Genomic DNA, 57,265 nt, shown 5'->3' with positions numbered 1-57,265 from the left:
CTCCGCCATCCACCGACCGTGGCCGTATCGACGAGCCGGATGCGCGGCGGCTGCGTATCGCCGTCGCGCGCGTCGATCGCTTGCCCTGCCACCAGGCGCAGCTTGCTGCGATCGGGGGAATAGAGCACGACGCCCTCCGAAACCGCAACCGCGGTCCGATTGTCGGCGCGCACCACATTGAATGCCGTCCCGAGATCGATGATCTGCGTCCCGCCCGTTTCGACGACGAAAGGGCTGTCGGTGCGGTGCACGACATGGAACATCGCTTCGCCGCTTTCCAGCCGGGCAAAGCGCGGACGGTCCTTGTCGAGCCGCAAGGTCGAACCGCCGTTGATCTCGATCCGCGAGCCGTCGGCAAGGGTGATCGTGCGATGCTCGCCGGCGGCGGTCTGGATCACGTCGCGGCCGTCCGACAGGTCGAGTGAGGGGAGGGCGACGACCCCGACGATCGCCGCGGCGACCGCTCCGCCAAGCCACCATCGACGCGGCATGCCCCGATCGTTTTCAGCCCGATCATTCGCCGGCGACACCGACGGCGCAGCGGGGGGCAACGCATCGAGATCGAGGTCGAGGCTCGCCAACGCATCGTAGATTTCGGCATGTCCTGGGTCCTCGGCAAGCCGGTCGGCAAAGCCGTCCCAATCGGCAAAGTCGGGCGCGCGTTGGCGGACGATCCAGTCGATCGCCTGGGCTTCGCTCGCGGTCACATGGTCAGCCGGCATCGAATTGCCTCCTGACGGCAGCGAGCGCGGCGTAGACCTTGCGGAGATCGGCCTCCACCGTACTTATGCTGATGCCCATTTCGGCGGCGATATCGCGTTGCAATACCCCGTCGAAGCGGAATCGACGAAAAATATATGCCGGGCGATCGCCGGTCGCAGCGATGGCGCGCTCGGTCATTGCCAATTGCTCGCGCGAGATAAGCACCGCCTCGGCGCCGGGTTTCTGCACTGCGCTCGCTTCGCCCCACGCCTTGTCACGCAACTGGCTCTGACGCACCGAACGATAGCGGTCGAGCATCAGATTATTGGCCGCGCGCATGACATAAGAGAGCGGGTCGGCTACGGGGCCGCTGTGGCGTTCGGTCAGGCGCATCCACAAATCCTGAAACAGATCTTCGGCAGCATCGCCCGCGCCGCGAACCGTCAGAAACCGGATGATCCGGTCGCGGTTGGCGAGCAGGACGCCCTCGATGCCGTGGGCCGCGTCGGATCGTTCATTTGCCTCGGTCATTCGGAACTTGTTTCGGAACGCCATTCCTTTTCGATCCCGGCCCGCCCGACCGGCACCATGCGCGCCCCCGCTGATGCCGCCATATAGCGGCAGCGGGGAGGCTTGCAACCGCGGTCGAGCGCGGCCACGCACCGGTACCAGTGCGAACGCGCGCATCGGCATGGTTCCGGGGGTTGTCATGCTGTCGGCCTTTGCAAGGGGGAGGCGGGGGTAGGGAGTGCCTCCCCCTTGCGGCTGCGACCGGCCCCGATGGGGGGCTTAGAGGCCGACGCGCAGGCTTGCACGGAACGCCCAGCCGATATGGCTTTGCTGTTCTTCCGCGGACACTTCGGCGCCGGCCTGAAAGGCCGAATTGCCGACGATGCCGCGGATGCGGCCGACCCAGCCGCTCGTGCGATCATCGGGGACCAGGGTAAACGGCGTGCCGTCCTTGAACGACGCGACCGTCGCACCCAGCGACCCGCTGACGATCTGGCGGCGACCACCTTCGATTTCGAAGCGTGTCCAGCCGTCATATTCGTCGGCGCCCCCGAACTCGAGCCCAAGCGCGACGGTGCCGCTGACCGACAATTCGTCGCTGCTGCGGCCGGCGACGGTCAGATCGAGCGCGTCACCGCCGCCGGTTTCGGCATAGCCGTCTTCCTTGAGCTTGAAATAATCCACCGCGAGCGTGGGCCGGAAGCTGATCCCGCCAAGCTGCGCGTCGCGCGCGATCGAGCCCGATGCCGACCACAGCGTCGCGTCCCATTTGCCGCGCATCGTTTCGCGAATATCCTCGGTACCGGCTTCGGCGCTGAACACGCGCGTGCCCTTGAGCCGGATCGGAGCGCCCGAAACGCGCGCATGGGCCAGCCAGTCGTTCGAATTCAGGCGCCAGTAGAGCGCGCCTTCCCACTGGGTCGAGCTGACTTCGCTGTCGTTGCTGCTGTTGCCGTCCTTGCCGCTGAGGAAGGCCGCCGACGCACCGAAATTGCCGATGCCGCTCTTGATCTCGGCGCCGAGCGAAATGCCCCAGCCGCTGACATCATAACCCGCGGTATCGCCGATGCTCTTCGACGTGCCCCATACGGCCTGGTTGACCCAATAGCCCCATTTGCCCTCGTCCTGGAACGGCGCGTTGGGGTCTTGCAGATAGCGTGCGAGCGCGCGCGAGCCCGAGGTGACGGTTTCGAAGACGCCGCCTTCATGTTCGGGCAGCATCTGGTTGAGCTGATTGCGGAACTGGTCGCCATCGACGATGTCGAGGAAGACGCCTTCGACCACCTGGTCGGCCGAAAGCGCATCGACGACCGCGTTGAACGCCGACGCCTGCGACCGGTTGAGGCCAAGCTCGCTCGTGCTCTTTCGCGCGATGTTGACGCGCAGTTCGTTCGCGGTCGAGGTCAGCGTGCCCTTGTAGAGGAAGGGCACGAGCGTCGATGTGGCCGTCAGATTGTCCGCGCCGGTCAGCGTTCCTGCGGTCAGGACGACGTGGTCACCCTCGGCATCCTCGATGCTCGACAGCTTCAGCGCCAGCTTGGAATCGGCGGCAAAGCTGGCCGTGCCGGTCACCTGCAACGCCGTGCCGGTGCTGCCGCTGTCGAGCGTGACCGCGACGATGCCCTTGTTGGTCACCGCGAGCGACGAGATGGTGGCCGCGCCGGCAATGTCGAAGGTGCCGCCGTCGACCGACACCGCAAGACCCTGCGCATTGGCGAGTTGCCCCGCAAAGCGGGCGGTGCCGCCGATCGACAAGATGTCCGTGCCGCCGCCGAAGTCGGCATTGCCGGTAAACACCGACGTTCCCGTCAGCGCCATCGTGTCATTGCCGCTGCCGAAGCGCGCATTGCCGGCATAGGTGGCGTCGCCAGACAGCGCGAGGCGGTTGTCGCCGGCGCCGAAATAGCTGTTCCCCTTCACCGAACCGTCGGCGATGTCGAAGATATCGTTGCCGGTGCCGAAGCGGACGTCGCCCGTAATCGACGGCGCGGTGACACCCGATGCAACCGCCGTCTGCTTGACGGTCGCACCGCCGCCGTTGGCCGACAGGTCGATCGCGACATTGCGATCCGACGACGCGAGCGCGCCGCTGGCGCTGATCGCGCCGCTGTTCTCGACCATGTCGACATTGCCCGACAGATCGACGATCGCGCGCGCGGTCGCGGCATCGCCGCCGGCCTTGGCCGAGATCGACCCGCTGTTACGGATCAGCGCCACGTCGGCGCCCGCTTCCACCAGGATGCCGGTGATCGACGAGGTCGCGCTGCTGCCGCCCGTCGCCTCGATCTTGCCCGCGTTGCGGATTTCGGGCGTGATCGTTCCCGCACCGGCGCGGATCGCGGTTGCCGACGCATCCTTCGACGTTGCCTGAACGCTGCCGCTGATACCCACGCCGCCGGCGATGGTAACATTATGCCCCATGCCGCCGAGTTGGATCGCCGTCGCGTCCTTTCCCGCATAAAGGCCGTTGCCCTGCACCGAACCGTCGATGATCAGGCCGAAGCCGGTTCCCGTTCCGGCAACGGCACCGATCGCGATGTCGCGGTCCGCCGAGCCGATCCGCATCGCGGGGGCCGAACCGAAGGAGCGGACGACCGCCGATCCTTCCTTGTCGTCGTCGATGCCGTCCTTGTCCTCATCCTTGTCGGCAGCGTTCGTGTCCTTGGGCGGGACAGCCAGGACGATACCGCCGCTGACATCGCCTTCGATCGACAGTGCCGGGCCGCCGATCAGCAGATCGTCGGCGTCGAGCTTCGACGGGTCGGACGGTGCCGTCGTGTAGCGATAGCCGGTGGCGGTGAGCGTCCCCTGCACGACAAGCGCGCCGTTGATGTTGCCCGAAAGCCGCGCGGCGACTGCATCCACGCCCTGCGCCGTAATCGTGCCGGCGAGGCGGACATTGCCGGTGACGTCCTGCAGTCCGACGCCGAGCGCGCGGTCGCCAATGACCGATACCTTGCCGTCGGTCGTGAAATTGCCGGTCAGCGGCCCGCCGAGCCGGATGCCCGCCGAATCATTCCCCTCGACCGTCACTTCACCGCTGTTGACGATATTGCCGGTAGAGGCGCCGCCGGTTGCGATGCCGACGCGGTTCGATCCGACCGCAAAGGGCCCGTCGAGATCGCCGTCATTGTCGATGTCGGTGGGGGTGTAGCTTTCGTCGATGATGATCTTGCCGGTCGCCGAATTGGTGATCGTGCCGGTCACGCCCGCATTGGCAAAAATGCCGCGCGCGCCGTCCGAATTGGTGATCTGGATCGTGCCGTCGTTGGTGACCTTGTTGTTGCTGTCGATCGTGACCGCCGTGCCACTCGTCGGCTTGATCGAGCCTGCGGAGCCGATCTTGATATCGTCGGCTGCGCCCGATTTGACGGTCGAGGTGCTGACCGGCGTTGTCGTCGCGGTGGTGATGCTCGTTTCGGCGTATGCGGGCATGGCGATGATCGTCGCCAGGCAGGTCGATGCCAGCAGGGTCTTGCGCATGGAGTTCCTCTTTTGATGTCCCCCCGGGTCGATGGCCCGGAACCGAACACAAGACGGAGCGCGCCGCGCGCGACCTTGGAAAAAAGTCCTGCGCCGGCTTTTGGCCGCAAGAAACGGAACGGATCGGGTGTACGGTCCCGCTATTCGCCGCGTCTCACCGCACGACGAAGAGGAAGGATGCCAATGACCGCCGAGCCGGAAATACGGACGCCGCAGCTTGAATCCGATCTGGAAGGGCGGGGATGGCACCGGCTTCCGAAGCTGCTCACCCTGTCCGATTGCGCCGATCTTTCCGCGATGTTCGACGCCAACGAGCGCTTTCGCAGCACGGTGACGATGCAGCGTCATGGTTTTGGCCGCGGCGAATATCGCTACTTTGCTTATCCCTTGCCCGCTGTCCTCGAACGGTTGCGGCAGCGCCTGTATGAAAGCCTGGCGCCGCTTGCGAACCGATGGGCGGCGCGTTTGGGAGCGAGCGCTTCCTTTCCCGCCGATCTGCCCGCCTTCACAAGCCTTTGCCACGCGTCGGGACAGGTCCGGCCGACGCCGCTGCTGCTACGGTACCGCGCCGGCGACTATAATTGCCTCCATCAGGATCTTTACGGCGACCTCCATTTTCCGTTTCAGGTGGCGGTCCTGCTGTCCGAGCCGGAAGTCGATTTCGACGGCGGCGAATTCGTCCTGACCGAACAGCGCCCGAGAATGCAGTCGCGCGCACATGTCGTGCCGCTGCGGATGGGTGACGCGGTCGTGTTCGCGGTCAACGAAGCACCGCGAGCCGGAACACGCGGCACCTACCGCGTCAAAATGCGCCACGGCGTCAGCGAAATTCGCAGGGGCGAGCGCTTCACGCTCGGCATCATATTTCACGACGCGCGTTAGGCGCGTGCGGCGATGGCGGACAGGGTGGGATTCGAACCCACGGTGAGCTTCCACCCACGGCGGTTTTCAAGACCGCTGCCTTAAACCACTCGGCCACCTGTCCTTGCGGCGCCGACATAGCGCGGCGGCGGCGCGCGGCAAGCGAAACCTTTGGCGCGCGCGGTGCGAACGGTCCGGCGCGCGAATGACTCGTCCTGTCCTGCCCATGGCTGGCCAAGGGGGCTGTATCCGTGGCAGACACGCCCTATAGGGTGGGACATATGCACGCTAAACCATTCAGAATCGGACGCCTCCTCGCCCGGATCGGTGTCCTCCTCTCGGCCTGGACCATGGCGGCTTCGGCGCCGCTGCACGCGCAGGCGGCCGATCCCGGCTTCGATACCTATGTTCAGTCGCTCTGGCCCAAGGCACAGGCGCGCGGCGTTTCGCGCGCGACCTTCGACCGGGTGACGAGCGGGCTTCGCTTCAATGCGCGCGTCGTGGCGCTCGATCGCGACAATCTGGGCGCGCCGCCGCGTCCCGATACGCCGATCCCGGCCTTTGCGCCTTATAAGGCGAAGCATGTCGATGCCGCGCGCATCAACGGCGGGCGCCGCGTCCACGACCGCCTGTTGCCGCTGCTGTCGCGGATCGAGGAACGGACGGGCGTCCCGACGAGCATCATGATTGCAATCTTTGGGCACGAAACCGCTTATGGGGCGGTAACCGGCAATTTCGACCTGCCCGAAGCGCTGGCGACGCTTGCCTATGAGGGACGCCGCCGCAGCCTGTTCGAGCCTGAATTCATCGCGACGCTCGAAATGGTCGAAAAGGGCGTTCCGCGCGAGGTGCTGAAGGGCAGTTGGGCGGGCGCGTTCGGCTATCCCCAATTCCTCCCCTCGGTCTATCTCAAGGTTGCCGAGGACGGCGACGGCGACGGCGTTGCCCGCATCTGGTCGAGCGAGGCCGACGCGGTCGAGTCGATCGGTTCCTACCTGCGCCGGGCGGGCTGGCATGCGGGCGAACCGTGGGGCGTTGCCGTACGCGTTCCCGACGGCTTCGACCGTTCGGCAATGGGAACCCGGCTCGAGCCGACACGCTGCCCGCGCGTTTTCGCCCGCTACAGCCGCTGGCGGTCGATGGCTGAATGGCGCGCCGCCGGGTTCCAGCCAGTGAGCGGACGCTGGCCGGCGGACCATATTCAGGCGACCTTGCTCGAACCCGACGGCCCGGGAAAGACCGCCTATTTGCTGACCGGTAATTATCGTGCGATACTCGACTATAATTGTTCGAACTTTTACGCACTTTCTGTGGGGTTGCTGGCGGATGAAATCGATCGTTAGGGGCGGGGGCGCGGCCACGCTGGTCGCAGGAACGGCATTGGCGCTGGCGGCATGCGGCAGCTTTGACGGCAAGAGCAATACGGCGGTCGCCGCTGCGCCCGCGACAGCTCCTGCCGACAATGGCGTATCGGACGTGCCGGTGAAACTCGGCGATCCCTATACCATCGCGGGCACGACCTACACGCCCGCGGATGTCGCCGATTATGACGATGTCGGCTATGCAAGCTGGTATGGCGAAGAAGCGGCGGGCAAGCCGACCGCCAATGGCGAGATATACAACCCCGACGGTATCAGCGCGGCGCACAAGACGCTGCCGCTGCCCAGCTATGTCGAGGTAACGGCGCTCGATACCGGGCGCACGATATTGGTTCGTGTCAACGATCGCGGACCGATGAGCAACGACCGGCTGATCGACCTGTCGCGCGGCGCCGCTGCACAGCTCGGGCTGACCGATGCGGTGAGCGCGGTTCGCGTGCGCCGGACCAATCCGCCCGCCGCCGAGCGCGCGCAGCTTCGCGCTGGCAGGCCGGTACCCGAGCGGCTGGCAACGCCCGAATCGCTGCTGTCGATCCTGCGGACCAAGATCAAGCAGGTGCCCGTGCCCAAAGCGGCTGCCGCCACGGTTCCCGATCAACCGGCGCCGCCGACGGCATCGGCTCAGGCCAAACCCGGCGACGACCGGATGGCGGTAACCAGCAGCAAAAAGCCCGAACCTTCCAAGCCGGCCCCGGCGGCCAAGCCGGCTACACCCGAAAAGAAAGCGGAACCGGCACCCAAAGCGGTTGCGGGAAGCTTCGTCGTTCAGGTCGGCGCGTTTAGCAGCGAAGCGCGGGCCAATGTCGCAGCGAAATCGGTCGGCGGCCATGTCGACAGAGCCGGCAAATTGTGGCGCGTCCGCATGGGGCCCTTTGCCAGTGACGGCGAAGCAAAAGCCGCACAGGACAAGGCGAAAGCCAAAGGTTTCCGCGACGCGACCGTCCTGCGCGACCGCTAAGCCGTGCAGCGTCGAAACGGAATCGCGCGCGCCATCGGCGCCGGACTGGCGGCAATCGCGCTCGCAAGCACCTTTCCGGCGGCTTCGGCAGGGAATGACAAGCCGAAGCTGGGCGCGGTGAGCAGGCCGCTCTACGTAACCGAAGCGCCGATCGTGATGTTGAAGGATCTCGATTCGGGCGCGATCCTTTTTTCCCGCGGCGCGGGCAAACGCTTCGCGCCGGCCTCGATGGCCAAGGTGATGACCGCCTATGTCGTGCTCGACCTGATCAAGCGCGGCGAATTGTCGCGCGACAAGGTCTTCACGGTCAGCGAAGCGACCTGGCGCAAATGGAACGGCAGCAACGGCGGGTCGACGATGTTCCTGCGCGCCGGCGAGAAGATTTCGGTCGATGAATTGCTCAAGGGCCTGATCACCGTGTCGGGTAACGACGCCGCCGCGGCGCTGGCGGTCGGGATCGATGGCAGCGAAGCCGATTTTGTCAAGCGAATGAATGCGATGGCGGCCAAAATAGGCATGACGTCGAGCAAGTTCGGCACCCCGAACGGCTGGCCCGATGGCGGCGTGACGAAGGTAAGCGCTGCCGATCTTATCACGCTGGCGGACCGGCTGATCCGCGACCATCCCGATGGCTATGCACGCTATTTTTCGATCCCGCGCTTGCAGCATGGCGTGTCGCCAGAAGGCAAGCCGATCATCCAGCCGAACCGCAACCCCATTCTGGGGCGCTTTGCCGGAGCCGACGGCCTCAAGACCGGTCACACCGCCGAAGCGGGCTATTGCTTTCTCGGTTCGGCAAAGCGCGATGGCCGGCGCCTGATCATGGTGGTAGCGGGCATGAAGAGTGAAAAGGCGCGGCGCGACGAGGCCGAACGGCTGATGCGCTGGGGCTTTGACGCATGGGAAGGCCGCGAACTGGTGCCCGCGGGCACCAAGGTCGGGGCGGTCGAGGTGCAACGCGGCGCACGGCCGAGCGTGATGGCCGAAGCCGGTATTGCGGTCCGAATGACGGTTCCCAAGGGATATGCCGGCGGCTATCGCGCCGCGATGCAGAGCCGCAGCCCGCAAAACGCCCCGATCGAACGCGGCACTCCGATCGCGCGTCTGATCGTGACCCCCGACGGCCTGCCGCCGCAAACCACGACATTGCTGGCGGCGAAAGACGTGGCGCCGGTCGATGGCGTCTGGACACGGCTGCGCAGCGGTTTTTATCGGCTCGCCGGCCGATGAGGGGGCGTTTTATCACGCTCGAGGGCGGCGAAGGGGTCGGCAAGTCGACACAGATCCGCGCGCTGGCCGCGGCGCTTGCCGAACGCGGGATCGACGTCGTCGCGACGCGCGAACCGGGCGGTAGCACTGGTGCCGAGGCGATCCGCGCGCTGTTGATGGAGGGGGACGACGATCGGTGGGACGCGCGTAGCGAAGCGCTGCTCTTCGCCGCTGCGCGCGCCGATCATGTCGCGCGCACGATCCGGCCCGCGCTCGAACGTGGCGCCTGGGTGCTATGCGATCGCTTTGTCGATTCAACCCGCGCCTATCAGGGCGCGGGAGGGGGGATCACCGACGCCGACATCATGATGCTGCACGGCTTCGGTTCGCTTGGCCTGTTGCCCGACCGGACCTTCCTCCTGACCGTTTCCGCGGCAGAGGCGCGCCGGCGACTGGCGGCGCGCGATGCCGGCGGCGCCGATCGCATGGGCAGCAAGCCCGCCGATTATCAGGCCCGGCTCGCCGCGCGCTTTGCCGAGATCGCAGCGGCGGAGCCGTTACGCTGGCGTCTTGTCGACGCCGATGCGCCAGCAGCCGCGGTTACCGCGGCCCTGCTGTCGGAGCTTGCCGAATGGCTGCCATGATCGGCCATCACGACGCCGAGAAGGCCTTTCTTGAGCCCTGGACAAGCGGCCGTCTCCACCACGCCTGGCTCCTCGCCGGGCCGCAGGGAATGGGGAAGGGCGCCTTTGCCGCACGGGTTGCCCGCTTTCTGGTCACGCACGACCGGGCGGGCGAGGGAGGGGCGCCGCTGTCGCTCGACGATCCCGGCGATGAACAGGCGGGCAGGCTCGTTTCGGCGGGGAATCACCCCGAGATCATCCATCTGACGCGGCAGGTGAAGGACAAGAGCAAGGATCTCGCGCGCAACATCACGATCGATCAGGTCCGCGGCATGATCCGCCGCCTGCATCTGTCCTTGTCGCTCGGCGCGTGGCGCGTCGTCGTCATCGACGCGGTCGACGACCTCGAAACCGACGGGGCCAATGCGCTGCTCAAGACGCTTGAAGAGCCGCCGGCGCAAACCTTGTTCCTGCTCGTAAGTCATTCGCCGGGGCGCCTGTTGCCGACAATCCGGTCACGCTGCAGAATTCTACGTTTTCAACCCGTTGAGCGTGCCGTCATGACGGCGTGGCTGCACGATTTGCGTCCGATGCTCGACATGGCCGAGGTGCGCGCGATCGTCGCGGCGTCGGGCGGGGTTCCCGGCAAGGCGCTGGCGCTCATCGACAGCGATGTCGCGGTCATGGAAAAGAAACTGCTGGCGATAGCGACCGGCGGTGATCGCGACAATCGGCTACGCGAAGCGTTGGCGCGCGAAGTCGGGGGCACCAGCAACCGGGCGCGGCTCGAACTGGTGATCGACATCGTGCCGGGCCTGCTGGCACGGCTGGCGCGCGAACGCCCGCTGGGAGAGATCGCACCGGTGCTCGGTCAATGGGACCGCATCCAGCGGACGGTGCGCGATGCTGTGCGCGGGTCTTATGACGGGGCGATGGTGGGGTTCGAGATCGGCAACTGCCTCGCCGAACTCGCGCCGCGCGGCGGGCAGGCGGCACGCTGACGCTTTCCCTTGGCCGCGCCAGCGGCTAAGGCGCGCGCATGTCCGAACCATTTTATATCACCACCGCCATCAGCTATCCCAACGGCCGCCCGCATATCGGTCACGCCTACGAGGCCATCGCGACCGACGTGATGGCGCGCTTCCAGCGGATGCGCGGCCGCGACGTGCGCCTGATCACCGGTACCGACGAACATGGGCTGAAGATGTATCAGACCGCGCGCGACCAGGGTCGCGCAACGATCGATCTTGCCGATGAAATGTCTGGATATTTCCGTGAGATGTATGGCAAGCTGAATATCAGCTATGATAATTTTATGCGCACGTCGGACCCGGCGCACCATCGCGCATCGCAGGCGATCTGGCGGGCGATGGAAGCCAATGGTGACCTCTACCTCGACCGCTATGAAGGCTGGTATTCGGTTCGCGACGAAGCTTTCTATGATGAAAGCGAACTGACAGACGGGGAAGGGGGCGTTCGCCTGTCGCCGCAGGGGACGCCGGTCGAATGGACCGTCGAGGAAAGCTGGTTCTTCCGCCTGTCGGCCTATCAGGACCGTCTGCTCGCGCTCTATAACGACAATCCCGACTTCATCCGCCCCGAAAGCCGCCGCAACGAGGTGCTGCGCTTCGTCGAGGGCGGATTAAAGGATCTGTCGGTATCGCGCACGAGTTTCGATTGGGGCGTCCCGGTGCCGGGCAGCCCCGGGCATGTGATGTATGTCTGGGTCGACGCGCTCACGACCTATTTGTCGGGCATTGGCTATCCCGACATGGACGGCGATTTCGCACGATTCTGGCCGGCGAACATTCATATGATCGGCAAGGATATCGTTCGTTTTCATACTGTTTACTGGCCGGCCTTCCTTATGAGTGCCGGTCTGCCGCTGCCGCGCCAGGTGTTCGGTCACGGCTTTCTACTCAACCGCGGCGAGAAGATGTCGAAATCGCTCGGCAACGTTGTCGATCCGATGACGCTCGCCGAACAGTTCGGCGTCGATGCGCTGCGCTATTATCTGCTCCGCGAAGTGAGCTTCGGACAGGATGGCAGCTATTCGGCCGAAGCGATCGTGCGCACCGCGAATGCCGACCTCGCCAACAGCTTCGGCAATCTGGCGCAGCGCAGCTTGTCGATGATTTTCAAGAATTTGGATGGTGAACTTACTCCCGATATTGAAATTTATGCACAAGACGTTGCGGTGCTGGAGCAAGTCGCGCAAGTTGCCAACTGCGACCTTCCCGACAGCTTCGAAAACTTAGCTTTCTCAACGGGGATTGAAAGTTGGCTTAGAGCGGTCTTCGCCTGCAACCAATATGTCGACACGCAGGCGCCGTGGGCGCTGCGGAAGACCGATCCCGAACGGATGCGCGCCGTGTTGATGACCTTGTTCCAGGCCGTCCGCACGCTCGCGATTGCGATCCGCCCGGTGGTGCCGTCCGCGGCTGACGCGCTGCTCAACCAGATGGGAATCGCCGACGATGCGCGCGACTTCGCCGCGCTTGCCGACACCGAATGGTTTGCGAAGCTTGCTGCCAGCGGTTTTGCGGTCGGCCAGCCGGTTCCTATCTTTCCACGCCTTGAACTGCCCGAAGGGGAAGGGGAGGCCTGATGCTCGTCGATTCGCACTGCCACCTCAATTACAAGGGGCTTGCCGAGCAGCAGGGCGAGGTGCTGGAGCGCGCGCGGGCGCGCGGCGTCACCGCGATGCTCAACATCGCGACGCGCGAGAGCGAGTGGGACGACGTCCTGGCCGCTGCCGAAGCCAATATCGATGTCTGGGCTAGCGTCGGCATCCATCCGCACGACGCCGATCATCATCCCGATATCGATACCGCCAAGCTGGTCGAGAGGGCCGCGCATCCGCGCGTGATCGGGATCGGCGAGACCGGGCTGGACTATTATTACGACAAGAGCGACCGGGCGCGGCAACAGGATAGTTTTCGCCGCCATATCCACGCGTCGCAGCAGACCGGCCTGCCGATCATCGTCCACACTCGCGATGCCGAAGCCGATACGCTGGCGCTGCTCGGCGAAGAGATGGAAAGGGCGCCTTACACCGGCGTGATCCATTGCTTCACCGCGAGCGACGACTTCGCCAAAGCGGCGCTCGACCTTGGGCTGTTCATCTCGATCTCGGGGATCGTGACGTTCAAAAATGCCGCCGATCTTCAGGCCACGGCAAAATGGCTGCCGCAGGACAGGCTGCTGATCGAAACCGATTCCCCCTTCCTTGCCCCCGTCCCGCATCGCGGCAAGACTGGCGAGCCCGCCTTCGTGGCCGATACGCTGGCATTTCTGGCGGACCTGCGCGGCGACGACCGCGAGGCGCTGGCAGCGGCGACAAGCGCGAATTTCTACGCGCTTTTCAACAAGGCGGCGCCATGACGTCACACGCGCCATGAAGGTTCGCATTCTAGGGTGCGGTACCTCTTCCGGGGTACCGCGGATCGGTAACGACTGGGGGCAATGCGACCCCGACAATCCGCGGAACCTGCGCAGCCGGGCCTCGATCATGATTTCGCTCGGCGGATACCGGCTGATCGTCGATACCAGCCCCGACATGCGCCTGCAGCTGCTCGACGCCGGGATCGGCGAGGTCGATGGGGTGATATGGACCCACGAACATGCCGATCATACGCACGGCCTCGACGATTTGCGTCAGATCATGCATCTGCGCGGTTCGGCCGTGCCGGCCTACGCCCGCGCGCATGTTCTGGATATTCTGAAATGGCGCTTCACCTATGCCTTTGCCGGCAACGCAGGCTATCCGGCATCGGTCGATCCGATCGAACTGGCCGATCATCAGTGGATCGGACCGATCGAAGTATCGGCACTCGAAATGCCCCATGGTCCGATAAAAGCCAGCGGCCTGATCTTCAGCGACGGTGCGCACAAGATAGGCTATGCGACGGATTTTTCACGCTTTACCGATGAAATGGTCGATTTCTTCCAGGGGGTCGACTTGTTCGTGATCGACGCGCTCCGCCGCTATCCGCACCCCACGCATCCGCATCTCGCGATGACGCTCGAAGGACTCGCCAAGGTCGGCCAGCCGCGGGCCATTATCACGCATATGGACAATACGATGGATTATGACGATCTGGCCGGCGAGCTGCCTGACGGCGTCGAGCCTGGGTACGACGGGCTGGAGGTGGAATTGTGAACGGCGATACCACGGTGCAGATGATCTGGTTCGTCGGGGCCTTTGCGCTGGTCTTGAGCTCGCTCGCGGCCAGACGGCTCAATCTGGCCGACGGGCTGAAGATGGCGCTCGCGTGGGTGGCGATCTTTGCGCTCGTATTTCTCGTCGTCCGGACGTGGCAGCTTTTTGCCTGACGATTCAACGAGAGGGGGGCAAACGGGCCTCCCCGCTATATTGAATTTAACATAATATATATTATCGGATAATCATATGTCTAATGCGCCTTCGCTGTCCCCCATCGATCGACTGCTCGCAATCATGCGTCAGCTGCGCAATCCCGATGGTGGATGTGAGTGGGATTTGGCGCAGGACTTCACAACGATCTCACCTTACACGATCGAGGAAGCCTACGAGGTTGCCGACGCCATAGCCTCCGGATCGCCCGATGCGATTTGCGACGAGCTTGGCGATTTGCTGCTCCAGGTCGTTTTTCATGCCCAGATCGCCACCGACAAAGGCCTGTTCGGGTTCGACGACGTCGCCAATGCGATCAGCGACAAGATGGAACGGCGCCACCCGCATATTTTCGGCGATGCGACGACACATGACGTTCGCCAGCAATGGGAACAGATCAAGGCGGCCGAGCGTAGCGCCGACGGCGCCAAAAGCGTGCTCGACGGCGTGGCGTTGTCACTGCCGGCGCTGCTGCGCGCGCAAAAGCTGCAAGGCCGCGCTGCGCGGGCGGGATTCGACTGGCCCGATATCGACGGACCGCGCGCCAAGATCGCCGAAGAACTGGAAGAAGTCGAAACCGCCCCCGACGACGCAGCGCGTGCGGAGGAAGTCGGCGACCTGCTCTTCGCGGTGGTGAACTATGCGCGGCACCTCGGCGTCGATGCCGAAAGCGCACTCCGTGACGCCAACGCCAAGTTCGCGCGCCGCTTCATGGCCGTCGAAGCACGCGCCGGCGCCGACATGGCGGATATGCCGCTCGATGCGCTCGAAGCGCATTGGCAGGCGGTCAAGGCTTCGGAAGCCCCTTAGCCGGCCAGAGGCGGCGGAAGCGGGCCTGATCGGCGGGATCGAGCCGAACGGTGAGCACATGCCCCTCACCCTCTGCTTTGTTGTCGAGCACTTCGCCCCGGGCGTGGAGCCAGGCAAGCGCCTCCCCTTCGTCAAAGCCGAGAAAAATCTGCTGTATTTCGTGGCCTTCGGTTAACCGCGCCGCCATCAGCGTCCGCGCCGCCTCGACGCCCTCACCCGTGAAGGCCGAAATGACCGCGACGTCGCTGCGCCGTGCGGCGATCTCGACGATCTCGGCGCGCCGATCGGGAGCCGCGGTGTCGATCTTGTTCCAGATTTCGATCTGCGGAATCGGGTCGGCGGCGTCCTCCCCTTCCCCGTCCTGCGGCCCATTGACCCCGAGCGAGTCGAGGATCGCCTTGACGTCGTCATATTGCGCGTCGCTGTCGGGATGGACGATGTCGCGGACATGGACGATCAGATCGGCCGTCGTCACTTCCTCTAGCGTTGCGCGGAAGGCGGCGACGAGTTCGGTCGGAAGGTCGGAGACGAAGCCGACCGTGTCGGAGAGGATTGCCTTGTCGATCCCCGGCAGACGGATTTCGCGCATCGTCGGATCAAGCGTCGCGAACAGCATATCTTCCGCCATGACGTCACTTCCCGTCAGGCGATTGAAAAGCGTCGATTTTCCGGCGTTGGTATAGCCGACGAGCGCGACGACGGGCCAAGGTGCCCGCTGCCGCTTGGCGCGTTGGAGTTGGCGCGTGCGCCGCGCATCGTCGAGCTGGCGGCGGATGCGCGCCATACGATTGCGGATCATCCGGCGGTCGGCCTCGATCTGCGTCTCGCCTGGGCCGCCGAGGAAGCCGAAGCCGCCGCGCTGGCGCTCGAGGTGGGTCCAGCTTCGCACCAGCCGTCCCGCCTGATAGTCGAGATGTGCTAGTTCGACCTGCAACCGCCCCTCGGCGGTCGCGGCGCGCTCACCGAATATCTCGAGGATCAGGCCGGTGCGATCGATCACCTTCGTTCCGAAGGCGGTTTCCAGATTGCGCTGCTGGATCGCGGTCAACGCGGCGTCGACGATGACAAGTTGCACGTCGTGCGCCGCAATCGCGGGCTTGATAGCCTCGATCTGACCGACGCCGATCAGCGTCGCCGCGCGCGTCTGGCGGAGGCGCAGCGGATGCGCTGCCACCACCTTGAGCCCGATCGCGACCGCGAGCCCCTTTGCTTCCTCAACGCGCGCGTCGAGATCGCGCGACAGGCGCTGGCCGTGCCATTCGGGCACGACAAGCAGCGCGGGCGCACCGCGCGTTACCTCTTCGGCGCTATCGGACATCGGGTCGATCAGGCGTCGCCGTCGGCTTCGCCATTGTCGGTCAGATTGATCGGGCCGTTGGGCTGAACCGTCGAAATGGCGTGCTTGTAGACAAGCTGCACCTGGCGTTCGCGTTCGAGCAGCATGCAGAACAGATCGAAGGCGACGATATCGCCCTGCAGCATGACGCCGTTGACAAGGAACATCGTCACCGACTCTTCGGAACGGCGCACCGCATTCAGGAAAACGTCCTGAAGCGCCTTGCCCTTGGCGGTGGGAACTTCGCGCACATCGGCGCCGAGCGAGGCCAGGTCGAAATCATGCGACGGCATGATCGTCGAGATCGCGTGCTTGTACACGAGCTGCGACTGGCCGTCGCGGCGGAGCAAGAGCGAGAAATTGTCGAACCAGGTGATTATTCCCTGCAGCTTCACGCCCTTGACGAGAAACATCGTCACCGGGGTCTTGCTGCGACGCAGAGCGTTGAGAAAAAGATCCTGAAGATTCTGGTTTTTATCGGACACATTTGCCTCCTGTTTTTGGCGGCCGAGCCGCGGGTTCGATGCGCCGACGATGAGCCCCTTGTCGTCTTCGCAGCCGCAATATGCGGCAAAGAGCGGATCAGGTCTAGGGTAAAGCCACTACCCTTCGCCGTCCTGATTCTCGGTCAATCCCAACAGCTTCAGCTTTCTATGGAGAGCCGAACGCTCCATCCCGATAAAGGCTGCGGTGCGCGAGATATTTCCCGAGAAGCGATTGATCTGGATGCGCAGATATTCGCGTTCGAAATTCTCGCGCGCCTCCTTGAGCGGAATCGCGGTGATCGATTCGCTGTTGGGCAGAATATCGGTGCCGCCGCGGACCAGCTCCGAAGGCAGCATGTCGGCATCGATCCGGCCGAGCCGATCGCTCGGCGCGAGGATCATCACTCGCTCGATCACGTTGCGCAATTCGCGCACGTTGCCGGGCCATTCATGCGCCTGGAGCGCCGCCATTGCCTCCGAACTGATCTCGGGCGGCGGCACGCGCCGTTCGGCGGCATAACGGCCGACGAAATGGTCGCAGAGGCTCGCAATATCGTCGCGCCGCTCGCGCAGCGGCGGAATATGCACGGGCACGACATTGAGCCGGTAATAGAGATCTTCGCGAAAGCGCCCTTCGGCGATTTCGCTCATCAAGTCGCGCGCGGTGCCCGAAATGATGCGCACATCGACGCGGATCATCGTTCGCCCACCGACACGCGTGAAGCTCTGGTCGGTCAGGACGCGCAAGATCTTGCCCTGCGTCGTCAGCGGCATGTCGGCGACTTCGTCGAGGAAGAGCGTCCCGCCATGCGCCTGTTCGAGCAGACCGACGCGGATCGCCCCGTCGTCGCTTTCCGACCCGAACAATTCGATCTCGACCGTTTCGGGGTCCATCCGGGCCGACGAGATGACACGGAACGGCGCATTCTGTCGCCCGCTCCAGCCATGGAGGACGCGCGCCGCAACCTCCTTGCCGACGCCGGGAGCGCCGGTGACGAGCACCCGGCTGCCGGTTCCCGCCACGCGTTTCAGCGTCGCGCGGACATTGTTGATCGCGGTGCTGCTGCCCGTGAGTTCGTCGGCGGGACCGGCCTTTTCGCGAAGCTGTTCATATTCGAACTTCAGCCGCTCGCTTTCGGTCGCGCGCGCGACGAGGTGCAACAGACGCTCGGCCTCGAACGGCTTTTCGATGAAGTCGTAGGCGCCGCGGCGGATCGCCGCGACGGCGGTGTCGAGACCGCCATGGCCCGAAATGACGATGATCGGCAGCGTCGGGTCGAATTCCTTGATCGCCTCGACCAGCCCCAATCCGTCGAGCCGCGACCCCTGCAGCCACACGTCGACCAGCGCGAGCGACGGGCGCCGCTGGCGGATCGCTTCGAGTGCGGCATCGCTGTCGGAAGCGGTCCGCGCTTCATAGCCTTCGTCTTCCATGACGCCGGCGACCAGTTCGCAAATGTCGCGTTCGTCGTCGACGATCAAAATATCAAGCGCCATGTTCTTCTCTGTCCTGCCGGTTTCTGATGCGCCCCGGCACCGATTCAATCTGCCCTGTTGGAACTCCCCCGCCCTTGCCAGCCAATGGCCGCAGGCGATCGGCGTGCAGCGTCAACGTGACCTGCGTCCCCCGCCCTTCCGGATTGTCCGAAAATTCAAGCTCGCCATAATGTTGCTCGACGATCTTCTTGACGATCGCAAGGCCGAGCCCCGTCCCGCCCTGCCGCGTAGTCATATAGGGTTCGGCGATCGCGTCGCGCGCCTCGGGCAGCCCGATGCCATCATCGGTGACGCGGATGACCACCGCATCCTGCGGGCCGATGTCGAGTTCGGCGCGGATATGGCCCGAAACCGGGCCATCCGATTTTTTCGTATTTTCCTCGATGGCCTCAACCGCATTTTTGACGATGTTCGTCAGCGCTTGCGATAGCAGGCGGCGGTCGCAGACGAGCGGCTCGATCTCGTTCGGCGTCTTGACGCTGAATATGATGTCGGGCTTCGCGACCTCGAACAGGAACACCGCCTGGCGCAGGATGTCGCGGATATCCTCGACCCCGAAGGTGGGCTTCGGCATTCGCGCAAAGCTAGAAAATTCGTCGACCATGCGGCGCATATCGTGGACCTGCCGAACGATGGTGTCGGTCAGCTTGCGGAAGGTTGCGGCATCGCCCTCGACCTTTTCACCGAAGCGGCGCTGCAAGCGTTCGGCGGCGAGCTGGATCGGGGTCAGTGGATTCTTGATTTCATGCGCAATGCGGCGCGCGACGTCGGACCAGGCGGCGCGGCGCTGATCGAGCAGCTGCTGGGTGATATCCTCGAAGCTCAGCACGAAGCCGTCGCCTTGCGCGACCGCCTTGGCCGCGAGCGTCGCGGGTTCGGCATCGCGGCGGGCCAGCTGAACGATCCCTTCCTGCTCCCCGCCGCTCAAGAGCGCGGCCAGTTCGGGCGCGACATCGCCGAGCGGTTGCCCGGTCAAGGTCTCGGCGCTTTGCCCGATCAGGCTTTCGGCGGCGGCATTGGCGAGAAGAATGTGATGCTGCGCATCGACCGAGACGACCGCCGAGGAGACGCCGCTCAGCACTGCCTCGATAAAGCTGCGCCGCGTTTCGAGCTGCTCATTGACGTTGACGAGTGCGCTCGTCTGCCCCTCGAGCTGCTCGGTCATGCGATTGAAAGCGCGCGTCAGCACGGCGATCTCGTCGTCGCGGGCCGGCGGCGTGACGCGCACCGAAAGATCGCCGCCGGCCGCGGTGCGCGTCGCGCCGATCAGGGTGCCGAGCGGGCGCGTGATGCGGTCGGCGACAACGATCGCGGCCACCACCGCCAGCGCCAGCAACAGAAGCGAACCGAGATAGAGTGCGCCGTTGAACTGCAACTGGAGCTGCTGCGATCGCTGAAACAGGTCGTTATAGTCGGCAAGCACGGCCCCCGCCCGCGCGGATTGCTGAAAGCCCGGCACATTGGCGTCGCGAGACGCGTAGACGTAGGCACTCTCCGTTCCCGGCAAGCGGGCGGCTGCCTCGACGCGGTCGGCCTGACGGACAACGACGACATCCTCACCCGCCTTGAGGCGGTTCACCATGGTCGGCGTCAGGCGACTCTCGGCCGCGCGCTTGTCGGGATCGATGGCTGCGGCGGTCCGGACGACCCCGTCCTTTCCGACTTCGATAATCGCCGACTCATTGAGGCTGCGCACCACGACCTGTTGCAGATAATAATTATAGAAGCCGGGACTATCGACGGGAAACTGGGTCAGTTGCTTACCGAGGTCGGTCGCCATGGCATATGTGTTGGCCCCGACCTGTCGTTGGTTCTCCTGATAATAGCCTTCGGCAAGATTGGCCGCGTTTTCGAACATGCCGCGCGAGCGGTCCGAGAACCAGAAATCGACCCCGAACTGGAACAGCAGCGAAGCGAATATCACCACCAGCAATGTCGGCGTCGCCGCGATCAGCGAAAAGAGCGCGACGAGGCGTACGTGCAGCCGCCCGTTGCCGCCGCTCATCGTCCGTTCGGCGCGCGCACGGGCCACGCGGCTGCCGATCAGCACGATCAGCGCCATCGCGGGAACGAGATTGGCGACCATGATCGCCGCGACGAGTGCCGGGGTCAGCAAACGCTCGCTCTGCGCGTCGCCGGTGACGAAGATATAGGTGCCGATCGCAACACTCGCGATCAGGGCGAGCGTATAATATTCGGGCGCGCCGAACCGCCACCAGCCGCCCCGCGCGTCCGTATCACCGGGTTCGCCGTCAAGAGCCGAGGGGAAAGGCTGCGTCATTGTGGCTGCGATACGACAATCCTGTTGCATAGAAAACACACAATATGCGCCGGCGCGCCGATAAGTGTGCTTTTCCGGTCAACGGGAGCGCGTGCGATGCGGCGCCTAGGGATGCGCGGGATCGATGTCGAGTTGCCCCAATCGCTTACGCAGCGTGTTGCGGTTGATCCCGAGCCGTCGGGCTGCCTCGAGCTGGTTGCCGCGCACTTCGCGCAGCACGCGGCGGAACAACGCGGCTTCGACGATGGCTTCGAGGTCGCTGTGGATGGCGCCGTCGCCGTCGGTACCCGCCAGCCGTTCGCGCGCCCAATCGTCGACCGCGTGCGCGATCAGGTCCGCCGGCGCGGTGAAGGCGGGCGCCATGCCGCCGCTTTCGCGCAGCACCGTCTCGACATCGCGGGCGGTGACGACGGTGTCGCGCGCCAGAATGGCGAGGCGCTGGACGACATTGCCGAGTTCGCGAACATTGCCCGGCCAGTCGTGGCGTTCGAGCAACTGCATCGCCTCGGGCGCGAATTCGCGGTCGGGCAGCCCCGACTGGCGCCCGGTATCGACGAAATGGCGGACGAGCGCGGCGATGTCGCTGCGCCGGTCGCGCAGCGGCGGCAGGCTGACCGGAATGACGTTGAGGCGATAGAAAAGATCTTCGCGGAAGCGCCCCTCGGCGACGAGGCTGCGCATCTCGCGGTGGGTCGCGGCGACGACGCGGACATCGGCTTTCAGCGCCTGACTGCCGCCGACGGTCGAATATTCGTTGGTTTGCAGGACGCGCAGCAGCCGCGTCTGTGCCTCGAGCGGCATGTCGCCGATTTCGTCGAGGAACAGGGTGCCGCCCGACGCCTGTTCGAACCGCCCGGCGCTGCGGCTGTGCGCGCCGGTGAAGGCGCCCTTTTCGTGGCCGAACAATTCGGCCTCGATCAGTTCGCGCGGGATCGCGGCCATGTTGATCGCGACGAAGGGACCATTGCGGCGCAGGCCCGTCGCATGGATCGCGCGCGCGACGACCTCCTTGCCCGTCCCCGATTCGCCGAGGATCAGGACCGCAAGGTCGTTCGAGGCGAGCCGCGCGATGGTGCGATATACCGCCTGCATGGCGGGCGCCCGGCCGATCAGCCCGTGGCTGTCGGTTTCGGCCGCATCGACCTTGGCGAGCGGTTGCCGGCCCCGCGCCAGGGCGGCGCGGACGCTGGCGGTCAGCTCCTCGAGATCGAAAGGCTTGGGCAGATAGTCGTAGCTGCCGATCCCCTGCGCGCGGACCGCGGTGTCGAGCGTGTTCTGCGCCGAGAGGACGATCACCGGTGTTTCGGGCGCCACGCCCGCGCCGGGCAGCGAATCGATGCCGTCGCCGTCGGGCAGGACGACGTCGGTGATGATGAGGTCGGGGCGATGATCGGCGAGCCAGGCGTTGCGCTCGGCGATGCTGCCGACCGCGGCGAACAGCGCGCATTCGTCGCCCAGCGTCTCGCGGATGATGAGCGAGATCGCGGGATCGTCCTCGACCAGCAGGATCGTCTTGTCGGTGGTCATGGCCGCGGCTCCTTGCGCGCCGAGGACTGCGCGGCGGGCAGATTGACGCGAAAGCGCGTCCACTCGCCATCGCGGACATGCTGGACGGTGCCGCCCATGTCGCGCGCGAGCTTCGCGACGAGCGCGAGACCGAGTCCCCTGCCCTCGCGCTTCGTCGTCACGAACGGATCGAAGAGGTCGTCGCGAATGTCGGCGGGCACACCGGGACCATTGTCGCTGACGCTGACCTCGATCGGCAACGCGATGCGGCCGCGGCCGTCGCCATTGTCGATCGACAGGCCGTGGCGATAGGCCGTGGCGATGCGGATGACGCCATCGTCACGCCCGCCGAGCGCCTCGCCGGCGTTGGTGACGAGGTTCAGCAATATCTGGACCATGGCGTCATGGTTGCCCTGCACCATCGGCAGCGACGGGTCGAAATCCTCCGAAAAGCGCACCCCCGGCAATTGCCGCGCGCGCACCGCCTCCAGCGCCTGATGGATCGGCTGATAGAGGTTGATCGGCGCGCAGGCGATTGGCTGCCCGCGCGAAAAATGCTCCATCTGGTCGATCAGCGTCGTGATCCGGTCGACCTCGGCGCAGATCAGCGTCGTGAAGCGCTCGCCGCTCGCGTCGGTCTTGCGCGCAAGCAGCTGCGCGGCGCCCTTGATCCCGGCGAGCGGGTTCTTGATTTCGTGCGCCAGCATGGAAGCGGCGGCCCCCGCCGCACGGCCCGACCGTCCGATCGCGCCGCCCATCAGTTCGGCTTCGCTTTGCGACGGAACGAGCGCGAGGATGCGGTGGCCGTTGCTGCCATAGGGCACCATCTGCATATCGACGAAGATCGACTTGCCGCCGCCGATGCGGATTTCGGCGCGATGGGCGAACAATGCCGAGGTGTCGGGATCGTTCATGCGCTGACGATAGCCGCGGTCCATGCCGATGACGTCATAGACGACGCGCCCGACCATCGCCGACCGGCTGATATTGCAAAGCTGTTCGGCGGCCGCGTTGACAAACAGGACGACGGCCCCGCGGTCGATCAGCAGCGTCGCGACCGGATGCGACTGGATGATTTCGTCATGGTCGAACGTCGGGATGCTCGACGTCAACGCGCTCACGCAGCCGCCTTGCTCAGATAGGGCGCGTAAAATTCCTCGAGCGCATCGAGTACGCCCTTGCTGTCGGGGATCTGGTTGACGCGGTTGCGGAATTCCGCCGAACCGTGGAGCCCCTTTACATACCAGCCGAGATGCTTGCGCGCCATATTGACGCCGGTCATTTCGCCATAATGGTCGATCATCGCCCGATAATGCGATGTAATGACGTCATATTGTTCATCGATGCCAGGGTCGGGGCGCTCGCCCTCGCCGCGCAGCGCCGCCATCACCTGCCCCAGCAACCACGGCCGGCCATAGGCGCCGCGGCCGATCATCACGCCATCGGCGCCGCTCTGATCGAGCGCGGAGCGCGCATCGTCGACCGAACAGATGTCGCCATTGACGATCACCGGGATCGATACTGCATCCTTGACCCGGCGCACGAAGGCCCAGTCGGCGCTGCCGCGATACATCTGGTTGCGTGTGCGGCCGTGGACGGTAACCAGTTTCGCGCCGAGACCCTCTGCGATATGCGCGAGTTCGGGGGCGTTGAGGCTGTCATGGTCCCAGCCCATGCGCATCTTGACCGTCACCGGCACGCTGACCGCCTTGACGCAGGCTTCGATCAGCGCCGCAGCCAGCTTGAGATCGCGCATCAGCGCCGATCCGGCATCGCCGTTGGTGACCTTGCGCACGGGACAGCCCATGTTGATGTCGATGATCGCGGCGCCGCGCTCTTCATTGAGCTTCGCGGCCTCGCCCATTTCATAAGGCGTGCAGCCGACAAGCTGCATCGACACGGGTTCCTCGACCGGATCCCAGGCAGCTTTCTGGATCGATTGCCGCGTCTCACGGATCGCGGCCTGGCTCGCGATCATCTCCGTGACGTTGAGCCCCGAGCCGTAATAGCGGACGATCTTGCGGAACGGCAGATCAGTGACGCCTGTCATCGGCGCGAGGATCACGGGATCCGCGATGGTAATATTGCCGATCTGGATGGGCCGGAGCGGCGCCATAACGGGGAGCTTTCGTTGAATTGCCTAAATTTTGTGCAGCCACTACACGCTAAGGCGCTTTTCCGCAAGCCGCGGCTGCGCTAACCGGCGCGCGTCATGACCGACTCCGCGCCCCTGCCGTCCGGCTCCGTCGCTGTCGTGCTGCTCGCAGGCGGCGTCGGCGCGCGCGCGGGCTTTGGGCGTCCCAAACAGCTTGTCCCGATCGGCGGCAAATCCGTGCTGCACTGGAGCCTCGATGCGTTCGCCGCGCACCCGGCCATCGGTGCAGGTGTGCTCGTCGGCGATGATGACGTCGTGGCGGCGGCAGGCCCCCTGCCCGCCGGCTGGACGACCGCTGCGCCGGGCATCGAACGCCAGCAGTCGGTCGCGAATGCGCTGGGCGCACTGGCCGACTGGAGCGACGATGCGATCCTCCTCGTCCATGATACGGCGCGCCCCGGCGTTTCGGCGGCGGTAATCGACCGGCTGCTCGCCGCCGTTGCGGAGGGGGCTGTCGCGGCGACGCCGACGCTGCCCGTTCCCGATACGCTGATAACCGAGGTTGACGGGGTGGCGGGTGACGTCACCGACCGCAGCCGACTCGCGCGCGTCCAGACGCCGCAGGCCTTCCGGCTCGGTACGCTGCGCCGTGCTCACGCGGGTGCCGGCGACGAGGCGGCGACCGACGATGCGCAACTCGTCCGCCGGCTCGGTCATGCTGTGGCAACGGTTCCGGGCGACGCGCGGCTGCACAAATTGACCTATGCCGACGATCTCGTCATTCTGTCCGCCCTGCTCGAAGGAGGCAAAACCGCGATGCGTACCGCCGTCGGCATGGGTTATGACGTTCACCGCCTTGTTCCCGACAAGCCGCTGTGGATCGGCGGGATTGAAATCGCGCATAGTCATGGGCTTGAAGGGCATAGTGATGCCGACGTCGCACTCCATGCGCTGACCGACGCGATCCTCGGCGCGCTCGCCGATGGCGATATCGGCGACCATTTCCCGCCGAGCGATCCACGATGGCGCGGCGCGGCGTCATGGCGCTTCCTGGCCTTTGCCGCCGAACGGGTCGCGGCGCGGGGCGGACGGATCGCCCATGTCGATCTGACGATCATCGCCGAAGCGCCGAAAATCGGCCCGCACCGCGCCGCGATCCGCGCGCGCCTGTCCGAAATTCTTGCGATTTCGATTGAAACCATTAGTGTGAAGGCAACAACCACCGAGCGGCTCGGCTTTACGGGCCGCCGCGAAGGGATCGCCGCACAGGCCATCGCGACTTTAGAACTTCCGGAGAATTGAACCTTGCCGTCCGCCGTCGAAACGCGCCAGACCGCGCGCGAAGAAGCCGCCACGTCCGTTCTTGCCGCCAATCGCGCGGCGGGGCGCCGGGTCGCCATCGCCGAAAGCTGCACCGGCGGCATGGTGTCGGTGGCGCTGACCGACATCCCCGGTAGTTCCGATGTCTTCAGCGCCGGCTTCATCACCTATTCGGCCGACGCCAAGAAACGCCAGCTCGACGTCAGCAGCGAAATTCTGGAAACCTTTGGTGAGGTATCGCTGGCGACCGCCTGGGCGATGGCCGCGGGCGTGCTGGCGAACAGCGATGCCGATGTCGCGGTGTCGATTACCGGCATCGCCGGCCCCGGCGGCGGGTCCGACAAGAAGCCGGTGGGCATCGTCGTCTTCGCGCGTGCTCTGCGCGGCCAGGACCCCGATGATTATTTCACCCAGCGGGTGCAATTCGATTCGACCGATCGCGCGACGATCCGTCATCACGCGACGATGTTCGCGCTCGACCTGCTTCAGCCAGACAAGGACGCGCTGCGCCCGTCGGAGGATGTCACGCTTCCCGCGCCGTAAAGCGCATCGGCGCGCGTTTCGAACGCCGCAATCATCTTGCGGAGCGCCTTGTCGAACATCTGCCCGGCCAGCGCCTCGAAGACGCGGCTGCGGAACGAGAAATCGACCATGAAGTCGACTTTGCACCCGCCGCCGTCGAGCGGCGTGAAATGCCATTCATTGTTGAGGTGGCGCATCGGGCCATCGATATAATCGACGACCACCTTGTCGGGCGCGCGCTTGTGGACGCGGCATGAAAAGCTTTCGCGCAATCCCTTGAAGCCGACGATCATGTCGGCCACCGCCTCGCGCTCGCTGTCGGCGCGGACACGCAGCGCAACCACCCACGGCAGAAATTCGGGATAGCGCGCGACATCGGTCACGAGCGCGAACATCTGTTCGGCGCTATAGGGCAGATCGCGCGTTTCGTGATGTCTCGGCAATGCGGCGTCAGTCCGCCTTGGCGCGCGCGAGCTGGGCTTCGCGCGCCGCGCGCATCTTCGCGAAATCGTCGCCCGCATGATAGCTCGACCGGGTCAGCGGCGACGAGGCGACCTGCAGGAAACCCTTGGCACGGGCGATCTGCGCATAGGCATCGAACGCCTGCGGCGTCACGAAGTCGATTACCTTCGTATGCTTGGGCGTCGGCTGGAGATATTGGCCCATCGTCATGAAGTCGATGTCGGCGCTGCGCATGTCGTCCATCACCTGATGCACCTCCATCCGTTCCTCGCCGAGCCCGAGCATGATGCCCGACTTGGTGAAGATCGACGGATCGCGCCGCTTGACGCTTTCGAGGAGGCGCAGCGACGCATAATAGCGCGCACCCGGCCGGATCGTCGGGTAGAGCCGCGGAACCGTCTCCAGATTGTGGTTGTAGACGTCGGGCCGCGCATCGACGATCGCGGCGACGGCATCGTCGGGCTTGTTGCGGAAATCGGGGGTCAGAATCTCGATCGTCGTCTGCGGCGTTTCGCGGCGCAGCGCCTCGATCACCTTGACGAACTGGCTGGCGCCGCCATCGGGCAAATCGTCGCGGTCGACCGAGGTGATGACGATATGGGTCAGCCCCATTTTTGCCGCCGCCGCCGCCGTATGTTCGGGCTCGAGCAGGTCGACGGGGCGCGGCATGCCGGTCTTGACGTTGCAGAAGGCGCAGGCGCGCGTGCAGGTGTCGCCAAGGATCATCACCGTCGCGTGCTTCTTGGTCCAGCATTCGCCGATGTTCGGGCAGGCCGCTTCCTCGCACACCGTATGCAGATTGAGATCGCGCATCAGCTTGCGTGTTTCGGCATAGCCCGGGCTGGTCGGCGCCTTGACGCGGATCCAGTCCGGTTTGCGGGCGCGATCGGACGGTTTTTGCAGCGGAGCGTTCATGGCGCCCACATAGGCGCACGCGCGCATCTTCTCAACCGTCCATCCTGTGCTAAAGCGCGCGCCATGACTCGCTTTGCAGAACTGATCGACGGCTATCGCCGTTTCCGCGCCACCGGCTGGCAGCAACAGCGCGACCGGTGGGATGAGTTGGCCGAGGGCCAATCGCCGAAGGTGATGGTGATCGCCTGTTCGGACAGCCGCGTCGAACCGTCGCAGATATTCGACACCAATCCGGGCGAGATATTCGTCGTGCGCAATGTCGCCGCGCTCGTTCCGCCCTTTGAAACGACGCCGGGCCGTCACGGCGTGTCGGCCGCGCTCGAATTTGCGGTGCAGTTTCTGAAGGTCGAGGAAATCGTCGTGATGGGCCACGGGCTGTGCGGCGGCTGCCACGCGGCGCTGCACCGGACGATGGAGGGTGCCGAACCGGGCCGTGGCGGCTTCATTGCCGACTGGATCGCGCTGCTCGACGATGCGAGTGCCGACGTGCGCGCGGCACACCCCGACTATGACAATCGCGTCGCGGGCCGTGCGATGGAGATGGCGGGCGTGAAGGTCAGCCTCGACAATCTGCGCACTTTTCCGTGCATCGAGGAGAAGGAAAAGCGCGGGACGTTGCGGCTGCGCGGCGCCTTTTTCGCGATCAGCGACGGGGTGCTCCACATTCTCGATGAAAAAACTGGAGAATTTTCGCCCGCCTGACACCGGCAGGGGTTGCGCTCCCCCGCGCGGGGGTCCAACAGGCGCGCCATGCTCTCCAAGCCCAACCTGCCGCGCTGGATGCGTCTGTGGCAGTTGCGCGCCGGCCGGCGCGCGCGCAGCGAGGTCGTCGATATCCGGCGGCGCGTCGCGATGGTGGGCGGGGCGCTGCTCCTCGGCTTCGTCGCCCTCGCCTTCGCGGCGGCGGGCGACAAGGTTCAACGGCTGATCTTTCAGATATCGGCGATCGCCTGGTGGTTGCCGCTGCTCATCACGCCGTCGGTATTCGCGCTGATCGTTTGGCTGACCAACCGCTATGTCCCCGACGCACGCGGTTCGGGCATTCCGCAGATCATCGCGGCGGGTCGCTATCCCGATCAGGCCGCCGACGGCCCGCTGGTGTCGCTCAAGACCGCCTTCGCCAAGCTTGCGCTGACGCTGACGACGCTCGCCGCGGGCGGATCGGTCGGGCGTGAGGGGCCGACGGTTCAGGTCAGCGCGGCGATCATGGTCGCGATGCACCGGCTGCTCAAGGTCCGCATTTCCGCCGGGGTGTTCATCGCCGGCGGTGCCGCGGGGGTTGCCGCAGCCTTCAACACGCCGCTCGCCGGGATCGCTTTCGCGATCGAGGAACTTGCATCCGCCTATGAACAGCGCGTCGCGGTGCTGACGATGGGGGCGGTGATGATCGCCGGTCTGGTCAGCCTGTCGGTCGCGGGCGACTATGTCTATTTCGGCGCGATGCGCGAAACGCTGCCCGTGGCCGACGTTCTGTTGATCGCGCCGATCGCGGGGATCGGCGGCGGCCTGGCCGGCGGGCTCTTTGCGCGGATCGTGCTGGCGGCGAGCGACCGTTCTGCCGACTGGGCGCGCAAGGCGGCGGCGCGCCCGATCCTTTTCGCAGCCGTTTGCGGCCTCGTGGTTGCGGGGGTCAGCATCGCAACAGGCGGCGCGACCTGGGGCACCGGCTATGACGTCACCAAATTCCTGGTCGAAGGCAACCACGGCAAGCTGTGGTTCTTTCCCGCCAAGTTTGCGACCGCACTCGCCTCGACGCTCAGCGGCGCGCCGGGCGGCATTTTCGCGCCTTCGCTCGCGGTGGGCGCCGGGTTCGGCAACCTGTTGACGCCTGCCTTTCCGGATAGCCCGACCGGCGCGGTGGTGATGATGGGCATGGTCGCCTATTTCGTCGGGGTGGTGCGCGCGCCGCTGACCGCCGTCATCATCCTGATTGAAGCGACCGCCGCGCGCGGCGTGATCCTGTCGCTGTTCGCGACGGCGCTGATCGCCGACTGGACGAGCGCGCAGGTCTGCCCCACCCGCCTCTATCATGGGTTGTCGAAGCGGATGATGCCGACGAAGCAGAAAGCGTCGGCTACGCCATCGGAGGGCTAAATTCCGGGCGCCGGGTGGCGGCTTTGGGGTGGTTAGCGGACTGTCAGGTTTTGGCGTCCGCTGGCCAAAAGCGGTTGAGCGGCATAGCTTGGGCAACTGCCCCAAAAGTTGCAAATGAAAGCAGCATCGCTCCAGATACGAATTGTCCTATGCCAAGAAAGCCAAGGACAAGAGAAGCAAGCAGCCCGTAAACGGCGACCGCAGAAAGACGCCAATCCAGCCCTTGCATGAATAGTCCATATTTTAGGGCCTGCCTGTTCGACCCGAACCCTAAATCCTTGGTCGATCTCATCCCCTTACCAAACATCCACCGCACAATGAAAAGCTGAGCGATGAGAAACATCGCCCCCGCAGCCATGTAGAGCGGTATGCTATACTCTAATCCTAATGGCACTGAGGCAAGCGCCACAGAAATACAGATCGCCCCGATAACGGCGATCCTGCTCGCGATTTTTTCGACAAAACGGCCAAACCGGGAGGAGGTGTGCTCTGTCATTTCTCGCTTTTATCCAACGGGCGAATGTCCGCAAACGGGAATCGCCCCAGTCATTTTGAATGACGGAGTTCGGTCGTAACCGGCCATTCGCCTGGATATACACCCGCCTAGGGAATAGCGTAGGTCACGTTCGCCTGTCCGACCGGCTTGTCGGGATCGTCGGTCCACACGCGGACATCCATCACCGCGAGCCGCTTGCCGAGGCGCAGCATATAGGCGTCAGCCATGACCGGGCCCGGTCGGCACGGGCGCAGGAACTGATAGTTGAGCGCGCTCGTCACCGCCATCGCGACGGGGCCGATATGCGCGAGGACGAGGGCGTAGGCGGCCATATCGGCAAAGCCCATCTGTGTCGGGCCGGATATAAGCCCGCCGGGGCGCAGCGCCTTGTTGTTGGGGTCGATGCGCGCCTGGATATGGCCCGGCGCGGCCGCAACGACATGGCCACGCGACCCCGGTTCGGAGTGGGGGAAGGCTTCGGCCATGAAGGCGTTGAGCGCGTCCGCATCCATGCGGATCGCGCTCGCCGAGATGGGCGCCTCCCCCGCCACGATTTTTAGCGTGACAGCTTCTTGTAGGTCGTCGCGTGCGGGCGCGTCGCTTCGTCGCCGAGGCGGCGGATCTTGTCCTCCTCATAGGCTTCGAAATTGCCTTCGAACCATTCGACGTGGCTGTTGCCCTCGAACGCCAGGATATGGGTCGCCAGACGGTCGAGGAAGAAGCGGTCGTGGCTGATGACCACGGCGCAGCCGGCGAAATTTTCGAGCGCTTCTTCGAGCGCCGCGAGCGTTTCGGTGTCGAGGTCGTTGGTCGGTTCGTCGAGCAGAAGGACGTTGCCGCCCTCCTTCAGCATCTTGGCCATATGAACGCGGTTGCGTTCGCCGCCCGACAGCATGCCGACCTTCTTCTGCTGGTCGCCGCCCTTGAAGTTGAAGGCGCCGACATAGGCGCGGGTCTGCATCTGATGCTTGCCGATCGTCATCAGTTCGTGCCCGCCCGAGATTTCTTCCCAGACATTCTTATTGGGGTCGAGCGCATCGCGGCTCTGGTCGACATAGCCAAGGCGCACGGTGTCGCCGATCACGACCTCGCCGCTGTCGGGGGTTTCCTGACCCGTGATGAGCTTGAACAGCGTCGACTTACCCGCGCCGTTCGGCCCGATGACGCCGACGATGCCGCCCGGCGGCAGGGTGAAGGACAGATCTTCGAACAATAGCTTGTCGCCATAGGCCTTGGAGACATTGTGAACCTCGATCACCTTGCCGCCCAGACGTTCGGGCACCTGAATGACGATCTGCGCCTTGCCGGGGGTGCGGTTTTCCTGCGCTTCAACGAGCTGGTCGAAGCTCTTGATACGTGCCTTGGACTTGGCCTGGCGCGCCTTGGGCGACTGCCGGATCCATTCGAGTTCGTCCCGGATCGCCTTCTGGCGGCCCGCTTCCTCGCGCGATTCCTGTTCGAGGCGCTTCGCCTTCTTTTCCAGATAGGTCGAATAATTGCCCTCATAGGGGAAATAGCGACCGCGATCGAGTTCGAGGATCCAGTTCACGACATTGTCGAGGAAGTAGCGATCGTGGGTGACGAGGATGACGTTGCCCGGATAATCAACGAGATGCTTTTCGAGCCAGGCCACGCTTTCGGCGTCGAGGTGGTTGGTCGGTTCGTCGAGCAGCAGGATCGATGGCTTTTCGAGCAGCAGGCGCGTCAGCGCAATACGGCGCTTTTCACCGCCCGACAGGCTTTCGACGCCCCAGTCGCCCGGCGGACAACGCAGCGCTTCCATCGCGATTTCAAGCTGGTTGTCGAGCGTCCAGCCGTCGACCGCGTCGATCTTTTCCTGCAACTCGCCCATTTCGGTCATCAGCGCGTCGAAATCGGCGTCCTCGGGCGGATCGGCCATCAGCGCGCTGATCTCGTTGAAGCGATCGAGCATGTCGGCGACGGGGCGGACGCCGTCCATGACATTTTCCTTCACCGTCTTCGTCGGATCGAGTTCGGGCTCCTGCGCCAGATAGCCGAGGGTAATCCCCTCGCCCGGCCACGCTTCGCCGGTGAAATCGGTATCGATGCCCGCCATGACTTTCATCAGCGTCGACTTGCCGGTGCCGTTGGGCCCGACGATGCCGATCTTCGCATCCGAATAGAATTGCAAATTGATGCCGTTGAGCACCGGCTTTTGCGCGCCGGGATAGGTCTTGGTCAGACCCTTCATCACGAAACTATATTGGGCGGCCATGAAATGCTCCGAAACTGGCTAGCCGCGCAGCGCGCGGCGGGAAGAGAATGAGGTCGCGGGCCGGTTAGCGAATGGGCGCGCGCTTGGCAATCGACGCTTGCGGCAGGGCGTATTGGCTGGTTAGGACAGAGGCATGACACATCGCCGCACCATCGCCCGCCTGACCGGCCTCGCCGCCTGTCTTTTGTCCACCGCCGCCCTTGCCGCGCCGAGCGCCGTCGAGATGGCGCAAACGGGTGAAGACCCGGCACTCAAGATCACCGAAGACCTTACGACCGAGATCGGACCGCGCATGGCGGGGACCGAAGCCGAGGCCGCGGCCCGTAAATGGGCGGTCGAACGGCTGCGTTCAATGGGCTTCGCCAATGTTCGTGAAGAAGCCTATACCATGCCGGTCTGGGTCCGCGGCGCCGAGACGGCCGAACTCACCGGACCGTTCCACCCCCAGAAGCTCGCGATCGCCGCGCTGGGCAACAGCGGCTCGACCGGAGCCGACGGCATCGAGGGCGACATCGCCTATTTCCCGAGCTTCGACGCGCTGAAGGCCGCGCCCGATGCCGCGGTCAAAGGCAAGATCGTCTTCATCGACAACCAGATGAAGGCGGCGCAGGACGGCAGCGGCTATGGCTATTTCGGACGCGGGCGCTTCGTCGGGCCAAACGCGGCCGCCAAAAAGGGCGCCATCGCCATCGTCATCCGATCGATCGGCACCGACAGCCATCGCAATCCGCATACCGGCGTGACCAATTTCGAAGCCGGTGTCACGCCGATCCCCGCGGGTGCCATCTCCAATCCCGACGCCGACCTGCTCGTCCGGCAGTGGCAGCACGGCAAGCCGCTGCGGCTGAAACTGTTGCTGACCCCGAAAACACTGGGCGACCAGCCGTCGGGCAATGTCATCGCCGAAGTCCCCGGCAGCGATCCCAAGGCAAGCCCGGTCATCATCGCCTGCCATCTCGACAGCTGGGATCTCGGCACCGGCGCGATCGACGATGCGGCGGGCTGCGGCATCATAACGGCCGCGGCGAAGCATATCATGGCCGCGGGGCAGCCGCGGCGGACGATCCGCATCCTGTGGGCCGGTGCCGAAGAAGTCGGCGTGTTCGGGGGCAAGGCCTATTTCGATGCCCACGGCAAGGAACGCCACGCGGTTGCCATGGAGTCGGATTTCGGAGCCGACCGCGTCTGGCGCGTCGATTTCAAGCTTCCCGATAGCGCGGCCGGGCTTGCCGACCGGATCGCCGCGGCACTCGCGCCTTATGGAATCACCCGCGGAAAGCAGCCTGCGGGTGGCGGCGCCGATGTCGGCGCCCTGATCGAGTCGGGGGTGCCGACCATCGACCTGCAACAAGATGGGACACGCTATTTCGATATTCACCACACGCCCGATGACACGTTCGACAAGGTGGATCCCGCGCAAATCCGCCAAAATGTGGTCGCCTGGACGGTAACGATCGGGCTGCTTGCAAATAGCGCCGATGCCGAGCTACCATGACGGACAGCGCGGGGTAATCAGAACAGGGCGCGCCTGCCATCTCAATTATTTTTGTTGACGATTGGTACGGAACGTCTAAATCCCGCCGCTCGCGGGACGGGAAAGTTTCCCCAGCGCGGAATGGCATTTTAGGGAGCCCACACATCATGAAGAAGTTTGCTGCTATCGCTGTTGCTGCCAGCATGTTCGCCCTCGCCGCTTGCGGTGAAAAGGCTGCTGAAGAAGCGACCACCGAAGCTCCGGCTGCTGACACCGCCGCTGAAGCTGGTGCGGACACCGCCGCTATGGCTGCTGACTCGGCTGCTGCTGCTGCCGACACGGCTGCTATGGCTGCTGACACCGCCGCTGCCGCTGCTGACTCGGCTGCGACCGCTGCCACGGCAGAAGAAAAGAAGTAAGTCACAGCCCTTCGGGGCAATGACCGAAACAAAGGGCGGTCTTCCTTCGGGAAGGCCGCCTTTTTCTTTGCGCGATGCCTTTTGCCTTCGTCAGCCTGAGCGCACGCCGCGGATCAGTTGATCCGGCCCTCGATGCTCAGCGTGAAGCTGGTAGGCGTGCCGGTCGATCCCGCCATGCTGCCCTGCGGCCGCAGGCAGACATAGCGGACCGCGGGGTCGTAGGTGGTGACCGGCGAATAGGTGCAGGCGGCAAAGCTGGCCGGCGCGGTTGCAGCATTGGAATAGCGGATATCGCTCGCGGCGCTGAAGGTCAGCGCGCTCGTCGGCGATCCCTGGGTGAAGACCGGCGATGCCGCGGTCCCGACGCTGATCTGCGCCGGCAAGCTGTCGACGATGAACACGCTGTTGCTGTCGGTCGCGGTCGGTCCGCTGTTCTGAACCGTGAAGCTGTACCGCACGACCGCCCCCGGTATCGCCTTCGGGTTCGTCGTGCCGTTCACGGGGTCCGATACCAGCGTCGAACTTTTGGCGATTGCCAGCGTGGCGTTCGATCCGCGCTTGGTATTGGTGATGACGCAAGCGATCACATCGCCCATTTGCGGCGTCACACTGCCGCCCGCGGCTGTCGGCAGGACCGTCGAAGAGGTCGCCGCATTGGTGCAGCTCATCGTCGCCGTATACTGGCCCAGCGTCGTCGTCCCTGCGGCCGCTTCCGACAGGCTGTACGCCGTGCCGGCGCTGAGCTGCACCTGCGGCGTCGAACCATTCGACACGGTCGCCCCGCTGCCCGTCGTGGTGGTGGTGCCGACCACCGTGGCACCCTGCGCGATCGTCAGGGTGAACTGGTCGCCGCTGAACTGACGGCCGGACGCTGCCAGAGCCTTGGTCAATGTCAGATGCGGATAAGGCGTCTCGGTAAAGGTGCATTGCACCGCATCGCCGAACTGGAGCGATCCGAAATTATAGGCGGTGGTGACGACATTCGTCGGCAGCGGCGTGCTCGAACCGGTTGCCGTATTGGTGCAGGTCAGCGCCGAGCGATAATGCGACAGGCTGTTGACGCTGCCGGCGGCCATCGTCTGGTTCAATGTCAGCGGGATCGCCGCCGAGCTCGACAGCGCGGCCGAGGTAAAGGGACCGAGGCCGGTGCCGCTCGACGTCCCCGTTGCCAGCGTCGATCCCGTTCCCGTCGTGTTGACCGAAAAGGTGAACTGGTCGGCCGGGTTGGCGCGTGCGCCCGAAATCTGCGTGTTCAGCCGGATCGAGGCGAAGCGCACCGCGAACATCGCGCCTTGCAGCCCCCCGCCCACCAAAGTCGTCGTTACCGACGTCGGCGATGTCGACCCCATGATATAGGCGCCGACGGTCCCCGCAGCGCCCGTTTCGGTGAAGCTGTTCGTTCCCGTCCCGGTCGTCGTCGGATAGGTGCTGCCGCTGATCGGCCCGGCGCGATCGAGCTCCTGCCAATTGCCGCCATTGGTCTGGAATCGCAGCGATTCGCCTTCGTTGCTCGACTCGCCGTCGGCGGCGACAAACATATAGGCGCTGATCGTCCCGGCTGCGGGCGGCGTCAGCGCGATGCTGCTGATCGCGATGGTCGTTGTCCCGGCCGCGGTCTGATACATGATCGGACGCCCGGCGATGCCAAGAAAAGCCGTATTGCCGACCGCACTGCCCGACCAGGACGGCGATGTAGCGGCGGTCATCGCCGCCCCCGACACCTTGAGATTGAAGCTCATCACCGTGCCGTCGGACAGGGTGAAGGAAAAATTCTGTCCGGACGCCGATCGCGCCGTCGTTTCGCTGTAACCGGTAAAGTCGAGCCAGCAATAGGTCTGCCAATCGGCAGGCCCGGTCGATCCCTGAGCGGTCGCGTAATAGCAATTGGCCGCCATTGCGGGACTTGCAGCGCACAGCGCCGCAAACAGCGCCGCCAGCGCCGCGAACAGTTTCTTCAGACTGCCGCCGGTCATCTCGATATCTGGTCCCTATCTCGACCCACAAGAATAGAGAGGATTGTTTAGCAGCGGGTTAAGCATGGCCGCGCGCAGCCAGAGGGGGCGCTGCGGTGAAGCATTGGTCGGGGAGACAGGATTCGAACCTGCGACATCCTGCTCCCAAAGCAGGCGCGCTACCGGGCTGCGCTACTCCCCGACCGTGGAAGGCGCCTTAGACAGGCTTGGGGCGCAAGTCTATCCCGCTGACGTCGCGATCAACCGCGCATAGAAATCGATCATGCGTTTGAAGCTGTCGACGGCCATATGCTCGTTGGTGCCGTGGATCATTGCCGATTCCTTCAGCGTGAAGTGCATCGGCATGAAGCGATAGACGTCCTCGGACACGCCCTCCATGCTGCGGCTGTCGGTGCCGCCGACGACGAGCATCGGACTGAGCACCGCCTCGGGCGCGTCGGCGCGTGCCGCTGCAGCGATCCATTTCCAGCCCTGCGACGTTGACGAAGAGATGCGCGACGGTTCGCGCGGCGGCTTGACCCAGGCGAGATCGACCTTGGCATCGCCCACTGCGGCCTTCGCGCGCGCCATGATGTCCGACGACCGGTTCCACGGCGCGATGCGATAGTTGATGAGCGCATTGGCCGATTGCGGCAGTACGTTCTCCTTGGGACTGCCCTCGAGCATCGTCGGCGCGATCGTGGTGTGAAACGCCGCCGCGGTCGACGGCGAGCCGTCAAGCTGGCGCTTGAGTATCGGCCCGAACAGCCACTGGTTGGCGACCGCCATCTTGGTAACGCCGCCTTTCTTCGCGGCGAGCACTTCGATCATCGAGGCGCCGGGGCCGCGCACTTCCATCGGAAAGGGATCGCCGGTGATGTCGAGAATCGCCTTGGCCAGCGTTTCGACCCCGGTTTCGGCCGGCGGCATCGAGCTATGCCCACCGGGGGCATTGGCCGTGACCTTCAGCGTGCCATAGCCCTTTTCACCGACGCCGATCAGGATGGCCGGGCCGTTGATGACCGGCGTGTCGGTGAGCACGATGCTGCCTTCGTCGATAGTGAAGATCGCCTTGACGCCCTTCGCCTTGAGCTGTGCGGCGGCGGCGATCGCACCCGATCCACCCGCTTCCTCGTCGTGGCCGGAGACGAGGTAGATGCTGCGCTTCGGCTTGAAACCCTGCACCGCCAGCGCATCAAGCGCCTCGAAAAGACCGACGAGCGATCCCTTGTCGTCGACGGTGCCGCGGCCCCATACCGCGTTATCGGCAATCGTCCCGGCGAAGGGCGGATATTTCCAGTCCTTCTCGGTCCCCGGGGTCACCGGCACGACATCCTGATGCGCCATGACGATGATCGGCGCCGCGGCGGGATCGCTGCCCTGCCATTGGTAGATCAACGTCTTGTTCGGCAGGATGGTGCGGGTCATCGCCGCATGGGCCGCCGGATAGCTCGCCGCGAGCCAGCCGTGCAGCCGGTCCCACTGCGCCCCGTCGTTGTCGGCGGCATCCTGATGCGAGATGGTCGGAATCTGGGCCGCTTCGCTGAGGTGCCGGACGGCGGCCTGCAGGTCGTACGTAGGCGCGGGCGCGAGCGTCACGTCGCTGCCGTCGGCGATGTCCTTGGGCGCAAAGGTCGCGGTTCGCACGCCCACGACAGCCCCGACCGCCACGATGACCGCCAGCCCGCCGAGCAGGATCGTCTTCTTGCTTGCCATGTCCCTCTCCCTTTCAACTCGGCCCAATGGACAGCGACCGGTTGCAATTTGCAAGGAAAATGGTGGGCCCGGCAGGACTCGAACCCGCAACCTAGCCGTTATGAGCGGCCAGCTCTAACCATTGAGCTACAGGCCCCCGAGAGGGATCAGCGGGCGATAGCCGAGCGCGTCGCCATTGCCAATATGCCGTCGGTGTCGATTGCGACGATGCCGCGCCGCGCCAGATGGTCGAGCACCACGTCCCACCAGCGGTAGAAGAGATCGAGGTCCGCGTCGCTGCGCACATAGGGCGTGTTGCCCGGTTGCAGCGAGGGCGAGTGGAACGAAAAGTTGAGAATGGGCAGGCTTTGCTCGATCGCGATGTCGATCGCGCGGCACGCCTTGTCGGCGGGAATGCCTTCGGGCGTCAGCGCGATGCGTTCGACGAGCCCCAGGCGCGCGAGCGCGGCGCCGGCGCGCAGCCCATCGCGCGCCACCCGGTGATAGACCGGCGGACCAAGGCGGCCGAGCGCGCCCCCGAAGACGGTTGTGACGGGGACTTCCAGAATGGCATCGCTCCCCTGCCCCACCCACCAGGGCCGCAGCGGCGCGCAGCGATAGTCGGGACCATGGCCGGGACGATAGTCGAAGCCCGACCGGACCGAGGTGTCGAGCCGAAAGCCGAGGTCCGCCAGCATCGCCGCGCTGCTGCGTCCCAGCCCGTAGCGCCCCGCACGATAGGCGAGCGGCGCGGCGCCGAACCGGTCGCGGATGCCGTCGCGGAGCGTCTGCATCTTGGCGCGCTGCAGTGTTTCGGGGAGATTCCCGGTGTAGCTGTTGCGGTCATTCACCGCCTCGTCGAACGGCGGCGTGACCCAGGGATGGAGTTGGGCGCCGATGTCGCAGCGGCCTGACGCCAGCGCCGGTGCTAGAATGGCGACCGCCCGGTCGTCCTGCACGATCGGCCAGTCGACGAGATAGATGGGACGCACCCCGGCCCGTTCGAAATAGGATTGGCAGGCGGACAGCGCGGGGACCGAATCGAGCCGGAAATCGGTCCGCGAAAATGGTCCGTTCCAGTCAAAATCTTCCTCGGTATCGATCGTCACCCAAAAGCGCGGCGCCTCACCGTCCTTGAGTGCAATTTGACCGGATTCCGGAGGATAGGCCTGAATATTGGCCGCAGAACCCACCTTATTCCCCTTTACCCCGCCCCTATGCGGTTCGGCTATTCGCCGTGTTGGGCACCGAGTTCGGTGTCGGCCCTTGGGTTGGCCGAGGGAAGATACAAGGTCAAGGCATTATGACCGATATCGAGTCGTCCCCCGGCGCCGCGCGCCAGGCTGTCAACCAGTCGCAACGAGAAGCCGAGGCTGAGGATCGCAGCCCCGGGCGCCTCGCCTTCGGGGCTGAAGCCCGGATCGAGCAGATCGGCCGCCGATGCGAAGCGGATCGCGGCGGGACGCACGATGCGCAGTTGCAGCATGTCATCGGGACCGGCCTCCGCAACCAGCTGCCCGACAAGCGTCGTACCGGCTTCGCAAATATCGACGAGTGCGGTGAGCAGACGACCAACCATCCGCCGCGAATTGGCATCGTCGGCATGAGCCAGAAAGGGACCGCCGACGCGCGAAATGCTGAGGTCGATCCGCTGGTCGGCGAGCAGCGGCGCCAGGTCGCCTTCGATCTGCGCCATCACCGTCGCAAGGTCGGCGACCTCGTCGCTCGCCTTCGTCTCAACGACGCCTGTCGAACGTGCCGCGACCTCAAGATCGTCGATGATGTCCTGAACCGCGCCCGCGTCGGCGATGATCGAATCGGCCATCTTGCGATAGGCGCCGCTGACCGGACCGAACATCTGTCCCGAAATAATCTGGGCAAAGCCCGAGATCGCATTGAGCGGGCTGCGCAGTTCATGGATCAACTGCCGGATAGAGTCGCCCGAATCGCTCGATTCCGGGCGGCCATAAGGCAATTCATTGTGCTGCGGCCGCCGAGCGGTGCCGCGATAGCCGCAAAACTGGCCGGTCGCGGGATCGAACCAGGGCAATGCCGAAAAGCGCCATTCGCCGGCGTCAGCTGCCGACCCTTCAAGGATCATACGGGCGTTGACGATTTCGGCACGCTGGCGAAACGCGCCCACTGCGGCGCCATCGGTCCCTGGCTCGCCGCCCAAGGCGCTCTCGGCGATCGACAGACCGATCGCCGCGCCGCGGGTTATTCCGTCGACCCAGCGGATCACGCCGTCGGGTCCGGTTTCGAACAGGAAGCTCGTGCGCGGCCTTGCCGGAGCAGGCTTGCTGCGCGACGACTGATATTTGTCAATTCGCCGAACCAGTTCGCTGATCTGGCTAGCAGGCGCCTCGTCGACGATATCCGCTGCCGAAGCGTCGGCGGCCGCGATCGCGGGTTGCGGCAGCGCGACCGATCCCGCTCCCAAACTGTCCAGTGCGCGGCGCACGCTCACGGGCAAATCGCTGCGCCCGGCGAGGATCGAGCGCGCGGTGGCGGCGGTCGTCGGCAGCATCGCCAACCAGTCCGCTTCGGCCAGCCGAGCGCGGCGCAGCATCGTTGCGGATACCGCCGGCACATCATTCGCATAAAAGGCGACCAGCGGCGCAAAGCGTCCGTGGCGGGCCACCGCAACGGCGCAATCGCGCCGCACCTTTTCAGGCACATCGCGGCGCAGCACCGCGAGCGCGTGGAAGGCGCGACGTATATCGGTCGTATCCAGTTGATTGCCGCGCTGCGCCAGAATATCGGTGAGCTGGCGCCACGCGGCGATGCTCGCACGGCGGTCCGCCGGCGCTTGCCGCAAGATGGTCGCGATCATCGAGTCAGCGGTCACGCGAGGCCAGCCCATTCCCGTTTTGTTGGTTAGCGGAAGCTTAGCGGCTAGCGTGAATCAATCGCTCACGAAAGAGGGTAAGGGCGCCACGTCACATTGTGGGACAATTGCAATCGCCTGAAATAATATTATGGTGAGGGCAATCGGGGAAAGCGGATGTTTCAATGATGGCAAGCCAGAAGTTCGATCAAATTGATTTGCAGATCCTCAACGAGCTGCAGAAAAACGGGCGCATAACCAACGTGGAATTGGCACAGCAGGTGGGGCTGACGGCTCCCCCGTGCCTGCGCCGCGTCCGCGCGCTGGAGGAGTCGGGCGTGATACGATCCTATCACGCCGATCTCGATGCCGCGAAGCTGGGTTACGGGATTACCGTCTTCGCGATGGTCAGCCTGCGCAGTCAGGCCGAATCCGACCTCAAGGCGTTCGAGGATTATGTCGGCGGGCTGGCCGAAGTGCGCGAATGTTACATGCTCAACGGCGAAATCGACTTCCTGCTGAAGGTCGTCGCGCGCGACTTGCAGAGCTTTCAGTCGTTCCTGACGGCGCATCTCACCTCGGCACCGAATGTCACGAGCGTGAAGACGTCGCTTACGATTCGCACCGCCAAACAACTCGCTGGCATCCCGGTCGAGCCATAATCGCGGCGCGCACAAAAAGGGGCGCCCTCCTTGCGGGAGGGCGCCCCTTTTTATGTCCGATCAGTTCGCCGGTGCGGTGGCGGGAGCCGCTGCTGCGGCTGCAGCGGGCGCTTTTGCCGACAGGTGGATGGTCGACAGATTCGCGAGACGTGCCCGGTCACCCTGCACCTTCGCGAAGCTGGCGATCGCCGCATCCTTCTGCCCAGCGAGAGCCTGCGCGACGCCGAGGCGATATTGCGCAAGCGGGTCGCCGCCGGCAGCCGCCTTTTCATACAGCGAGATCGCGGTCGCATAGTCGCCGATGCCGACAAGGCCGTCGGCGGTCTGGCGCGCCAGCTTGGGGTTCGCTGCGGTTGCAGGCTTGGCCGCGTCGCCCTTGAGCGCGACGGCGTCGGCCTTGGCGCGCGGTTCCTGCGATTCGAGGATCGTGTTGAAACGCTCGTCGGACGTCTGGATGACGTTCGCAGCCTGGCCTTCCTTGATCACGGCCACTGCTTCATTCGGATAGCCTGCCTCGGTCGCCAGCGCGGCATATTCAAGATATTCGGGACGCTGCGTCATCGACTTGGTTGCGCGCATCAGGCGGAACGTGTCGAGGTTCATGACCTTGTCGCTCGCTTCCTGCTGCAGCAGGATGAAGAGCGTGTTCCGCCAGATCACCGGCTGCGGATAGTCCTGCAGGCGCATCGCCAGCATATCGAGCAGTTCGCTGTTGCGCTTCGCCGCCTGCAAGGCACTTGCCGGGCGAACATAAAGTTCTTCCGACGGCACACGGCCCGCGGCACGCGCCGCGGCGATCGCGTCCTTCGCAACAGCAAGCCCCTGATCGACCTGGTTCAGCTTGAGATAGCTGTCCATCAGCAGCACCGGCAGTGCCTGCTCGGTCGAACCGGCGGCCTTTGCGGCTTCCAGACGCTTGACGGCCTTCGCATAATCCTTGTCGCCATAGGCGAAATTGCCCGAGAAGAAATTATAGGCGGCCAGGCTTTCCGGCGGCGTCAGGCCCGATTCAAGCATCCCGTCGAGCGCCTTGCCCTGGATCGCCTTGTCGCTCTTGCCGATGCCGAGCTGAAGTTCGTAGAAAGATACCAGATATTTGTCGTCGGGGCTCGTCGCGCTCGCCTGCCCTTCGGCCAATGCGGCTTCGAGGGCCGCCATGTCCTTGGCCTTCGCCGCCTCGGTCAGCTTCTTGAGCGCAGGGCTGAATTCCTTGCTGGGCTTGAGCTGCGCGCCCTTCTGCTCTTCTTCCTTTTTCGGCTTTTCCTTCGCGACGGCGGGCGCGGCGACAATCAGGGCGCAGCCGAGGACGGCGGCAACGGCGGTTGCGGACGTCTGGCGGAAACGCTTGAACATCGAAATCTCTCCTTTGTATCAGCCGCCGGTTTCCCGCACGAACAGGTCCGGCCACGTTCAGCAACGCGGCTAGCCCCGTCGCGTTGCCATGGCAAGACGAGCACAGTCGATATTTCCAATGGAGGTTGCCGCCTGAACGGCGTTTGAACCCGAAACCGGGTCAGCCGATGGCGTCGATGGCGGCGTTGATATCGCGCAGCACTGCCGGATCGCCCGGGACCCCGGCCATCGCGCCTTCCGCAAGCTCGATCAGCGAGATGACCCCGAAGGTCGCGGCGAGGCTCTTGAGCCGCAGCGCCGCCATATGCCAGTTGGCATCGCAGCGCGACCGGCGCATCAGGTCGGCAAGCTCGCGGGCGCTGTCGGCAAAAACGGCGCGCAGATCCGTCGCCATCGCCGCATCGTCGCCGATGGCCGAAGAGAGAAAGCGATCGAGAGGGCCGCTGTCGAACGACATTCCACAGCCTTGACAGCCCATGGTTAAGTTTCCGTTTCATGGTGGGCATTTGATGCTAAGATGGCCCGATGACGGGGGAAAAGAAAATCGTCGGTCTGTGGCGGGAGTCCGCGGCAAACCCGGAGAATGAGACGCCGGCGCAGACCGATGCACCGGCGAGCGAAGCCGCGCCCGCCCTCGAAGCCGAGGTTCCGGTCGAGCGCGAATGGCTCGATATGACGCCGCTCGCGACCGATGACGACGATATGCCCGATGCAGAGAGCGGCGCGTGGCGCGACCGGCTGTTGCCGACGCTGCTGGTAATCATCGGCCTCGGCTGGTGCCTGTTCGCTCTGTTTACCGCGACGAAGGGTTTCGCGCGTCCGGTCGCGCTCGATCAATGGCCGGCGCTTGTCGCGACCCTGTCGATGCCGCTCGCTTTGCTGACTCTGCTCTGGATGGCGCTGCTTCGGTCGAGCCGGTCCGAACAGGCGCGCTTTGCCCGCCTCGCCGCGGCGCTGCGCCATGAAAATGATGCGCTTGCGCAATCAATGGCGGTGCTTGGCGAGAAACTCGGCGAGGCTCAGCGTCAGCTTTCGGAACAGGCGCGCAATGTTCAGCAGCTGGGCGTCGATGCCGTGCTCCGGCTCAACGATAGCAGCGACAAGCTCGCAACCAATGCGTCGGTCATCGCCAACGCCCACGACCAGCTCGCGCGATCGGGCGATGTCGCGATGCAGCGCATGGACGGCCTGCTCGCCGGGCTGCCGCGCATCGACGATGTGGCGCAGCGGCTCGCGGTCAATTTCCGCGAAGCGGGGCTCGTCGCACATCAGCAGGGCGCGAATCTTGAAGCCAAGCTCGCCGAACTCGGCGAAGAGGCGGCCAAGGCCGCGCGGACCGGCGAAGCCGCCGCAGCGGGCCTCCACGAAGCGCTCGGCGCGCTGCAACAGCAGACGCAGGAAACCGAATCGGGGCTGATTGCCGCGGCGTCGCAAGTCACCGACGCGCATGGCGTCGCGCTGGCGCAAATCACCCAATCCTCGGCTTCGATCCGCGATACGCTGCAGACGACGGTCGACAATCTGGGCGCGCGGCTCGACACCACCTGGCAACAATATCGCGACCGGGTCGATGCCGCCGCAGACCAGATGGATGCACGCCTTGCGTCGGCAGAAGCAGCCGGCACCGCGCTTGGCGACCAGCTCGCGGCGCATGGCACGGCGAGCGAGGAACTCGCGGCGCGGATTACGGCGCATGTCACCGAAACGCGGCAGCAGCTCGAGGTGCTCGATGTCAGCGTATCGGCCAGCACCGGCGTCATCGGCCGGGCGATCGACGATACCAAGGCACAACTCGGCGCCTTCATCGCCGATGTGCAGACGGGGAATAATTCGGCGCATCAGCTGATCACCCACGCCGAGTCGCTGTTGCTCGCGCTCGATGCGGTGACGCGCGAACTCGACGAAACGCTGCCCCATGCGCTCGACCGCATGGCCTCGCACGGCAAGGCGACCCAAGGTGCGCTCGGGCAGATCAAGCCGCTGCTCGAAGCCTCCGAACTCGTCGCGCAATCGACCTTGTCACACGTCAACGCAGTCAAATCGACGTTGCAGGCGAATGAAGCCAAGATGGCCGAGCATGGCGAAAGCCAACAGGCGCTGACCGATCGGGTCAACGCAGCGCTTGCCGACGCCGATGCGGCCCTGGCCCGGCTGCGCGCCGGGGCGGACGATTTCGCCGACCAAGGCGGGGCGCGGATGATCGCGACGCTTGCCGAAGTTCGCACCACCGCCGAGTCCGCAGCCGACGAAGCGCGGCAGACGCTCGAGCGACTGGTCGGGAATGCCCGCGATGCGATGCAGGCGACCGCGACCGAGGCCATCGACGCGGCGTTCAAGACCGAAGTGGCGGCGCAGCTCAAGGCGGTCGAGGATGCCTCGCAGCGCGCGGTGGAAGCGGCGAATGGCGCCGCCGATCGGCTCATGCGCCAGCTCATCACGATCATGGACACCAGCGCCAGCGTCGAACAGCGCGTGGCCGAAGCCGAGCAGGCCATTGCCGCATCGGATCGCGACTCGCTCGCGAAACAGGTCGGCATCCTCACCGAAGCGCTCAAATCGAGCGCGATCGACATTACCAAGGTGATGTCGAGTGAGGTCAGCGACGCCGCGTGGGACGCCTATCTGAAGGGGGATCGCGGCATCTTCGCGCGGCGCGCGGTGAAGCTGCTCGACAACAGCGAAACCAAGGAAATTCTGCGCCTCTACCAGAATGACGATGGTTTCCACGCAGCGGTCAATCAGTTCATCCATGACTTCGAGGCGATGCTGCGCCTGTTGATCGGCGCGCGCGACGGATCGGCGATCAGCGTGACGCTGCTGTCGTCGGACATCGGCAAGCTGTACGTGGCACTGGCGCAGGCGATCGACCGCCTGCGGAACTGATTGCGTAGCCAGGGCGCGCGGCAGTGGATGGGCTGCTATCGACCGGTTTTTGACGTTCGATCGGCGACGGAGATCAAGGCAGCTCGCATTTCAGCCACAGCCTCCCGATCGGCTGACCACATCCACAAGTGGCTGAGTATTGTCTCGTAATAGATCCACACAGGCTTTGAGTTCCACACGGCGTCGCACTCAACATAATCTTCGTAACGATCATATGGCGGCAGGTGGATGCCGGATTTTGGGTACATCTCCGCGAACTGCTCTAAGACTGCGCGATGAGGTGCCTCATCGTCGATCAAGTCGCTCCAAAGATGAAATCCCCAACCCTTTGGGCCGGTATTACCATACTGCGGAGAAGGGAAAACTTCTTCGATATTGGTGTAGCGAGGCATTGTCGTCGTGTAGCGGTAGTTATGTCCGCTTCCCACCCCAAAGCAGCCCTTCTACCCTAAACCGCCCTGCCGCGTCAGGCGCGGCCGCTCAGGACGTCAGGGTTTGTCCAGCCGTTGATATAGGCGACATAGAAGAGGCCGAAGGCGATCGTCGCGACGATCGTGATCTGGATCAGGATGCGCAGCGGGTGGAAGCGCGCGGGTGCGCCCGGCTCCTGACCGTCGATCAACGGCACGGCATCATCCTCGGCGCGGCGGCCGTGGAAGGGCAGCACGAAAAAGGTGCTGAACGCCCAGATAAGCAGATAGATGGCGAGCGCCGAGGTCCATTTCATCGGTCAGATATCCAGAATCAGCACATCGACGATCGGCTTTTTGCCGGTCCAGTCGGTCGCGATTCGCCGGACGCCGAGCCGGATCGCTTCCTTGAGGGCATCGCGGTCCCGCGCCGGGGATTTGGCTGCCTTTTCTGCAGCGGCGTTCATTTCGTCGAGAAAGGCTTCGCGCTCGTCCTCGACCGGCACGCCGCGATACTGGATCGCGCTGTCCGCGAATTTGCCCCTGGACAGCACGACCGCGACCGAAATCTGGCCGTAGAAGGACAATTTGCGCCGTTCGTTGATCGTTTCGCCATCGGCGGGCAGGATCACGTCGCCGTCGAGGATGAGTCGGCCCGAGCGCACGCGCTCGAGGATACGAGCGGGACCGGGGGCCAGGCGCACCAGATCGCCATTTTCCTGCACCAGCGCGTCGGGGACGCGTTGTTCGAGAGCGAAACGCGCCTGTTCGTGCATATGGCGGATCTCGCCATGCACCGGCACGATCAGCCTGGGACGCAGCCAGCCATAAAGCGCCGCAAGTTCCGGCTGCCCCGGATGGCCGCTGACGTGAATATGCGCCTGCTTTTCGGTCACGGTCAGAATGTCGCGCGCCGCGAGCTGGTTCATGATCCGCCCGATCGCAATCTCGTTGCCCGGAATCTGCTTGGACGAAAAGACGACCGTATCGCCCGCCTCGAGCTTGATCTGGTGAATCCCTTCGGCGATGCGCGCGAGCGCGGCGCGTGGTTCGCCCTGCCCGCCCGTCGCGACGATCATCACCTTGTCGCGCGGCAGCCGCATCGCTTCGTCGAAGTCGACCGTCGCCGGGAAATCCTTGAGATACCCCGCGGTGCGTGCAACGCCCAAAATGCGATCGAGCGACCGCCCCGCGACGCACAGGGTGCGCCCGGTGGCCTTGGCGACCTGCCCCAGCGTGTCGAGGCGCGCCGCGTTGGAGGCGAACGTGGTGACGACCACCCTCCCCTTCGCCGCGCCGACGGCGGCGAGCAGACCATCGCGCACGCCGCCCTCGGTACCCGATGCCTGCGCATTGAAAGCATTGGTCGAATCGCAGACAAGCACATCGACGCCTTCATCGCCCACCGCGGTCAGCGCCGCGGCGCTCGACGGTGTGCCGATGACCGGATCGTCGTCGAGCTTCCAGTCGCCGGTGTGGAAGACGCGGCCATAGGGCGTGTCGATCACCGCCGCGCTCATCTCGAGGATCGAGTGGGCGAGCGGCATCAATCGGATACCGAACGGGCCGATGCGGAACTGCGCATCGATATCGACAACCTTCAGCTCGACCTCTTTCTCCAGCCCTTCCTCGGCGAGCTTGTGCGCGATCAGGCCGGCGGTGAAACGATTGGCATAGAGCGGCACGCCAAGGTCGGCGGCGAGATAGGGAATCGCGCCGATATGATCCTCGTGCCCGTGGGTCAGGATGATGCCGAGCAGGTCGGCCTTGCGATCCTCGATAAATTCGAGGTCGGGCATGACGATGTCGATGCCGGGATAATCCTGCGACCCGAAGCTGACGCCGAGATCGAGCATGATCCACTTGCCGTCGCAGCCATAGAGATTGGCGTTCATGCCGATCTCACCCGACCCGCCGAGCGCGAGGAAAAGCAGTTCCTTGCCGGGAACGGTCATGCCGAAATGCCTCTCTGATTATAGAGGTGCATCAACCCGTTGAGCGTCAGATCGGGTTCGACCCGGTCGAACAGATGCGCCTGTTCCTGAAACAATATCGCGAGCCCGCCCGTCGCGATGACGGTGACAGGCTTGCCGATTTCTGCCTTCATGCGGTGCATAAGCCCCTCGATCATCCCGACATAGCCCCAATAGACGCCGATCAGCATCTGGCTTTCGGTGGTGCGGCCGATGACGCTGTTCGACGCCGGTGCTTCGATCGCGATGCGTGGCAGCTTGGCGGCGGCATTCACGAGCGCTTCGAGCGACAGATTGACCCCGGGCGCGATGATGCCACCGAGATAGGCGCCGTCGGGCCCGATATGATCGAAGGTCGTCGCGGTGCCGAAGCTGATGACCAGCTTGTCCTTGCCCGGCTCGATCGCTTGCGCCGAAATGGCGTTGCAGGCGCGGTCGGCGCCCACCGCCTGCGGCTCGTCGACCTTGAGCGCGATGCCCCAGCTTACCGGCTCGCGACCGGCGACGAGCGCCTCGACACCGAAATATTTGTCGGCGAGCAACTGCAGATTGTGGAGTGCGCGCGGTACGACGGTCGAGATGATCACGGCGTCGATTTCAGCGCGGTCGAGCCCTTCGAGCCGCAGCAATTGATCGAGCCACACCATATATTCGTCGGCGGTGCGCCGGTCGTCGGTCGCGATGCGCCAGCGCGCGACCGCCATCGAGTCGCGGAAAACAGCGAATTTCGCGTTGGTGTTGCCGACATCGATCGCGAGCAGCACGGTTATGTCCCCTCCTCTACGGGTCGCCGCAATTCGACGTCGCCCGCATGCACCAGCATGACCTCCCCGTCGGCGCGGCGCAAGCGCAGCGCTCCGTCGGGCGCGAGGCCGTCGAAATATCCGTCGAGTGCCTGTTCGGACACATGCAGCGGCGTGCCTACGGGATGCCCCAACGGCAACCAGGCGCGCACGATGCTTTCGACGCCTTCCTGGCGCCAGGTCCAGAGCGCATCGGCCATGGCGACCGCCAGCGCATCGGCAAAGCGGTCGCGGTCGATCGCCGCGCCCTTTTCGGCGAGCGATGCGGTGGCACGGTCGGGCAGATCGGGCGCCGAAACCAGATTGACGCCGACCCCGATGACGACGCTGTCGCCGCTGCGCTCGAGCAGAATGCCCGAACATTTGGCACCGTCGGCCAGGACATCATTCGGCCATTTGAGCTGGAAGTCGATCGCCGGCGCGAGCGCGCGGATCGTCTTCGCCAGCGCGACCCCGGCGACCAGCGCCAGCGTCGCGGCGAGCGGGTCGCCGGCGCGCAACTGCACCACCGTCGATCCCATGAAATTGCCGAGGCCATCGCCCCATGCGCGGCCCAGCCGCCCGCGTCCGGCGGTCTGGCGGTCGGCGACGAGCCAATGCCCCTCGCCGACATGCTCGCCCGCCGCCAGCCGCGCCAGCAGGTCGGCGTTGGTCGAACCTGTCTGCGCGATCCGCTCGATCGGCGGGATCAGAACAGCACCGCAGCCGCGGTGGCGGAGACGACCGCCAGCACCGGAATGAAGAAATAGCCGACGACCGACAGCCACAGGGCGCTGGCGGTAATGACCGCATCCTCGACCACGACGCCGCCGGTACCGAATTCAACCTCCGACTTGTCGTCGAAGTACATCGTCTTGATGACCGCGATGTAATAGAAGGCCCCGATCACCGACGCGACGATCCCGGCAATCGCCAGCGGCAGCAGATTGGCATCGACCGCGGCCTGGAACACCAGATATTTCGGCCAGAAGCCAAAGAGCGGCGGAATGCCGGCGAGGCTGAACAGGAACACCGCCATCGCCGCGGCAAGCCCCGGGCGGCGCTGCGAAAAGCCCGCGAGCGCCGGGATGCTTTCGATCGGATTGCCGTCGGTATCGCGCAGCTGGAGCACGACGAGGAAGCTGCCGATCGTCGTCACGACATAGACGAGCAGATAGGTCAGCACCGACTCGACGCCCTGCTGGGTGCCGGCGGCCAGGCCGACGAGCATGAAGCCGACATTGTTGATCGACGAATAGGCAAGCAGGCGCTTGATATTCTTCTGCCCGATCGCCCCGACAGCGCCGAGGATGATCGACGCGAGCGCGAGGAAGATCATGATCTGCTGCCACGCCGCGGTCGCCGGACCCATGGCTTCGATGACGACGCGCGTCATGAGCGCCATCGCCGCGACCTTCGGGGCGCTGGCGAAGAAGGTCGTCACCGGGGTCGGCGCGCCTTCATAGACGTCGGGCGTCCACATGTGGAAGGGCACCGCGCTGATCTTGAACGCCAGACCGGCGATCACGAAGACGAGGCCGAACAGCAGACCGTTGTTCATGCCGCCGCCCATCGCCTGCGCGATGCCGGCGAACTGCGTCGTTCCCGAAAAGCCGTAGAGCAGCGAAATGCCGTAGAGCAGCATCCCCGAAGCCAGCGCGCCAAGGACGAAATATTTGAGCCCCGCCTCGCTCGAACGATCGTCCGAGCGCATGAAGCTGGCGAGCACATAGGCGGCAAGGCTGTTGAGCTCGAGCCCGACGTAGAGCGTCATCAGGTCGCGCGCCGACGCCATGATACCCATGCCGAGCGCCGCGAACAGGATCAGCACCGGATATTCGGCGCGCATCGCGTCCTTGAAGAAGCGCGGCGCGATCAGGATGCAGATGAAGCTTGCGGCATAGATGAGCAGCTTGGCAAAGCCGCCGAAGGCGTCGACTTCCAGCGTATTCGAAAAGACCGAAGCCTGCGTCCCGAACATCGCGACGACCGCCGCCGCCGCAGCGGCAAGCGTGACGAGCGCCGCAAGCTGATAGAGGCCGACCTGGCGGTCACCGCCAAATGTCCCGAGCAGCAGTGTAACGAGCCCGCCGATCGTCAGGATCAGTTCGGGCCAGATAAGGGCGAGATCGGCGGTCATTGGACGCCTCCCGCATGATGCGCTTCGCCGGCGGCGGCCTCTCCATGCGCGTCGTGCGCCGCCTTGGGCTTCCCGGCGGTGACGTGGGCATCGCCGGCGGGCTTGGCGGGCGCGAGGCGCGCGACCACGGTGGTCACGTCGCCGCGGATCGGGGCGAGGAAGCTTTCGGGATAGACGCCCATCCACAGCGCCACCGCGGCCAGCGGCACGAAAATCGCCCATTCGCGGGGATTGATGTCGGGCATGGCCTTCACATCGTCCTTGGTCAGTTCGCCGAACACGATGCGGCGATAGAGGTAAAGCATATAGGCGGCGCCCAGGATGATACCGGTCGTGCAAACCAGCGCGACCCAGCTCGACGCTTCGTAGATGCCGGCGAGGCTCAGGAATTCGCCGACGAAGCCGCTGGTCCCCGGAAGGCCGATCGACGCCATGGTGAAGAGCATGAAGAACAGCGCATAGGCCGGCATGTTCACCGCGAGGCCGCCGTAGCGGTCGATCTCGCGCGTGTGCAGCCGGTCATAGATCACGCCGACGCAAAAGAAGAGCGCGGCCGAAACGACGCCGTGGCTGAGCATGATGATCATCGCGCCTTCGATGCCCTGCTGGTTGAAGGCGAAGAGGCCCGCGGTCACGATCGCCATGTGGGCGACCGACGAATAGGCGATCAGCTTCTTCATGTCGCTCTGCACCAGCGCGACGAGGCTGGTGTAGACCACCGCGATCATCGACAGCGCAAAGACGATCCACATCAGCTGCGCCGAGGCATCGGGGAACATCGGCATCATGAACCGGATGAAGCCATAGCTGCCCATCTTGAGCAGCACGCCCGCCAGGATCATCGAACCTGCCGTCGGCGCCTGGACGTGCGCGTCGGGAAGCCAGGTGTGGACCGGCCACATCGGCATCTTCACCGCGAGGCTGGCGAAAAAGGCAAGCCACAGCCACGTCTGCATTTCCGGCGGGAAATTATAGACGAGCAGCGTCGGGATGTCGGTCGTCCCCGCTTCGCGGATCATCGCGATCATCGCGATCAGCATCAGCACCGATCCGAGCAGCGTGTAGAGGAAGAATTTGAACGCCGCATAGATGCGGTTCGCGCCGCCCCAGATGCCGATGATGAAATACATCGGGATCAGGCCGGCTTCGAAGAAGATATAGAAGAGCAGCAGATCCTGCGCCGCAAAGACGCCGATCATCACCACTTCCATGACGAGGAACATCGCCATGTAGAGGCCGACGCGCTTCGTCACGGATTGCCAGCTCGCCAGGATGCACAACGGCATCAGGAAGACGCTGAGCATGATCAGCACCAGCGCGATTCCGTCAATGCCGAGCGCATAGTTGAACGGGCCGAAGATGCCGCGATGCATCTCCTGAAACTGCCACTGCGCGCCGCCGATATCGAAATTCGCCCACAGCATGACGCCGAGCGCGAAGTCGATCAGCGTCGCCGCGAGCGCGATCAGGCGCGCGTTGCGATCGCCGGCGAAGACACAGGCGATGGCGGCGACCGCAGGGACCGCCAGCATCAGCGAAAGGATCGGAAGATCGCTCACTGGAACTTCACCATGGCCCAGCTGGCGAGGCCGACAAGACCGAGCAGCATCACGAACGCATATCCATAAACATAACCCGATTGCAGCCGGACCGCGAGCCGGGTGCCCCCCTGGACGAGTGCCGCCACACCATTGGGACCGAAACGGTCGATGGTGCCTTCATCCCCACGCTTCCAGAAGAAGCGGCCGATCGCGAACGCCGGCTTGACGAAGAGGAAGTTGTAGAGCTCGTCGAAATACCATTTGTTGAACAGGAATTTGTGCAGCAGCGAGAACTGCGCCACGAACCGCGCAGGCAGCGTCGTGTTGCGAATATAGCTGTTCCAGGCAAGGAACAGGCCGATCGCCATCACCGTGAACGGCATCCACTTGACCCACAGCGGCACTTCGTGCGCCGCGTGCATCAAATGTTCGTTGAACGCCAGGCTGCCCTTCCAGAAAGCCGCGCCCTCTTCCGGGTAGATGAACTGGTGGTTGAAGAGCATCCCCGCAAACACCGCGCCGAGCGACAGCACGCCCAGCGGGATCAGCATGTTGATCGGGCTTTCGTGCGGATGATAGCCCGCCGTGCCGTCGCCGTGCGCATCGTGGTGTGCAGCAGGGGCGTGATCGTCATGGCCGTGGCCATGATCGTCGTGCACCGCATGCTGGATATGCTCGCTCTGCTCCCACCGCGGCTTGCCATAGAAGGTCAGGAAGACGAGACGCCATGAGTAGAAGCTCGTCAGCAACGCGGCGAAAATACCGACCCAGAAGGCGATCTGGCCGCCACCGCCAGCAGCGAACGCTGCCTCGAGGATCCCGTCCTTCGAATAGAAGCCAGCGAAACCCGCCACGCCCGCGATGCCGACGCCGGTGATCGCCAGCGTCCCCATCATCATCGCCCAATAGGTGAGCGGGATATGTTTCCGAAGCCCGCCATAGTAACGCATGTCCTGCTCGTGGTGCATCGCATGGATGACCGAACCCGCGCCCAGGAACAGCAGCGCCTTGAAGAAGGCGTGCGTGAACAGGTGGAACATCGCCGCGCCGTAAGCGCCGACGCCCGCCGCGAAGAACATGTAGCCGAGCTGCGAACAGGTCGAATAGGCGATGACGCGCTTGATGTCCCACTGCGTCGTGCCGACGGTCGCGGCGAAGAAGCAGGTCGCGGCGCCGACGAAGGTGACGACGCCCGCCGCGACCGGCGCGGCTTCGAACATCGGCGACAGGCGGCAGACCATGAACACGCCCGCGGTGACCATCGTTGCGGCGTGGATCAGCGCCGACACGGGGGTCGGACCTTCCATCGCGTCGGGAAGCCAGGTGTGCAAGCCAAGCTGCGCCGACTTGCCCATCGCGCCGATGAATAGCAGCAGGCAGAGCACGGTCATCGTGTCGAAGCGGTGGCCGAGAAAACCGATCGTCGATCCCGCCATGCCCGGCGCCGCGGCCAGAATCTCGGGGATCGAGACGGTGCCGAACACCAGGAAGGTGCCGAAGATGCCGAGCATGAAGCCGAGGTCCCCGACGCGATTGACGACGAACGCCTTGATCGCTGCAGCATTGGCGCTCGGCTTCTTGTACCAGAAACCGATCAGCAGATAGGACGCCAAACCAACGCCTTCCCAGCCGAAGAACATCTGGACGAGATTGTTCGCGGTCACGAGCATCAGCATCGCGAAGGTGAAGAGCGACAGATAGGCGAAGAAACGCGGCTGATCCGGGTCCTCGCTCATATAGCCCCAGCTATAGAGGTGGACGAGCGCCGAAACGGTCGTGATGACGACCAGCATCACCGCGGTCAGCGTGTCGACGCGCAGCTCCCAGTTGAACTGGAGTGCGCCCGACGAAACCCAGTGCAGCACCGGCGTGACGCCGGCTTCGCCCGTTCCCGCGACAAAGGACAGAAAAATCGGCCAGCTCAGCGCGCAGCTTGCGAACAGCGCACCGGTGGTCACGAGCTTTGCCGCGGTGGTGCCGATGGCGCGCTGGCCCAGACCTGCGACAAGCGCCGCGAGCAGCGGCAGGAAAACGATCGCCTGAATCACCGGCTTACCCCTTCATCCGGTTGGCATCGTCGACGGCGATGGTGCCGCGGCCGCGGAAATAGATGACAAGGATCGCGAGACCGATCGCGGCTTCGCCCGCGGCAACGGTCAGCACGAACATCGAAAAGACCTGCCCCACCAGATCGCCCAGCGCGGCGCTGAACGCCACGAGGTTGATGTTCACGGCAAGCAGGATGAGCTCGATCGCCATCAGGATGACGATGATATTCTTGCGGTTGATGAAGATGCCGAGCACACCGAGCGTGAACAGCACCGCCGAAACGGCGAGATAATGGCCGACCGAAATCACAGTTCCATCCCCTGCCCGACGCCCGGATCGACGAGGCGCGTCGCATCTTCGGGACGGCGGCGCACCTGCTGGCTGATATTCTGTCCGCGCACGCCGCCGCGCTGGCGGTGGGTGAGCACGATCGCACCGATCATCGCGACGAGGAGGACGATGCCCGCCGCCTCGAACAGGAAGATGTAGCGCGTGTAGAGCAGTTCGCCGATCTGCTGGATATTGCTCTTGTCGCTGACCACGGGCGCGGCGCGCGCCGCAAGATCGATCCCCCCGGCGCTCCAGGCGCCGACCGCGAACACCAGTTCGGCGGCAAGGATGATCGCGACGAGCGCGCCCAGCGGCAGATAGCGCACGAAACCGGCGCGCAATTCGGCGAAATCGATGTCGAGCATCATCACGACGAACAGGAACAGCACCGCGACCGCGCCGACATAGACGATGACGAGCAGCATCGCGATGAATTCGGCGCCCGCGAGCAGCATCAGCCCCGCCGCGTTGAAGAAGGCGAGGATCAGCCACATCACGCTATGCACGGGATTGCGGGCGAAAATCACCATCGCGGCCGACGCGATCACGATGGTCGCGAACAGGTAAAAGGCGATCAGTTGAATCATGTCCGCGCGCCCTTACCGATAGGGCGCGTCGGCGGCAAGATTGGCCGCAATCGCGCGTTCCCATTTGTCGCCATTGGCGAGCAGCTTGGCCTTGTCATAGAGCAGTTCCTCGCGCGTTTCGGTCGCGAATTCGAAGTTCGGCCCCTCGACGATGGCATCAACCGGGCAGGCTTCCTGACAGAAGCCGCAATAGATGCACTTGGTCATGTCGATGTCGTAGCGCGTCGTGCGGCGCGAACCGTCGTCGCGCGGCTCGGCCTCGATCGTGATCGCCTGCGCCGGACAGATTGCCTCGCACAGCTTGCACGCGATGCAGCGCTCCTCGCCGTTGGGATAACGGCGCAGCGCATGCTCGCCGCGGAAGCGCGGGCTGAGCGGGTTCTTCTCGAACGGATAGTTGATCGTCGCCTTGGGCTTGAAGAAATATTTGAGCGTGAGGGCGTGCGCCTTCACGAATTCCCACAAGGTGAAGCTTTTGACGAGATGGGCAACGTAACTCATGAATACCTCGTCAGCATCAGATAGCCGGAAATCAGGAAGACCCAAAAGAGCGAAATCGGCAGGAAGATTTTCCAGCCCAGCCGCATCAGCTGGTCATAGCGATAGCGCGGGACGGTCGCCTTCACCCAGCTGAAGACGAAGAAGAAGAACAGGATCTTCGCGAACAGCCAGATGATGCCGGGGACGGCATAGAGCGGCGCCCAGTCGACCGGCGGCAGCCAGCCGCCCCAGAAGAGCACGGCGTTGAGCGTGCACATCAGCAGGACGTTGGCATATTCCCCGAGCCAGAAGAGCGCGAAGCTCATCGACGAATATTCGGTCTGATAGCCCGCGACGAGCTCGCTTTCGGCCTCGGTCAGGTCGAACGGCGCGCGCGCGGTTTCAGCGAGCGCCGAGATCAGGAACATCACCGCGAGCGGGAAGAGCAGCAGGTTGAAGCCGAAGGCGTTGACGAAGCCCAGCCCGTGCCCCTGCTGCGCCTTGACGATCTCGTTGAGGTTGAAGCTGTCGGCCCAAAGGACGACGCCGATCAGGATGAAGCCGATCGACACTTCATAGGAGATCATCTGCGCCGAGGCGCGCAGCGCGGAAAAGAAGGGATATTTCGAGTTCGATGACCAGCCCGACAGGATGACGCCGTAAACGCCGAGCGACGAAATCGCGAGGATGTAGAGCAGCCCGACATTGATGTCGGCGAGCACCGCGCCCGAATTGAACGGGATAACCGCCCACGCCATCAACGCGACCGTGAAGGTGATGATCGGCGCGATCAGGAACAGGCCGCGGTTCGCGCTCGACGGGATGATCGTTTCCTGCAGGAAAACCTTCAGGCCGTCGGCGAAGCTCTGCAACAGTCCGAAGGGACCGACGACGTTCGGACCGCGGCGCAGCGCGATCGCCGCCCAGATCTTGCGGTCGGCATAGATGATCATCGCCACCGCGAGCATCAACGGCAGCGCGATGAGCAGAATACCGCAGATCGTGGCGACGCCCCACGCCCATTCATAGGACATGCCCAGGCTTTGGAAAAACTCGGTCATTCCGCGGCCTCCGCATAATCCGCGCCATGCAGCAGTTCGGCCGAGCAGCGCTCCATCGTCGGCGAGGCGCGGCAGATGGCGTTGGTGAGGTAGAAATCCTTGATCGGCGACGGGATCGCGTGCGCCTCGGGCTTCGCGTCGAGCTTGGGCACGGACCAGCCGTAATCGACCAGTCCTTCGACCCCGAGCGCCGGCACCGTCGCGACCATCGCCGCGCGACATTCGTCGAAGCTGTCGAAGCCGACGCTGACGCCGAGCGCATCGGCGAGCGCGCGGAAGATGCTCCAGTCCTCGCGCGCGTCACCCGGCGCGAACACCGCCTTTTCGCTGCGCTGGACGCGGCCTTCGGTGTTGACCGTCGTGAAGTCCTTTTCGGTCCATGCCGCGGCCGGCAGGATGACGTCGGCGGCATGCGCGCCCTTGTCGCCATGATGGCCGACATAAACTTTGAAGCTCTTGTCGAAGGCCGCGAAATCGACCTCGTCGGCGCCG

General features: G+C 64.6%; 52 protein-coding genes and 3 tRNA genes (2 of these 55 only partly in view). 19 read left to right on the top strand and 36 right to left on the bottom strand.

Going from position 1 to position 57,265, the window contains the following annotated elements; translation table 11 throughout:
* The 3 genes from STE01S_RS03835 to STE01S_RS03825 all read right to left on the bottom strand — a co-directional run.
* Positions 1-722, bottom strand: the 5' portion of a protein-coding gene (locus tag STE01S_RS03835) for a FecR family protein (protein WP_062765023.1). It extends 220 nt beyond the left edge of the window; the window shows 722 of its 942 coding nt (coding positions 1-722); it begins with the start codon at positions 720-722; its stop codon lies beyond the left edge, outside the window.
* Complete coding sequence (locus STE01S_RS03830; protein WP_062765020.1) at positions 712-1,233, bottom strand: RNA polymerase sigma factor; 522 nt, start codon at positions 1,231-1,233, stop codon at positions 712-714. The genes STE01S_RS03835 and STE01S_RS03830 overlap by 11 nt, the downstream gene beginning before the upstream one ends.
* Before the next feature lie 258 nt (positions 1,234-1,491).
* A complete protein-coding gene (locus STE01S_RS03825; RefSeq protein ID WP_062765017.1) occupies positions 1,492-4,695 on the bottom strand; it encodes an autotransporter outer membrane beta-barrel domain-containing protein in 3,204 nt (1,067 codons plus the stop codon).
* A gap of 183 nt (positions 4,696-4,878) precedes the next feature.
* Here STE01S_RS03825 and STE01S_RS03820 point away from each other — a divergent pair, with 183 nt between their 5' ends.
* The gene (locus STE01S_RS03820) at positions 4,879-5,577 is read left to right on the top strand and encodes a 2OG-Fe(II) oxygenase (protein ID WP_062765014.1); all 699 of its coding nucleotides are present in this window, start codon (positions 4,879-4,881) and stop codon (positions 5,575-5,577) included.
* 13 nt (positions 5,578-5,590) lie between these two features.
* On the opposite strand, the gene STE01S_RS03815 is transcribed toward STE01S_RS03820, so the two are convergent.
* Positions 5,591-5,680: transfer RNA gene (locus tag STE01S_RS03815), tRNA-Ser, on the bottom strand.
* A 226-nt stretch (positions 5,681-5,906) separates the two neighbouring features.
* Between STE01S_RS03815 and STE01S_RS03810 the strand changes: the two genes are divergently transcribed.
* The 10 genes from STE01S_RS03810 (at position 5,907) to mazG (ending at position 14,910) form a co-directional block, all read left to right on the top strand.
* Entirely contained in the window at positions 5,907-6,899 is a 993-nt protein-coding gene (locus tag STE01S_RS03810; RefSeq protein WP_174531823.1) for a lytic murein transglycosylase, read from the top strand.
* A complete protein-coding gene (locus STE01S_RS03805) occupies positions 6,883-7,893 on the top strand; it encodes a septal ring lytic transglycosylase RlpA family protein (protein ID WP_062765008.1) in 1,011 nt (336 codons plus the stop codon). The genes STE01S_RS03810 and STE01S_RS03805 overlap by 17 nt, the downstream gene beginning before the upstream one ends.
* A 3-nt stretch (positions 7,894-7,896) precedes the next feature.
* Positions 7,897-9,123, top strand: coding sequence for a D-alanyl-D-alanine carboxypeptidase family protein (locus tag STE01S_RS03800; protein ID WP_062765006.1), 1,227 nt, complete (start codon positions 7,897-7,899; stop codon positions 9,121-9,123).
* Positions 9,120-9,746, top strand: a complete 627-nt coding sequence (tmk, locus tag STE01S_RS03795; RefSeq protein WP_062765003.1) for a dTMP kinase — start codon at positions 9,120-9,122, stop codon at positions 9,744-9,746. Before STE01S_RS03800 ends, tmk begins: the two co-directional genes overlap by 4 nt.
* A complete protein-coding gene (locus STE01S_RS03790; protein WP_062765000.1) occupies positions 9,734-10,726 on the top strand; it encodes a DNA polymerase III subunit delta' in 993 nt (330 codons plus the stop codon). Before tmk ends, STE01S_RS03790 begins: the two co-directional genes overlap by 13 nt.
* 38 nt (positions 10,727-10,764) lie before the next feature.
* The gene (metG, locus tag STE01S_RS03785) at positions 10,765-12,333 is read left to right on the top strand and encodes a methionine--tRNA ligase (RefSeq protein WP_062764998.1); all 1,569 of its coding nucleotides are present in this window, start codon (positions 10,765-10,767) and stop codon (positions 12,331-12,333) included.
* On the top strand, positions 12,333-13,109 hold the full coding sequence (locus STE01S_RS03780; protein WP_062764995.1) for a TatD family hydrolase: 777 nt from the start codon (positions 12,333-12,335) through the stop codon (positions 13,107-13,109). The genes metG and STE01S_RS03780 overlap by 1 nt, the downstream gene beginning before the upstream one ends.
* Before the next feature lie 13 nt (positions 13,110-13,122).
* Positions 13,123-13,887, top strand: coding sequence for an MBL fold metallo-hydrolase (locus STE01S_RS03775; RefSeq protein ID WP_040590753.1), 765 nt, complete (start codon positions 13,123-13,125; stop codon positions 13,885-13,887).
* Complete coding sequence (locus tag STE01S_RS20265; protein ID WP_156001432.1) at positions 13,884-14,060, top strand: hypothetical protein; 177 nt, start codon at positions 13,884-13,886, stop codon at positions 14,058-14,060. The genes STE01S_RS03775 and STE01S_RS20265 overlap by 4 nt, the downstream gene beginning before the upstream one ends.
* Before the next feature lie 76 nt (positions 14,061-14,136).
* Complete coding sequence (gene mazG / locus STE01S_RS03770) at positions 14,137-14,910, top strand: nucleoside triphosphate pyrophosphohydrolase (RefSeq protein ID WP_062764993.1); 774 nt, start codon at positions 14,137-14,139, stop codon at positions 14,908-14,910.
* Here mazG and hflX read toward each other — a convergent pair.
* The 7 genes from hflX to dusB form a co-directional block, all read right to left on the bottom strand.
* Complete coding sequence (gene hflX / locus STE01S_RS03765; RefSeq protein WP_062764990.1) at positions 14,888-16,228, bottom strand: GTPase HflX; 1,341 nt, start codon at positions 16,226-16,228, stop codon at positions 14,888-14,890. The two genes, mazG and hflX, sit on opposite strands and share 23 nt — an antisense overlap.
* Before the next feature lie 8 nt (positions 16,229-16,236).
* The gene (gene hfq, locus STE01S_RS03760) at positions 16,237-16,731 is read right to left on the bottom strand and encodes an RNA chaperone Hfq (RefSeq protein WP_003051691.1); all 495 of its coding nucleotides are present in this window, start codon (positions 16,729-16,731) and stop codon (positions 16,237-16,239) included.
* 117 nt (positions 16,732-16,848) lie between these two features.
* Entirely contained in the window at positions 16,849-18,228 is a 1,380-nt protein-coding gene (gene ntrX, locus STE01S_RS03755) for a nitrogen assimilation response regulator NtrX (RefSeq protein WP_003051693.1), read from the bottom strand.
* Positions 18,218-20,509 (bottom strand): sensor histidine kinase, encoded by a 2,292-nt coding sequence (locus STE01S_RS03750; RefSeq protein ID WP_082813208.1) that lies wholly within the window; start codon positions 20,507-20,509, stop codon positions 18,218-18,220. Before STE01S_RS03750 ends, ntrX begins: the two co-directional genes overlap by 11 nt.
* A gap of 105 nt (positions 20,510-20,614) precedes the next feature.
* On the bottom strand, positions 20,615-22,036 hold the full coding sequence (locus STE01S_RS03745) for a sigma 54-interacting transcriptional regulator (RefSeq protein ID WP_062764987.1): 1,422 nt from the start codon (positions 22,034-22,036) through the stop codon (positions 20,615-20,617).
* Entirely contained in the window at positions 22,033-23,136 is a 1,104-nt protein-coding gene (locus tag STE01S_RS03740) for a two-component system sensor histidine kinase NtrB (protein ID WP_062764984.1), read from the bottom strand. The genes STE01S_RS03745 and STE01S_RS03740 overlap by 4 nt, the downstream gene beginning before the upstream one ends.
* Positions 23,133-24,131 (bottom strand): tRNA dihydrouridine synthase DusB, encoded by a 999-nt coding sequence (gene dusB / locus STE01S_RS03735; protein WP_062764981.1) that lies wholly within the window; start codon positions 24,129-24,131, stop codon positions 23,133-23,135. Before dusB ends, STE01S_RS03740 begins: the two co-directional genes overlap by 4 nt.
* 96 nt (positions 24,132-24,227) lie before the next feature.
* Between dusB and ispF the strand changes: the two genes are divergently transcribed.
* Both ispF and STE01S_RS03725 read left to right on the top strand, forming a co-directional pair.
* Positions 24,228-25,412, top strand: coding sequence for a 2-C-methyl-D-erythritol 2,4-cyclodiphosphate synthase (gene ispF / locus STE01S_RS03730; protein WP_062764979.1), 1,185 nt, complete (start codon positions 24,228-24,230; stop codon positions 25,410-25,412).
* 3 nt (positions 25,413-25,415) lie between these two features.
* On the top strand, positions 25,416-25,973 hold the full coding sequence (locus STE01S_RS03725) for a CinA family protein (RefSeq protein ID WP_040590758.1): 558 nt from the start codon (positions 25,416-25,418) through the stop codon (positions 25,971-25,973).
* Here the strand turns inward: STE01S_RS03725 and STE01S_RS03720 are convergent.
* Complete coding sequence (locus STE01S_RS03720) at positions 25,916-26,395, bottom strand: type II toxin-antitoxin system RatA family toxin (RefSeq protein WP_062764976.1); 480 nt, start codon at positions 26,393-26,395, stop codon at positions 25,916-25,918. The two genes, STE01S_RS03725 and STE01S_RS03720, sit on opposite strands and share 58 nt — an antisense overlap.
* 7 nt (positions 26,396-26,402) lie before the next feature.
* Complete coding sequence (lipA, locus tag STE01S_RS03715) at positions 26,403-27,356, bottom strand: lipoyl synthase (RefSeq protein WP_062764973.1); 954 nt, start codon at positions 27,354-27,356, stop codon at positions 26,403-26,405.
* Between the two features lie 36 nt (positions 27,357-27,392).
* Between lipA and STE01S_RS03710 the strand changes: the two genes are divergently transcribed.
* Positions 27,393-28,031, top strand: a complete 639-nt coding sequence (locus STE01S_RS03710) for a carbonic anhydrase (RefSeq protein WP_062764970.1) — start codon at positions 27,393-27,395, stop codon at positions 28,029-28,031.
* Positions 28,032-28,079: 48 nt separating this feature from the next.
* Positions 28,080-29,423: a chloride channel protein gene (locus STE01S_RS03705; protein WP_062764967.1), complete on the top strand. Its 1,344-nt coding sequence runs from the start codon at positions 28,080-28,082 to the stop codon at positions 29,421-29,423.
* 43 nt (positions 29,424-29,466) lie between these two features.
* Here the strand turns inward: STE01S_RS03705 and STE01S_RS03700 are convergent, their stop codons facing one another.
* The 3 genes from STE01S_RS03700 to ettA all read right to left on the bottom strand — a co-directional run bounded on the left by STE01S_RS03700 (position 29,467) and on the right by ettA (position 32,155).
* Complete coding sequence (locus STE01S_RS03700) at positions 29,467-29,919, bottom strand: hypothetical protein (protein WP_062764965.1); 453 nt, start codon at positions 29,917-29,919, stop codon at positions 29,467-29,469.
* 107 nt (positions 29,920-30,026) lie between these two features.
* Positions 30,027-30,470 carry a PaaI family thioesterase gene (locus tag STE01S_RS03695; RefSeq protein WP_082813207.1) on the bottom strand — a complete coding sequence of 148 codons (444 nt, stop codon included), beginning with the start codon at positions 30,468-30,470 and terminating at the stop codon, positions 30,027-30,029.
* Positions 30,471-30,475: 5 nt separating this feature from the next.
* Positions 30,476-32,155 (bottom strand): energy-dependent translational throttle protein EttA, encoded by a 1,680-nt coding sequence (ettA, locus tag STE01S_RS03690; protein ID WP_003051732.1) that lies wholly within the window; start codon positions 32,153-32,155, stop codon positions 30,476-30,478.
* Positions 32,156-32,288: 133 nt separating this feature from the next.
* Here ettA and STE01S_RS03685 point away from each other — a divergent pair, with 133 nt between their 5' ends.
* Both STE01S_RS03685 and STE01S_RS03680 read left to right on the top strand, forming a co-directional pair.
* Entirely contained in the window at positions 32,289-33,650 is a 1,362-nt protein-coding gene (locus STE01S_RS03685; RefSeq protein ID WP_062764959.1) for a M28 family peptidase, read from the top strand.
* Between the two features lie 146 nt (positions 33,651-33,796).
* Positions 33,797-34,048, top strand: a complete 252-nt coding sequence (locus STE01S_RS03680) for a hypothetical protein (RefSeq protein ID WP_003051737.1) — start codon at positions 33,797-33,799, stop codon at positions 34,046-34,048.
* Positions 34,049-34,161: 113 nt separating this feature from the next.
* Here STE01S_RS03680 and STE01S_RS03675 read toward each other — a convergent pair whose 3' ends face one another.
* The 6 genes from STE01S_RS03675 to STE01S_RS03650 form a co-directional block, all read right to left on the bottom strand.
* Entirely contained in the window at positions 34,162-36,021 is a 1,860-nt protein-coding gene (locus STE01S_RS03675) for a CshA/CshB family fibrillar adhesin-related protein (RefSeq protein ID WP_062764957.1), read from the bottom strand.
* Between the two features lie 104 nt (positions 36,022-36,125).
* A tRNA-Pro gene (locus STE01S_RS03670) sits at positions 36,126-36,202 on the bottom strand.
* Positions 36,203-36,240: 38 nt separating this feature from the next.
* Positions 36,241-37,716, bottom strand: coding sequence for a M20 family peptidase (locus tag STE01S_RS03665; RefSeq protein ID WP_062764954.1), 1,476 nt, complete (start codon positions 37,714-37,716; stop codon positions 36,241-36,243).
* A 60-nt stretch (positions 37,717-37,776) separates the two neighbouring features.
* Positions 37,777-37,852: transfer RNA gene (locus STE01S_RS03660), tRNA-Ile, on the bottom strand.
* 10 nt (positions 37,853-37,862) lie between these two features.
* Positions 37,863-38,804 (bottom strand): polysaccharide deacetylase family protein, encoded by a 942-nt coding sequence (locus tag STE01S_RS03655; RefSeq protein WP_255265870.1) that lies wholly within the window; start codon positions 38,802-38,804, stop codon positions 37,863-37,865.
* Between the two features lie 119 nt (positions 38,805-38,923).
* Positions 38,924-40,558, bottom strand: coding sequence for a sensor histidine kinase (locus STE01S_RS03650; protein WP_062764952.1), 1,635 nt, complete (start codon positions 40,556-40,558; stop codon positions 38,924-38,926).
* Positions 40,559-40,710: 152 nt separating this feature from the next.
* Here STE01S_RS03650 and STE01S_RS03645 point away from each other — a divergent pair, with 152 nt between their 5' ends.
* The gene (locus STE01S_RS03645) at positions 40,711-41,184 is read left to right on the top strand and encodes an Lrp/AsnC family transcriptional regulator (protein ID WP_003051752.1); all 474 of its coding nucleotides are present in this window, start codon (positions 40,711-40,713) and stop codon (positions 41,182-41,184) included.
* Between the two features lie 60 nt (positions 41,185-41,244).
* Here the strand turns inward: STE01S_RS03645 and STE01S_RS03640 are convergent, their stop codons facing one another.
* Both STE01S_RS03640 and STE01S_RS03635 read right to left on the bottom strand, forming a co-directional pair.
* Complete coding sequence (locus STE01S_RS03640) at positions 41,245-42,537, bottom strand: SEL1-like repeat protein (protein ID WP_062764951.1); 1,293 nt, start codon at positions 42,535-42,537, stop codon at positions 41,245-41,247.
* Positions 42,538-42,697: 160 nt separating this feature from the next.
* Entirely contained in the window at positions 42,698-42,994 is a 297-nt protein-coding gene (locus STE01S_RS03635) for a hypothetical protein (RefSeq protein ID WP_062764950.1), read from the bottom strand.
* A 68-nt stretch (positions 42,995-43,062) separates the two neighbouring features.
* Between STE01S_RS03635 and STE01S_RS03630 the strand changes: the two genes are divergently transcribed.
* Positions 43,063-45,420, top strand: coding sequence for a coiled-coil domain-containing protein (locus STE01S_RS03630; RefSeq protein ID WP_062764948.1), 2,358 nt, complete (start codon positions 43,063-43,065; stop codon positions 45,418-45,420).
* Positions 45,421-45,886: 466 nt separating this feature from the next.
* On the opposite strand, the gene STE01S_RS03620 is transcribed toward STE01S_RS03630, so the two are convergent.
* The 12 genes in view from STE01S_RS03620 to nuoG are tightly spaced (at most 12 nt apart) and all read right to left on the bottom strand, a layout consistent with a single transcriptional unit that may run on beyond the window.
* On the bottom strand, positions 45,887-46,147 hold the full coding sequence (locus STE01S_RS03620) for a DUF1467 family protein (protein WP_003051636.1): 261 nt from the start codon (positions 46,145-46,147) through the stop codon (positions 45,887-45,889).
* Positions 46,148-46,150: 3 nt separating this feature from the next.
* A complete protein-coding gene (locus STE01S_RS03615; RefSeq protein ID WP_003051633.1) occupies positions 46,151-47,785 on the bottom strand; it encodes a ribonuclease J in 1,635 nt (544 codons plus the stop codon).
* Positions 47,782-48,567, bottom strand: a complete 786-nt coding sequence (locus STE01S_RS03610) for a type III pantothenate kinase (RefSeq protein ID WP_058811636.1) — start codon at positions 48,565-48,567, stop codon at positions 47,782-47,784. Before STE01S_RS03610 ends, STE01S_RS03615 begins: the two co-directional genes overlap by 4 nt.
* A 2-nt stretch (positions 48,568-48,569) precedes the next feature.
* A complete protein-coding gene (locus STE01S_RS03605; RefSeq protein ID WP_082813206.1) occupies positions 48,570-49,373 on the bottom strand; it encodes a biotin--[acetyl-CoA-carboxylase] ligase in 804 nt (267 codons plus the stop codon).
* The gene (gene nuoN / locus STE01S_RS03600; RefSeq protein WP_062764943.1) at positions 49,295-50,725 is read right to left on the bottom strand and encodes an NADH-quinone oxidoreductase subunit NuoN; all 1,431 of its coding nucleotides are present in this window, start codon (positions 50,723-50,725) and stop codon (positions 49,295-49,297) included. Before nuoN ends, STE01S_RS03605 begins: the two co-directional genes overlap by 79 nt.
* Positions 50,722-52,284, bottom strand: coding sequence for an NADH-quinone oxidoreductase subunit M (locus tag STE01S_RS03595; RefSeq protein ID WP_082813205.1), 1,563 nt, complete (start codon positions 52,282-52,284; stop codon positions 50,722-50,724). The genes nuoN and STE01S_RS03595 overlap by 4 nt, the downstream gene beginning before the upstream one ends.
* The gene (gene nuoL / locus STE01S_RS03590; RefSeq protein ID WP_062764940.1) at positions 52,281-54,314 is read right to left on the bottom strand and encodes an NADH-quinone oxidoreductase subunit L; all 2,034 of its coding nucleotides are present in this window, start codon (positions 54,312-54,314) and stop codon (positions 52,281-52,283) included. The genes STE01S_RS03595 and nuoL overlap by 4 nt, the downstream gene beginning before the upstream one ends.
* A 4-nt stretch (positions 54,315-54,318) precedes the next feature.
* On the bottom strand, positions 54,319-54,624 hold the full coding sequence (gene nuoK, locus STE01S_RS03585) for an NADH-quinone oxidoreductase subunit NuoK (protein ID WP_003051614.1): 306 nt from the start codon (positions 54,622-54,624) through the stop codon (positions 54,319-54,321).
* Positions 54,621-55,232: an NADH-quinone oxidoreductase subunit J gene (locus STE01S_RS03580; RefSeq protein WP_003051606.1), complete on the bottom strand. Its 612-nt coding sequence runs from the start codon at positions 55,230-55,232 to the stop codon at positions 54,621-54,623. The genes nuoK and STE01S_RS03580 overlap by 4 nt, the downstream gene beginning before the upstream one ends.
* A 12-nt stretch (positions 55,233-55,244) precedes the next feature.
* Positions 55,245-55,733, bottom strand: a complete 489-nt coding sequence (nuoI, locus tag STE01S_RS03575) for an NADH-quinone oxidoreductase subunit NuoI (RefSeq protein ID WP_058811641.1) — start codon at positions 55,731-55,733, stop codon at positions 55,245-55,247.
* Complete coding sequence (gene nuoH / locus STE01S_RS03570) at positions 55,730-56,773, bottom strand: NADH-quinone oxidoreductase subunit NuoH (protein ID WP_062764937.1); 1,044 nt, start codon at positions 56,771-56,773, stop codon at positions 55,730-55,732. Before nuoH ends, nuoI begins: the two co-directional genes overlap by 4 nt.
* Positions 56,770-57,265 carry the final stretch of an NADH-quinone oxidoreductase subunit NuoG gene (gene nuoG / locus STE01S_RS03565; protein ID WP_062764934.1) on the bottom strand. It continues 1,517 nt past the right edge of the window, so only the last 496 of its 2,013 coding nucleotides appear in the window; its start codon lies beyond the right edge, outside the window; the stop codon is at positions 56,770-56,772. The genes nuoH and nuoG overlap by 4 nt, the downstream gene beginning before the upstream one ends.

It is taken from the genome of Sphingopyxis terrae subsp. terrae NBRC 15098 (genome assembly GCF_001598815.1).
GTDB lineage: Bacteria > Pseudomonadota > Alphaproteobacteria > Sphingomonadales > Sphingomonadaceae > Sphingopyxis > Sphingopyxis terrae.
Note: the sequence above shows the minus strand (reverse complement) of the source record. Positions and strands in the feature narration are given on the sequence as shown.

What these genes read in the sequence shown, in the direction of transcription:
- STE01S_RS03830 (WP_062765020.1), bottom strand. Translation starts at nt 1,233, where the DNA reads ATGACCGAGGCAAATGAACGATCCGACGCGGCCCACGGCATCGAGGGC.
- STE01S_RS03825 (WP_062765017.1), bottom strand. Translation starts at nt 4,695, where the DNA reads ATGCGCAAGACCCTGCTGGCATCGACCTGCCTGGCGACGATCATCGCC.
- STE01S_RS03820 (WP_062765014.1), top strand. Translation starts at nt 4,879, where the DNA reads ATGACCGCCGAGCCGGAAATACGGACGCCGCAGCTTGAATCCGATCTG.
- STE01S_RS03810 (WP_174531823.1), top strand. Translation starts at nt 5,907, where the DNA reads ATGGCGGCTTCGGCGCCGCTGCACGCGCAGGCGGCCGATCCCGGCTTC.
- STE01S_RS03805 (WP_062765008.1), top strand. Translation starts at nt 6,883, where the DNA reads ATGAAATCGATCGTTAGGGGCGGGGGCGCGGCCACGCTGGTCGCAGGA.
- tmk (WP_062765003.1), top strand. Translation starts at nt 9,120, where the DNA reads ATGAGGGGGCGTTTTATCACGCTCGAGGGCGGCGAAGGGGTCGGCAAG.
- STE01S_RS03790 (WP_062765000.1), top strand. Translation starts at nt 9,734, where the DNA reads ATGGCTGCCATGATCGGCCATCACGACGCCGAGAAGGCCTTTCTTGAG.
- metG (WP_062764998.1), top strand. Translation starts at nt 10,765, where the DNA reads ATGTCCGAACCATTTTATATCACCACCGCCATCAGCTATCCCAACGGC.
- STE01S_RS03780 (WP_062764995.1), top strand. Translation starts at nt 12,333, where the DNA reads ATGCTCGTCGATTCGCACTGCCACCTCAATTACAAGGGGCTTGCCGAG.
- STE01S_RS03775 (WP_040590753.1), top strand. Translation starts at nt 13,123, where the DNA reads ATGAAGGTTCGCATTCTAGGGTGCGGTACCTCTTCCGGGGTACCGCGG.
- mazG (WP_062764993.1), top strand. Translation starts at nt 14,137, where the DNA reads ATGTCTAATGCGCCTTCGCTGTCCCCCATCGATCGACTGCTCGCAATC.
- hflX (WP_062764990.1), bottom strand. Translation starts at nt 16,228, where the DNA reads ATGTCCGATAGCGCCGAAGAGGTAACGCGCGGTGCGCCCGCGCTGCTT.
- ntrX (WP_003051693.1), bottom strand. Translation starts at nt 18,228, where the DNA reads ATGGCGCTTGATATTTTGATCGTCGACGACGAACGCGACATTTGCGAA.
- STE01S_RS03750 (WP_082813208.1), bottom strand. Translation starts at nt 20,509, where the DNA reads ATGACGCAGCCTTTCCCCTCGGCTCTTGACGGCGAACCCGGTGATACG.
- STE01S_RS03745 (WP_062764987.1), bottom strand. Translation starts at nt 22,036, where the DNA reads ATGACCACCGACAAGACGATCCTGCTGGTCGAGGACGATCCCGCGATC.
- dusB (WP_062764981.1), bottom strand. Translation starts at nt 24,131, where the DNA reads ATGGCGCCGCTCCGGCCCATCCAGATCGGCAATATTACCATCGCGGAT.
- ispF (WP_062764979.1), top strand. Translation starts at nt 24,228, where the DNA reads ATGACCGACTCCGCGCCCCTGCCGTCCGGCTCCGTCGCTGTCGTGCTG.
- lipA (WP_062764973.1), bottom strand. Translation starts at nt 27,356, where the DNA reads ATGCGCGCGTGCGCCTATGTGGGCGCCATGAACGCTCCGCTGCAAAAA.
- STE01S_RS03710 (WP_062764970.1), top strand. Translation starts at nt 27,393, where the DNA reads ATGACTCGCTTTGCAGAACTGATCGACGGCTATCGCCGTTTCCGCGCC.
- STE01S_RS03705 (WP_062764967.1), top strand. Translation starts at nt 28,080, where the DNA reads ATGCTCTCCAAGCCCAACCTGCCGCGCTGGATGCGTCTGTGGCAGTTG.
- STE01S_RS03700 (WP_062764965.1), bottom strand. Translation starts at nt 29,919, where the DNA reads ATGACAGAGCACACCTCCTCCCGGTTTGGCCGTTTTGTCGAAAAAATC.
- ettA (WP_003051732.1), bottom strand. Translation starts at nt 32,155, where the DNA reads ATGGCCGCCCAATATAGTTTCGTGATGAAGGGTCTGACCAAGACCTAT.
- STE01S_RS03685 (WP_062764959.1), top strand. Translation starts at nt 32,289, where the DNA reads ATGACACATCGCCGCACCATCGCCCGCCTGACCGGCCTCGCCGCCTGT.
- STE01S_RS03680 (WP_003051737.1), top strand. Translation starts at nt 33,797, where the DNA reads ATGAAGAAGTTTGCTGCTATCGCTGTTGCTGCCAGCATGTTCGCCCTC.
- STE01S_RS03675 (WP_062764957.1), bottom strand. Translation starts at nt 36,021, where the DNA reads ATGACCGGCGGCAGTCTGAAGAAACTGTTCGCGGCGCTGGCGGCGCTG.
- STE01S_RS03665 (WP_062764954.1), bottom strand. Translation starts at nt 37,716, where the DNA reads ATGGCAAGCAAGAAGACGATCCTGCTCGGCGGGCTGGCGGTCATCGTG.
- STE01S_RS03650 (WP_062764952.1), bottom strand. Translation starts at nt 40,558, where the DNA reads ATGGGCTGGCCTCGCGTGACCGCTGACTCGATGATCGCGACCATCTTG.
- STE01S_RS03645 (WP_003051752.1), top strand. Translation starts at nt 40,711, where the DNA reads ATGGCAAGCCAGAAGTTCGATCAAATTGATTTGCAGATCCTCAACGAG.
- STE01S_RS03640 (WP_062764951.1), bottom strand. Translation starts at nt 42,537, where the DNA reads ATGTTCAAGCGTTTCCGCCAGACGTCCGCAACCGCCGTTGCCGCCGTC.
- STE01S_RS03635 (WP_062764950.1), bottom strand. Translation starts at nt 42,994, where the DNA reads ATGTCGTTCGACAGCGGCCCTCTCGATCGCTTTCTCTCTTCGGCCATC.
- STE01S_RS03630 (WP_062764948.1), top strand. Translation starts at nt 43,063, where the DNA reads ATGACGGGGGAAAAGAAAATCGTCGGTCTGTGGCGGGAGTCCGCGGCA.
- STE01S_RS03620 (WP_003051636.1), bottom strand. Translation starts at nt 46,147, where the DNA reads ATGAAATGGACCTCGGCGCTCGCCATCTATCTGCTTATCTGGGCGTTC.
- STE01S_RS03615 (WP_003051633.1), bottom strand. Translation starts at nt 47,785, where the DNA reads ATGACCGTTCCCGGCAAGGAACTGCTTTTCCTCGCGCTCGGCGGGTCG.
- nuoN (WP_062764943.1), bottom strand. Translation starts at nt 50,725, where the DNA reads ATGACCGCCGATCTCGCCCTTATCTGGCCCGAACTGATCCTGACGATC.
- STE01S_RS03580 (WP_003051606.1), bottom strand. Translation starts at nt 55,232, where the DNA reads ATGATTCAACTGATCGCCTTTTACCTGTTCGCGACCATCGTGATCGCG.
- nuoI (WP_058811641.1), bottom strand. Translation starts at nt 55,733, where the DNA reads ATGAGTTACGTTGCCCATCTCGTCAAAAGCTTCACCTTGTGGGAATTC.
- nuoH (WP_062764937.1), bottom strand. Translation starts at nt 56,773, where the DNA reads ATGACCGAGTTTTTCCAAAGCCTGGGCATGTCCTATGAATGGGCGTGG.